The organism is Alteromonas sp. a30 (genome assembly GCF_026788005.1).
In the GTDB taxonomy this organism is placed as follows: Bacteria; Pseudomonadota; Gammaproteobacteria; order Enterobacterales; family Alteromonadaceae; genus Paraneptunicella.
In genome coordinates, this window is sequence record NZ_JABEPE010000001.1 from 230,685 (window position 1) to 288,355 (window position 57,671).

The 57,671-nt window shown below is 42.6% G+C and carries 49 protein-coding genes (2 of these 49 cut by a window edge); 16 read left to right on the forward strand and 33 right to left on the reverse strand.

Annotation, left to right across the window (positions count from 1 at the left end):
- Positions 1-894, reverse strand: the 5' portion of a protein-coding gene (gene ppsA / locus HJG39_RS00960; RefSeq protein WP_268405675.1) for a phosphoenolpyruvate synthase. 1,479 nt of this gene lie to the left of the window's left edge; the window shows 894 of its 2,373 coding nt (coding positions 1-894); it begins with the start codon at positions 892-894; the stop codon falls past the left edge of the window.
- A gap of 488 nt (positions 895-1,382) precedes the next feature.
- Between ppsA and ppsR the strand changes: the two genes are divergently transcribed.
- Complete coding sequence (gene ppsR, locus HJG39_RS00965; RefSeq protein WP_268405677.1) at positions 1,383-2,195, forward strand: posphoenolpyruvate synthetase regulatory kinase/phosphorylase PpsR; 813 nt, start codon at positions 1,383-1,385, stop codon at positions 2,193-2,195.
- Between the two features lie 145 nt (positions 2,196-2,340).
- On the opposite strand, the gene HJG39_RS00970 is transcribed toward ppsR, so the two are convergent.
- Positions 2,341-3,687, reverse strand: a complete 1,347-nt coding sequence (locus HJG39_RS00970) for a class II 3-deoxy-7-phosphoheptulonate synthase (RefSeq protein ID WP_268405680.1) — start codon at positions 3,685-3,687, stop codon at positions 2,341-2,343.
- Positions 3,688-4,407: 720 nt separating this feature from the next.
- On the opposite strand from HJG39_RS00970, the gene HJG39_RS00975 reads away from it, so the two are divergent.
- Positions 4,408-5,568, forward strand: a complete 1,161-nt coding sequence (locus HJG39_RS00975; RefSeq protein ID WP_268405683.1) for a DUF1513 domain-containing protein — start codon at positions 4,408-4,410, stop codon at positions 5,566-5,568.
- Here the strand turns inward: HJG39_RS00975 and HJG39_RS00980 are convergent.
- The gene (locus HJG39_RS00980) at positions 5,556-6,032 is read right to left on the reverse strand and encodes a low molecular weight protein-tyrosine-phosphatase (RefSeq protein ID WP_268405686.1); all 477 of its coding nucleotides are present in this window, start codon (positions 6,030-6,032) and stop codon (positions 5,556-5,558) included. The two genes, HJG39_RS00975 and HJG39_RS00980, sit on opposite strands and share 13 nt — an antisense overlap.
- A 455-nt stretch (positions 6,033-6,487) precedes the next feature.
- On the opposite strand from HJG39_RS00980, the gene HJG39_RS00985 reads away from it, so the two are divergent.
- Positions 6,488-8,170 (forward strand): pentapeptide repeat-containing protein, encoded by a 1,683-nt coding sequence (locus HJG39_RS00985; protein ID WP_268405689.1) that lies wholly within the window; start codon positions 6,488-6,490, stop codon positions 8,168-8,170.
- A gap of 121 nt (positions 8,171-8,291) precedes the next feature.
- On the opposite strand, the gene HJG39_RS00990 is transcribed toward HJG39_RS00985, so the two are convergent.
- The 3 genes from HJG39_RS00990 to HJG39_RS01000 form a co-directional block, all read right to left on the reverse strand.
- Positions 8,292-8,762, reverse strand: a complete 471-nt coding sequence (locus HJG39_RS00990) for a Dps family protein (protein ID WP_268405692.1) — start codon at positions 8,760-8,762, stop codon at positions 8,292-8,294.
- Positions 8,763-9,019: 257 nt separating this feature from the next.
- Positions 9,020-9,484: a nucleotide triphosphate diphosphatase NUDT15 gene (locus HJG39_RS00995; protein ID WP_268405695.1), complete on the reverse strand. Its 465-nt coding sequence runs from the start codon at positions 9,482-9,484 to the stop codon at positions 9,020-9,022.
- 124 nt (positions 9,485-9,608) lie between these two features.
- Positions 9,609-10,607 (reverse strand): adenosine kinase, encoded by a 999-nt coding sequence (locus HJG39_RS01000; protein ID WP_268405697.1) that lies wholly within the window; start codon positions 10,605-10,607, stop codon positions 9,609-9,611.
- A 364-nt stretch (positions 10,608-10,971) separates the two neighbouring features.
- Here HJG39_RS01000 and HJG39_RS01005 point away from each other — a divergent pair, with 364 nt between their 5' ends.
- The 3 genes from HJG39_RS01005 (at position 10,972) to pepE (ending at position 13,482) form a co-directional block, all read left to right on the forward strand.
- Positions 10,972-11,607, forward strand: a complete 636-nt coding sequence (locus HJG39_RS01005; RefSeq protein ID WP_268405700.1) for a MarC family protein — start codon at positions 10,972-10,974, stop codon at positions 11,605-11,607.
- A 202-nt stretch (positions 11,608-11,809) separates the two neighbouring features.
- Positions 11,810-12,601: a DNA/RNA non-specific endonuclease gene (locus tag HJG39_RS01010; RefSeq protein ID WP_268405703.1), complete on the forward strand. Its 792-nt coding sequence runs from the start codon at positions 11,810-11,812 to the stop codon at positions 12,599-12,601.
- Positions 12,602-12,783: 182 nt separating this feature from the next.
- Positions 12,784-13,482 (forward strand): dipeptidase PepE, encoded by a 699-nt coding sequence (pepE, locus tag HJG39_RS01015; RefSeq protein ID WP_268405706.1) that lies wholly within the window; start codon positions 12,784-12,786, stop codon positions 13,480-13,482.
- 8 nt (positions 13,483-13,490) lie between these two features.
- Here the strand turns inward: pepE and bioD are convergent, their stop codons facing one another.
- The 4 genes from bioD to bioB are packed head-to-tail and all read right to left on the reverse strand — an operon-like array spanning position 13,491 to position 17,284.
- The gene (gene bioD / locus HJG39_RS01020; RefSeq protein WP_268405709.1) at positions 13,491-14,186 is read right to left on the reverse strand and encodes a dethiobiotin synthase; all 696 of its coding nucleotides are present in this window, start codon (positions 14,184-14,186) and stop codon (positions 13,491-13,493) included.
- Complete coding sequence (locus tag HJG39_RS01025) at positions 14,183-14,989, reverse strand: methyltransferase domain-containing protein (RefSeq protein ID WP_268405711.1); 807 nt, start codon at positions 14,987-14,989, stop codon at positions 14,183-14,185. Before HJG39_RS01025 ends, bioD begins: the two co-directional genes overlap by 4 nt.
- 7 nt (positions 14,990-14,996) lie before the next feature.
- Complete coding sequence (locus HJG39_RS01030) at positions 14,997-16,190, reverse strand: 8-amino-7-oxononanoate synthase (RefSeq protein ID WP_268405713.1); 1,194 nt, start codon at positions 16,188-16,190, stop codon at positions 14,997-14,999.
- 35 nt (positions 16,191-16,225) lie between these two features.
- On the reverse strand, positions 16,226-17,284 hold the full coding sequence (gene bioB / locus HJG39_RS01035; protein ID WP_268405716.1) for a biotin synthase BioB: 1,059 nt from the start codon (positions 17,282-17,284) through the stop codon (positions 16,226-16,228).
- A gap of 107 nt (positions 17,285-17,391) precedes the next feature.
- Here bioB and bioA point away from each other — a divergent pair, with 107 nt between their 5' ends.
- The 3 genes from bioA (at position 17,392) to HJG39_RS01050 (ending at position 20,945) form a co-directional block, all read left to right on the forward strand.
- The gene (bioA, locus tag HJG39_RS01040) at positions 17,392-18,666 is read left to right on the forward strand and encodes an adenosylmethionine--8-amino-7-oxononanoate transaminase (RefSeq protein ID WP_268405719.1); all 1,275 of its coding nucleotides are present in this window, start codon (positions 17,392-17,394) and stop codon (positions 18,664-18,666) included.
- Between the two features lie 103 nt (positions 18,667-18,769).
- A complete protein-coding gene (gene asnS, locus HJG39_RS01045; protein WP_268405721.1) occupies positions 18,770-20,167 on the forward strand; it encodes an asparagine--tRNA ligase in 1,398 nt (465 codons plus the stop codon).
- A 16-nt stretch (positions 20,168-20,183) separates the two neighbouring features.
- On the forward strand, positions 20,184-20,945 hold the full coding sequence (locus HJG39_RS01050) for a thioesterase II family protein (RefSeq protein ID WP_268405724.1): 762 nt from the start codon (positions 20,184-20,186) through the stop codon (positions 20,943-20,945).
- 143 nt (positions 20,946-21,088) lie between these two features.
- Here the strand turns inward: HJG39_RS01050 and HJG39_RS19375 are convergent, their stop codons facing one another.
- The 11 genes from HJG39_RS19375 to HJG39_RS01115 form a co-directional block, all read right to left on the reverse strand.
- On the reverse strand, positions 21,089-23,539 hold the full coding sequence (locus HJG39_RS19375) for a S8 family serine peptidase (protein ID WP_326849231.1): 2,451 nt from the start codon (positions 23,537-23,539) through the stop codon (positions 21,089-21,091).
- Positions 23,540-24,130: 591 nt separating this feature from the next.
- Entirely contained in the window at positions 24,131-24,376 is a 246-nt protein-coding gene (locus HJG39_RS01070) for a hypothetical protein (protein WP_268405727.1), read from the reverse strand.
- Positions 24,377-24,583: 207 nt separating this feature from the next.
- Entirely contained in the window at positions 24,584-25,144 is a 561-nt protein-coding gene (locus HJG39_RS01075) for a hypothetical protein (protein WP_268405730.1), read from the reverse strand.
- A 52-nt stretch (positions 25,145-25,196) separates the two neighbouring features.
- Entirely contained in the window at positions 25,197-25,457 is a 261-nt protein-coding gene (locus HJG39_RS01080; RefSeq protein ID WP_268405733.1) for a helix-turn-helix transcriptional regulator, read from the reverse strand.
- A gap of 202 nt (positions 25,458-25,659) precedes the next feature.
- The gene (locus HJG39_RS01085; protein WP_268405735.1) at positions 25,660-26,211 is read right to left on the reverse strand and encodes an NAD(P)H nitroreductase; all 552 of its coding nucleotides are present in this window, start codon (positions 26,209-26,211) and stop codon (positions 25,660-25,662) included.
- A gap of 119 nt (positions 26,212-26,330) precedes the next feature.
- Positions 26,331-26,951 carry an HvfX family Cu-binding RiPP maturation protein gene (locus HJG39_RS01090; RefSeq protein ID WP_268405738.1) on the reverse strand — a complete coding sequence of 207 codons (621 nt, stop codon included), beginning with the start codon at positions 26,949-26,951 and terminating at the stop codon, positions 26,331-26,333.
- 316 nt (positions 26,952-27,267) lie between these two features.
- The gene (locus HJG39_RS01095) at positions 27,268-27,489 is read right to left on the reverse strand and encodes a hypothetical protein (protein ID WP_268405741.1); all 222 of its coding nucleotides are present in this window, start codon (positions 27,487-27,489) and stop codon (positions 27,268-27,270) included.
- Between the two features lie 133 nt (positions 27,490-27,622).
- Positions 27,623-28,348 carry a hypothetical protein gene (locus tag HJG39_RS01100; protein ID WP_268405745.1) on the reverse strand — a complete coding sequence of 242 codons (726 nt, stop codon included), beginning with the start codon at positions 28,346-28,348 and terminating at the stop codon, positions 27,623-27,625.
- An 18-nt stretch (positions 28,349-28,366) separates the two neighbouring features.
- Positions 28,367-28,618 (reverse strand): helix-turn-helix domain-containing protein, encoded by a 252-nt coding sequence (locus HJG39_RS01105; RefSeq protein ID WP_268405748.1) that lies wholly within the window; start codon positions 28,616-28,618, stop codon positions 28,367-28,369.
- A gap of 102 nt (positions 28,619-28,720) precedes the next feature.
- Complete coding sequence (locus HJG39_RS01110) at positions 28,721-28,981, reverse strand: helix-turn-helix transcriptional regulator (protein ID WP_268405751.1); 261 nt, start codon at positions 28,979-28,981, stop codon at positions 28,721-28,723.
- 696 nt (positions 28,982-29,677) lie between these two features.
- Positions 29,678-31,705, reverse strand: coding sequence for an NADPH-dependent 2,4-dienoyl-CoA reductase (locus tag HJG39_RS01115; RefSeq protein WP_268405754.1), 2,028 nt, complete (start codon positions 31,703-31,705; stop codon positions 29,678-29,680).
- Between the two features lie 189 nt (positions 31,706-31,894).
- Between HJG39_RS01115 and sppA the strand changes: the two genes are divergently transcribed.
- The gene (gene sppA / locus HJG39_RS01120) at positions 31,895-33,754 is read left to right on the forward strand and encodes a signal peptide peptidase SppA (protein ID WP_268405757.1); all 1,860 of its coding nucleotides are present in this window, start codon (positions 31,895-31,897) and stop codon (positions 33,752-33,754) included.
- A 174-nt stretch (positions 33,755-33,928) separates the two neighbouring features.
- Complete coding sequence (gene ansA, locus HJG39_RS01125; RefSeq protein WP_268405760.1) at positions 33,929-34,948, forward strand: asparaginase; 1,020 nt, start codon at positions 33,929-33,931, stop codon at positions 34,946-34,948.
- A gap of 158 nt (positions 34,949-35,106) precedes the next feature.
- Here ansA and HJG39_RS01130 read toward each other — a convergent pair whose 3' ends face one another.
- From HJG39_RS01130 to HJG39_RS01160, 7 genes are all read right to left on the reverse strand, one after another.
- The gene (locus tag HJG39_RS01130; RefSeq protein WP_268405763.1) at positions 35,107-37,932 is read right to left on the reverse strand and encodes a DUF349 domain-containing protein; all 2,826 of its coding nucleotides are present in this window, start codon (positions 37,930-37,932) and stop codon (positions 35,107-35,109) included.
- Positions 37,922-38,203 carry a YeaC family protein gene (locus tag HJG39_RS01135; RefSeq protein ID WP_268405766.1) on the reverse strand — a complete coding sequence of 94 codons (282 nt, stop codon included), beginning with the start codon at positions 38,201-38,203 and terminating at the stop codon, positions 37,922-37,924. Before HJG39_RS01135 ends, HJG39_RS01130 begins: the two co-directional genes overlap by 11 nt.
- A complete protein-coding gene (locus HJG39_RS01140; protein ID WP_268405770.1) occupies positions 38,203-38,529 on the reverse strand; it encodes a zinc-ribbon domain-containing protein in 327 nt (108 codons plus the stop codon). The genes HJG39_RS01135 and HJG39_RS01140 overlap by 1 nt, the downstream gene beginning before the upstream one ends.
- Before the next feature lie 84 nt (positions 38,530-38,613).
- Positions 38,614-40,296 (reverse strand): alanine/glycine:cation symporter family protein, encoded by a 1,683-nt coding sequence (locus HJG39_RS01145; protein WP_268405772.1) that lies wholly within the window; start codon positions 40,294-40,296, stop codon positions 38,614-38,616.
- Positions 40,297-40,370: 74 nt separating this feature from the next.
- Positions 40,371-41,498 (reverse strand): M14 family metallopeptidase, encoded by a 1,128-nt coding sequence (locus HJG39_RS01150; RefSeq protein WP_268405775.1) that lies wholly within the window; start codon positions 41,496-41,498, stop codon positions 40,371-40,373.
- Positions 41,499-41,631: 133 nt separating this feature from the next.
- The gene (locus tag HJG39_RS01155; protein ID WP_268405779.1) at positions 41,632-42,162 is read right to left on the reverse strand and encodes a TlpA family protein disulfide reductase; all 531 of its coding nucleotides are present in this window, start codon (positions 42,160-42,162) and stop codon (positions 41,632-41,634) included.
- Positions 42,163-42,384: 222 nt separating this feature from the next.
- On the reverse strand, positions 42,385-43,833 hold the full coding sequence (locus HJG39_RS01160; RefSeq protein ID WP_268405782.1) for a glyceraldehyde-3-phosphate dehydrogenase: 1,449 nt from the start codon (positions 43,831-43,833) through the stop codon (positions 42,385-42,387).
- A 222-nt stretch (positions 43,834-44,055) separates the two neighbouring features.
- On the opposite strand from HJG39_RS01160, the gene HJG39_RS01165 reads away from it, so the two are divergent.
- Complete coding sequence (locus HJG39_RS01165) at positions 44,056-44,865, forward strand: DUF2989 domain-containing protein (protein ID WP_268405785.1); 810 nt, start codon at positions 44,056-44,058, stop codon at positions 44,863-44,865.
- Between the two features lie 128 nt (positions 44,866-44,993).
- Here the strand turns inward: HJG39_RS01165 and msrB are convergent, their stop codons facing one another.
- Both msrB and gndA read right to left on the reverse strand, forming a co-directional pair.
- The gene (gene msrB, locus HJG39_RS01170) at positions 44,994-45,389 is read right to left on the reverse strand and encodes a peptide-methionine (R)-S-oxide reductase MsrB (protein ID WP_268405788.1); all 396 of its coding nucleotides are present in this window, start codon (positions 45,387-45,389) and stop codon (positions 44,994-44,996) included.
- Positions 45,390-45,425: 36 nt separating this feature from the next.
- Positions 45,426-46,964 carry an NADP-dependent phosphogluconate dehydrogenase gene (gene gndA / locus HJG39_RS01175; protein WP_268405791.1) on the reverse strand — a complete coding sequence of 513 codons (1,539 nt, stop codon included), beginning with the start codon at positions 46,962-46,964 and terminating at the stop codon, positions 45,426-45,428.
- A 129-nt stretch (positions 46,965-47,093) separates the two neighbouring features.
- Between gndA and HJG39_RS01180 the strand changes: the two genes are divergently transcribed.
- Positions 47,094-47,945 (forward strand): DUF1223 domain-containing protein, encoded by an 852-nt coding sequence (locus HJG39_RS01180; RefSeq protein ID WP_268405794.1) that lies wholly within the window; start codon positions 47,094-47,096, stop codon positions 47,943-47,945.
- Here the strand turns inward: HJG39_RS01180 and glgX are convergent.
- The 3 genes from glgX to malQ all read right to left on the reverse strand — a co-directional run bounded on the left by glgX (position 47,932) and on the right by malQ (position 54,483).
- Complete coding sequence (glgX, locus tag HJG39_RS01185; protein ID WP_268406263.1) at positions 47,932-49,971, reverse strand: glycogen debranching protein GlgX; 2,040 nt, start codon at positions 49,969-49,971, stop codon at positions 47,932-47,934. The genes HJG39_RS01180 and glgX overlap by 14 nt on opposite strands.
- Positions 49,972-50,063: 92 nt before the next feature.
- Positions 50,064-52,247, reverse strand: coding sequence for a 1,4-alpha-glucan branching protein GlgB (gene glgB / locus HJG39_RS01190; protein ID WP_268405797.1), 2,184 nt, complete (start codon positions 52,245-52,247; stop codon positions 50,064-50,066).
- A 25-nt stretch (positions 52,248-52,272) separates the two neighbouring features.
- Positions 52,273-54,483: a 4-alpha-glucanotransferase gene (malQ, locus tag HJG39_RS01195; protein ID WP_268405800.1), complete on the reverse strand. Its 2,211-nt coding sequence runs from the start codon at positions 54,481-54,483 to the stop codon at positions 52,273-52,275.
- A 261-nt stretch (positions 54,484-54,744) separates the two neighbouring features.
- Between malQ and gap the strand changes: the two genes are divergently transcribed.
- The 3 genes from gap to HJG39_RS01210 form a co-directional block, all read left to right on the forward strand.
- Positions 54,745-55,740, forward strand: coding sequence for a type I glyceraldehyde-3-phosphate dehydrogenase (gene gap / locus HJG39_RS01200; protein ID WP_268405803.1), 996 nt, complete (start codon positions 54,745-54,747; stop codon positions 55,738-55,740).
- A gap of 76 nt (positions 55,741-55,816) precedes the next feature.
- Positions 55,817-56,662, forward strand: coding sequence for a D-hexose-6-phosphate mutarotase (locus HJG39_RS01205; RefSeq protein WP_268405806.1), 846 nt, complete (start codon positions 55,817-55,819; stop codon positions 56,660-56,662).
- Positions 56,663-56,728: 66 nt separating this feature from the next.
- Positions 56,729-57,671, forward strand: partial view of a LacI family DNA-binding transcriptional regulator gene (locus HJG39_RS01210; protein WP_268405810.1) — the 5' portion only. Its footprint extends 62 nt past the window's final position; only the first 943 of its 1,005 coding nucleotides appear in the window; its start codon is at positions 56,729-56,731; the stop codon falls past the right edge of the window.

Genomic DNA, 57,671 nt, shown 5'->3' on the forward strand with positions numbered 1-57,671 from the left:
TAATTCCATCACTTCGTCGTCTGTTAACGAGAACTGATTACGCGCAGAATCTTCAACCGGTACAATTTCAACTTGTTTGCCGTGAGCAGTATCGTCTGAATACTGCATCTTGTTCATTTTGCTACCAAGGTTGCGGCGTAATACCGACGGATTCCCCATTTCTAACAACGGCTTATGAACATAAAATTCGTCTGGGTTAACCGCGCCTTGCACGACCATTTCACCCAAACCGTAAGAGGATGTGATAAATACAACATCTTCAAAGCCAGATTCAGTATCAATACTGAACATAACACCAGATGAGGAAAGGTCGCTACGCACCATACGTTGCACGCCAGCAGAAAGCGCAACGCCTTTGTGATCGTAGCCTTGGTGAACACGGTAAGAAATGGCGCGGTCGTTAAATAAAGACGCAAAAACGTGCTTAATGGCAACCAACACCGACTCATACCCTTTCACATTCAGAAAAGTCTCTTGTTGACCTGCAAAAGAGGCATCTGGCATATCTTCTGCCGTTGCTGATGAACGAACCGCAAAGGAAGCAGAGTCGCCGGCATCACCTTGAAGCTGTTCAAATGCACTTTTAATGGCCGTTTCTAATTGGGGTTGGAATGGTGTATCGAGGATCCACTGACGGATATTAGCGCCGGTTTCAGCTAAGGCTGTTACGTCTTCAATATCTAGTGCGTCTAGCGTATCGTGAATTCGCTTGTCTAAACCGCTTTGGTCTAGAAATTCGTTAAATGCATGAGCGGTTGTTGCAAATCCGCCTGGAACTTGTACCCCAGCGTTAGCTAGGTTTGAGATCATCTCCCCCAGAGAGGCGTTTTTACCACCTACTCGTCCAACATCACCCATACCTAACTCTTGGTACCACAGAACATAGTCGCCCACTCGCGAACCTCCCGCATTCAATGAAATAAGATGTATTTCTAAATTGTCGTATCAAAATGAAAAATTCACAGCACTCACGTTAATTTTTCTTCAATCCGCTTAAACTATTTCGTATTCAAAGAGTAACACTTGATTCAAAATATAATGTCTCTTTCTTAAAATAATATGTTTTCATTTCAAGCTTTAAAATTGCCTTAATTAATGCTCAAAATAAGAAGGATGAATATGCTCTTAATGCTTGTGCGGCGTGAATTTTAGAATGCCAAAGCCGTGGAAGTAAAATTTAATTTTGAGCTGTAATAAAATTACTACATTAGGTGAAAAAGTTGACTATTTATTCAAGAATTAAACGGTTGATTATTTCATCTAAAAGACAAATTAAATACGTGTATTTTTTGCATAACTATACTTAATTCTTCCCCTGATTTATGGTTATTCAAACAACATATTTGCGATGAAACATATAACGGATCCACAAGGAGCACCCTGTGCGCACAGCCTTTTACATATCTGACGGTACGGCGATAACTGCTGAAGTTTTTGGACATGCACTATTATCTTTATTCCCTATTCAGTTCGAGCATAAAACCGTGCCCTTTGTTGAAACGGTGGAAAAAGCAGAAAATATTGTTAAGAAAATATCTGAAAGTTTCCGAGATTTGAACGAGAGACCTTTGGTGTTTTACACCATAGTGAATCCAGAAATCAGGGAAATTATTGCTAACTCGCCGGGCATTAACTACAACTTCCTCGATCAATTCATCGCCCCGTTAGAGAAAATACTCGGCGTTCCATCTAAACCAGAAAAACATCGTACCCATAGTATTCATGAAAAAACCTATGATACGCGCATTGAAGCGGTTAATTTTGCACTCGCTAATGACGATGGCTCAAATTTAAAAGACTACGCTAGCGCCGATATTATTTTGGTTGGCGTCTCTCGTTCAGGTAAAACCCCAACGAGTTTATATTTAGCATTACAGTATGGGATCCGCGCGGCGAATTATCCTTTCACGGAAGAAGATATGGGCGATACCTTAAAATTGCCGGCCGCGCTTAGAGCTTATAAAAAGAAACTTTTCGGGTTGTCTATTTCCGCAGAACGTTTACATCAGATTCGCTCGGAGCGCCGCGCAAACAGCCGCTATGCCTCAATGAAACAATGTAGGATGGAATTACGGGAAGTGGAAAACCTGTATCGAAAAGAAAAAATTCCATTTCTAAACAGTACACATTTTTCCGTGGAAGAAATATCAGCGAAAATCCTCGCCGAAACTGGCTTAGAGCGCCGAAAGTATTAAGTTATCGATAGATAGTTAAAAGGAAATTACCAAGATGGTAACAACAAGGAGAAGTCGTTTAGATAGTCGTTATGATCGTTTTTAAATAAATCGGAATAGCTTTTCAGCCGCATAAACGCCGCTGAAAAGCCTTTAAAAAGATTACTTATACTTCTGAACGTAAGTGATCGGCTACCAAAAATGCCATTTCAAGCACTTGGTCCGCATTCAAACGCGGATCACACTGAGTTTCGTAACATTCAGCTAAGTCACTTTCACTGATTTGATACGCACCGCCTGTACATTCCGTGACGTGCTGCCCCGTCATTTCCAAATGAATGCCACCAGCATGTGTTCCTTCTGCCTTGTGAGCGGCAAAGAACTGACGAATTTCACTTAAGATGTCATCAAAATTACGCGTTTTGTAACCACTGGACGCCTTTTTCGTATTGCCGTGCATTGGATCAGAACTCCAAACCACATTACGGCCTTCCGCTTTCACACGGCGCAATAAACGCGGCAAGTTCTGCTCAAGATTGTCTGCCCCCATGCGCGTAATAAGGGTTAAGCGACCCGGGTCATTTTCTGGGTTCAAGGCATCAATAAGCTTAATAAGCTCATCTTCTTGCATCGTCGGCCCAACTTTCACACCTACAGGATTATGAATTCCACGGAAGAACTCAATGTGAGCATGATCCAATTGACGAGTACGCTCTCCTATCCAAATCATGTGAGCTGAACAGTCGTACCATTTATCGGTTAAGGTATCGACACGCGTTAGTGCCTGTTCATAATTAAGCAATAATGCTTCATGGGAGGTGAACAGGCTAGTCTCATGCAAAGAGGCGGTGTTACCAGCATTAATGCCAATAACATCCATAAATGAAAGCGTATCTTGAATACGGTTTGCCATATCTTGATAACGATCTTTCAAGGGATTATTTTCCACGAAGGTCATGTTCCAGCGATTCACTTGATGTAAATCTGCCAAACCGCCTTGCGCGAAGGCTCGAAGTAGATTCAAGGTTGCAGATGAGCGGTGATACGCATCGATCATACGTTGAGGATCCGGCATACGGGCGGCTTCAGTAAATTCAAAGCTGTTGACAATGTCACCACGGTAACTGGGTAGTGATACACCATCGATAGTTTCCAGATCCGATGAACGAGGTTTTGCATATTGCCCCGCCATACGCGCAACTTTAGTAACAGGACAACGGCCCGCAAATGTTAATACAATCGCCATTTGCAAGATCACACGAAACGTATCGCGAATTTTAGGCGCATTAAACTCTGCGAACGATTCAGCACAATCGCCACCTTGCAATAAAAACCCTTTGCCTTGGGAAACATTGGCTAACTGTCGATACAATTCACGCGTTTCCTCAGCAAAAACCAAAGGCGGAAATCGATTAAGCTCTGTTTCCACAGAGGCTAATTTTGCCTTATCTTCGTATGTTGGTTGTTGCAATATTGGGAAATTGCGCCATGAGTCGGGTTGCCATTGGCTCACAAGGGTTACCTTCTATAAGTTAAGTTAAACGAAGTGACATCATAAACATTAAAAATGTGCTCTAGCAAGGGACTTTTAAGCAAACTCCGTATAAACATACAAATGTATAACTTATATCAATAATTTAGGGCGATACAGCGCGATGTAAGAAACGTTTTAAACACAACAATGTGATCGTTTTGGCATTATTTATCGTTTAAAAGCTCGGTTTGAATAGAATTTAAGGGAAACTTGTTTATACATGTAAGTTTTTCGTTAAATTTACGTAGGAGTTGTCAAAAAAAGATAAATAAAGACTGGCTTTTTTCGGCAACTTTGCCAAAATGCGAATTATTCTCAATTAGGGTAATGATTATCTCGGTTGAGGCACTTACTGAAATACCTAAATAGCGGTGTTTAATTGTTTATAGGTGACTGATATGTGTAACAAGCATGGAGTGAAACTATCCGTTGAAACAATAACGCAGTGCGTCTGGTCTGCTGCAATTAACGTTTATGTGAAAAGCAAGACTAACGAGCATCTGCACAAAATATAGACTAGGGTTAACAGCAGACTAAAGTTGATTTGATGTTGATACTGGCATCCAGATGATGATCAACTAAAGAAAGAACAAATTAAAATACCAATAACCAGTGTTGTATGAAGTTTTAAGAGCAGTATGAGCAGTGCTCACCGCTTATCCTTCAGACTTTGAACAATAATAATAGGGTTCAATTCGAATGACGGTGATTAAAGGAATCGACAGAAGGCAGTTTCTTCTGGGAAGCAGTAGTGCAGCATTAGTCGCAATGATGCTTCCATCTTGCAGCGCAAATAGCCAACAACAATGGATGGTAAGTAGCGCCAGCGATAATCAAGGCAAACATTATGTTGCCGCGGTCGACATTGATGGCTACCTGATTAGCCGTGTCGCACTTCCTGCTCGCGGTCACGATACACTTGCGCTACCACATAAACCGGGTCACGCATTGGTTTTTGCCAGAAGCCCAAATACCTTTGCTATGGAAATCAATTTCATCACAGGGCACATAACGCACCAGTTTGAGTGCGGCAACGATACCTATTTTTGCGGTCATGGTGCATTGTCTGCTGACGGCTCAAAACTGTTTACCAGCGAAAACCAGTTAAATCACAATCAAGGTATGATTGTGGTGCGCGATACCCAATCTTACCAAGTGCTCAACCGCTTTGCGTCTGGCGGCATTAGCCCTCATGAACTGGTGATGCTGCCTAACAGCAATACGCTTGCTGTTGCAAACAGCGGGATTGTGTCTGTTTATGGCAACTCAAATTCCGTTGACACTCCTGCCAGCAAAGTCACCTCAAGGCATTTTACGCAATCAAATCTTGCTTATATTGATGCCGATAGTGGCCGAGTTATCGCAAAACTTAACGCACCAGAAGCAGGACAAAGCATTCGTCATTTAGATGTGTCGCCAGAAGGCAAAGTGTATATTGGCATGCAATACGAAGGCGATACTTTGAAGGACTCCCACAAAAACCAATCGCCTAAGCAAATGTCATTAATTTATAGCCATCAAGGCAACGAGGGACTAAAGGCGAGCAAGGCATCAGAGTTACAGATGCAACGTATTCAACACCAAACCTCCAGTGTAAAAGTGCTGAACAACTTACTCGCTGTTACCTGTCCCCAATCCCATTGTATTACCTTTTTACATGCCGACAGTTTAGAAGTCATTGAACAGCAGGAATATCAGGGAGCCGCAGGATTAACCGCCATTAACAATATGCTGGTCGCATCAAATCGCGAGGGCAAGCTGAGAATTTATAACAACAAAGTCAATTTAAAATATGCAACGGAGCAAACCGTGGCATCGCTCCGTTTTGATAGTCATATGACTAGCATCTACTCAGCTTGAGCGTCTTGTTGTAGACGCTCGACGAGTTTATCGGATGCCGCTTCAATTAAATCTAACACTTCCGTAAAACCGTTCTCACCGCCGTAGTATGGGTCTGGCACATTATCAGTCTCGGAATCTGACAAGCTTAGGAATAGACTCACTTTATGTTTGAATTCCTCTGGACATAACGCCAGCATGTCTTCTACGTTTTTTGAGTCCATCGCAAACAAATAATCGAAATCTCGAAAATCGCTCTTTTGCAGTTGGCGCGCCACTTGCCCTTGAAAACGATAACCGCGCGCCTCACCTGCCTGTCGGCTTCTGGAATCTGGCGCTTCTCCAATGTGATAACCAGTTGTCCCCGCAGAATCGATATACACCTTTACCCCTGCTTGCGTCGCTTTACTGCGAAACACCGCTTCTGCCGTAGGTGAACGACAAATATTGCCCATGCATACAAAAAGAATTCTATTTTGTTTCATATTTTCAATTACTTATAATAATTTTTAAACAATTCGAGTGACCAAAAAGACGCAATAACAAAAATAAGGTTATCTTAGCCTCTAAATAGCTGTGTTTCATTGTTAATTACCTATAAATGATTTATCGCAAACTCACCATGAATACTGCCATGAGGGCTCCGCAGCCGCCTCCCGCAACTCAGGGTTTGCTCTTAATTCTCTATAGGTGACTCAACGATTGGAGCAGATGTTCTAGCCTAGTGTTGTGTTGCTCTTAACTCAATCTTAGTTTTAGCACGACTATCAACCTACTCAAGAAGACCCAACACAACCCTAATCACTTACAATGCTTTATACAGGATTTTTGTACGCTTCAAAGCATTGTTTTCAGTATTGCGCGTAACAAATGAATATCAGAGAGAGTAAAGCCGTTCCAATTCAAAGCACAATTCTCAATTCATATGGCGATTAACTGCATGGACATCACCCTAATACCTAACCCAAAGAGTGGGCAACTAGAGCGAAATAAGCAAAAAGTTGCATCGGCATATTCCTCAGACTTTACATCCAACTCAAATAAGCTCTACAACTTAGAAGCTGTTCAACTTTGGTTGCAAGGTCGTGAGGCTTGGAATCAGTGGGTGAACGAAAACCCAGAATGTGATGTGGATTTTTCAGAAGTGGATTTCGGGTATTTAAGGAAGTTCACGGAGCGCGGGGAGATTGATTTCAGCTTTTATAACTTTCCCAAAGGGGATATTGACTTTTCCGAGGTTGAATTTGGTGATGGGAATATGAGTTTCTCACGCTCCAATTTTGGTGATGGGAATATGAGTTTCTCACGCTCCAATTTTGGTAATGGGAATACAAATTTCTCTAAAACCAACTTTGGTAATGGAAAAGCAGATTTTTCATTTACCCACTTTGGTGATGGAAGTGCAGATTTTTCTGAAACCAATTTTGGTGATGGAAATGTCAATTTTTTTGAAGCCAACTTTGGTGATGGAAGAGCACGTTTTTATGGAGCCAACTTTGGTGATGGATATGTGAATTTTTCAAATGCCAACTTTGGTGATGGAAGTGCAAGTTTTTATGGAGCCAACTTTGGTGATGGGAGTGCAAGTTTTTATGGAGCCAACTTTGGTGATGGGAGTGTGAACTTTTCAGATGCCAACTTTGGTGATGGAAGTGCAGATTTTTCTGGAGCCAACTTTGGTGATGGATATGTGAATTTTTCATATGCCAATTTTGGTAATGGGATTGCAGATTTTTCCCGTACCAACTTTAGTAATGGGGATGTGGATTTTATAGAAGCCAACTTTGGTGATGGGAGTGTGGACTTTTCAGATGCCAACTTTGGTGATGGAAGTGCAGATTTTTCTGGAGCCAACTTTGCTGGGGGACATGTATCGTTTATCTATACTCAATCCAACGGAAATGTCGTTTTTATCGACTTAAGAAAACCCGATAAAATCACGTCATTTTCATTACTGGGCGCATCAATAAACGGGCTATTGTCCTTATCAAATAACACCTTTCACTGCGTACCCGATTTAACTGAAACAAATATTAAGCATGATGTAGAGCTTCAAACCTTAAGTGTTAATTTGCAAAGAGAACGGCTGGACTGGAAAGGCTTATGGATGAAAAAAGCGTTGGATACCAAAGACATCCAACGCTTGCGTAAGCTAAAGCAAATTGCTGAAAACAATAAACATCACGAAGCCGCATTACGATTCCATGCCGATGAAATGAGAGCCAAACGCTGGCACAAAAAGGAAGATGGTGGTTTAGGGGTATTTGGCTCGGTTCTGGATTTACTGTATTCCGCCATTTGCAACTACGGGCAGTCTATAGCAAAGCCGTTAATCACCTTAATCGCAACGTGGTTTGCCTTCTTTCCGCTTTACTGGACTTTGACCAAGGATGTGTTTACCAAAGATACGTTTGCCGCAGAGAATGTTGCAGACTTGTTTGTGTTTACCGCGACCAATTCAATTCCCTTTATTCCCGTTGCGAAAAAAGTCAGGGACATCGCCTACGCAAGCTTTTTTGATGAAAGTGCTTTGCTGTTTAGCGTGATGAGCTTTCAGGCAATTGTATCGTTGGCCTGTATTTTCTTAATTGGTCTTGGCTTTAGAAATCGGTTTAGGATTTAACGGGCTAAACGCCGTCGCTTTATCTATGTTTTTCTACCTCAAAATCGCTCTACCAGTATCTCTATCTATCAGAATGAAAAAGGGGCCGAAGCCCCTTCCTATCATACTCATTTCTATTCAGTTATTTGCGTGTTGCGCGTAGCATCCAGGATGTTTTCTCGTGGATACGCATTCGGTCGGAAACCAGTGCAGCGGTGGATTCATCATCCGCAGATTGCGCCATTTTTAGCACTTCACGAGCGGTTCTTACCACTTGCTCATGGCCTTTTGTGAGTAAGTCGACCATTTCTGCGGCACTGGGCACGCCGTCCACTTCTTCAATGGAGCTTAACCTTGCAAATTCTTTGTAGGTTCCCGGTGCAGGTACATCTAGGGTTCGAATACGTTCGGCAATGTCGTCTACCGCGACCGCTAGTTCGGTGTAATGTTCTTCGAACATCAAGTGTAATTCACGGAACTGTGGACCGGTAACATTCCAGTGGAAATTGTGCGTCTGCAAATACAGGGTATAAGAATCGGCCAAAAGACGTTTCAGTCCTTCTGCAATTTTTTCTCTATTTTCAGAGTTAATTCCTATATCAATATCAGTCATTTCGGTTCCTCTTACTTTTAACGAGTTACAAATGGCGCTTACTCATAAGCAACTAAGTGAGCCACATGATTAAATACCTGTTCCAAACTATCAGTCACCTGTAGAGAATTAGGAGCAAACCCTCAGCCGCAGGGAAGCGGCTGTGGAGCCTACATGGAAGTATCCACGGCGAGTTTGCGATAAATCTCTATGGGTGACTGACAATTAAACACAGCTATTTAGAAGCTTAGTTTACCTTTAAAAAATCGCGCCGCCGTTTAAGTCGGTTCCTTTAACAGGTTTAAACTTGTGTCATAAAAAGAGGTTGGGACGCTATGAAGAAGTTCAAGGGCCAACTCGCTAGCCTCAAACAGAGGCGAAGGTAATGCCTGTAAAGCATACCATCCGAGCAAATCGTGTTTTTCTGGCTCTTTTAGCGCTAAAGTGCCCGTGAATACAGAGCTGTAAAAGATAATTGACGCAACATGACGCCCTTCTTTTTTGAAAGTTTTCAGATTGTTGGTTACGCCAAGGAACACAAGGTTTGCCGCTTGTAAGCCCGTTTCTTCCTCAAGCTCCCGTAGTGCGGCACTTTGAATGCCTTCTCCGGCATCAACCGAACCACCGGGAATGGAATAACTGCCCTGCCCGTGCGCTGACTTTCGGCGCATCATTAAGATTTCACCTTGTGAGTTTTGCAAAATGATGCCAACGCCAAGTTCGACTTTTTCTGATCCCGCCATATTCTTCCAAGCCTAAAGTAAAGTTGATTATGTTTACGCTTCGCCATTGAGTTGAGTCGTTAGTCATCAGAAACAAAAACGACCCAACGAAGGGCCGCTTATTCTTTTCACTAACGCTTATAATTTAGGCTAGCTGTTTTTTCACTTCGCTCACTTGCTCCGATTCTAAACGTGGGCCATATTGAGAAACGACTTTTGCACTTGCCAAGCTCGCTAAATTACCCGCTTCCTCGTAACTTAAACCATTGTTGATACCGTATAAGAAAGCACCTGCGAACATGTCGCCCGCACCGTTGGTATCCAACGTTTCCACTTTGTGAGAGGCGATATTGATGTATTGCTCGCCATCCCAAATCACCGCGCCTTTATCGCCCAATGTGATCACGAAGTGCTTGGCAAACTTCTTCAATTCTTCTCGCGCTTCATTAATTTCAAACTTACCTGTGAAATCGAGGGCTTCTTGTTCGTTACAGAACAGCAAGTCTAAGTCGAAGCTAATAAGTTGCTTCATGTTGTCTTTAAAGAAGTTAACCATGTTTGGGTCGCTCATGGTAACCGAACGTTTTACGCCGTGTTTTTTCGCCAGCGCTAAGGTTTTGACAGCCGCAGCTTGCGCTGTTGGACTTGCAACTAAGTAGCCTTCTACATAAACCCATGCCGAATTTTGTAGTGCTTCTTCGTCGATTTGGTCTTCATCCAGTGCAGCAGTAATGCCGAGGTAGGTATTCATTGTGCGCTCTGCATCTTCCGTCACCATTACGATGCATTTCCCTGTAACACCATCCGCTAATTGACCCGTTTTATTTTTGGTGCCAATGCCATTTTCTTTAATGTCATCTAGATAAAAATGCCCCATGTCATCATCGGCAATTTTAAAAGAATAGAAAGATTTACCACCGAATTGAGAAATGGCAATCATGGTGTTTGCCGCTGAACCGCCGCATTGACGTTTAACTTCGTGCTGATCTTGGTCAGACAATGCTTTGACTATTTGAAATTGACGCTCTTCTTCTACTAAGGTCATCAAGCCTTTTTCAATTTTGTGTTCATCTAAGAACGCTTCGTTCACTTTAAATTCCATGTCAACTAACGCGTTGCCAATTCCAAAAACATCGTATTTCATTTCATTAAACCTTTAATAGCGGTGAATACCTAAGGTATACAGCATTCTAGTTACAATGCCCCTTGCACAGCGCCCGATAGTTTCGCACAAGTTGGACTCACACTTGATAAACTTGGGCTTGAATGGCTCAACAAGGCTCATTTTTCAAAAAGGGGAAATTTTAACACTCATTCGGGTTGAGATTAAATGTGTTTTTGCCTTCCCCTGTAAAATAAACATTACTGGTTTACAAACAGGCGACTAACGTTTTATTGAAACAGAATCGTGGCAACCTTTGCACTTCAACTAGACTTACTTCACACATTGCTATACCTTCGCGCCTTCTTGTACAGCACCCCACTTTTTAACATTGAGTCGTTTTAATATGTTAGAGCAAATATTGTTTCTGGTTACGTCGTTTTACACCATGATCAACCCCCTTGGTAGCGTACCGTTGTATATTTCTATGACGGAATCATTTTCTCCTCAACTATCAAAGAAAGTGGCCATTAAAGCCTCACTTACAGCATTTATTGCATTGGTGTTATTTGGTTGTTTAGGTGAATGGATTTTCGAGTTTTTTGGTATTTCGGTCAGTGGCTTAAAAGTAGTTGGCGGCATTTTATTTTTTATTATGGGATATGAAATGCTGCGCGGAAAAACGGTGCCCAAAAAACAAGAAAGCGAAACCGAAACCGAATACGGATCTGATATTGCTATTGCTCCTTTAGGTATTCCTCTTATTGCCGGCCCCGGCGGGATTACAATGGCTATTCTGTTTTATAAGGAAGCAGCAGATTGGGTCAATAAAGGCGAAGTGATTTTAAGTATTTTCATTGTGTCTGTACTCACAGCACTCACCTTTATTTATGGTCGTCAACTCATGTCATTGCTGGGCAACAGTGGCAGTAAAGTGATGATGCGGGTAATGGGACTCATTGTGATGCTGATTGCAGTGGAATTCTTTTTTGCAGGGATTACTCCGTATATTCACAACATTATGGCGCCTTATCAGCATTAAGGTACTCAGTTGCCACTCACCTTGAAGGAGGTCGTAAACCCTAATCGTTGTGTATTTTTAGGATATATTTAGTCCAATTAGTGCCTTTTTAGTAATAACTTACCTTATTTGGTTGAATTTTTATTCGCTTTTTTAATAAATATGTAAAACACTCATGGTAGATACAGGTTTGAATTTTTTTAACCAACAATAGGTATTTACCATGAAAAACTCGATAATCTCGATACTATTCGCAACAACAAGCCTCTTGAGCGCTGCACCGGCTGCCGCAAACACAAACAATTGCGGCACTTATGGCTGCCCGACTGGCGCGTCTTCAAGTAATACAGTTGTAAACCGCGCGATTTACACGTTAAGTAACGATCGCTCCACTAAGTTCGCTGATTGGACTGCATATCAAGTTAAACCAAGCACTATTGACGGGCCAAGTCGTTCTCGTACATGGAAAGCCGATCCTGCGATTTCTAGCAGTTACACGTTAGAGCCAAGCGATTATACTGATGCCCATGCAGTTATCGGTACAGACAGAGGCCATCAAGTACCTCTTGCTAGCTTCAGTAACACTAGCTACTGGGCAGATACCAATTACTTATCTAACATTACGCCTCAACGTTCAGAATTAAACCAAGGCCCTTGGGTTAAATTAGAAAATGCGGTAAGAAGCTACGTAAGAACAGGTCAAAATGTTTATGTCATTACCGGCCCTTTATACGAATACTATTTCGCCACTTTGCCTCGTGCGAACGAAGGTCATACCGTGCCTTCCGGCTACTTCAAAGTAGTAGCTACTATTTCTTCTGGAGGCTATGTAAACGCATCAGCTTTCATCATGCAGCAAACTAGCGGACGCTCGGACAACTACTGTTACAAGGAAGTAACGATTGATGAAGTCGAGCAACGCGCAGGGCTCAACATTATGCCTTCCATGCCATCGTTCAGAGAAAGTGCAGTTGAAACACGCACAGGAGGGTTGTCTAGTCAGCTTGGCTGCTAAACTCACACACCGTACATGGATGTACACTTCCCGCCTCTCCTACTCTTCTTCAATTCAGTTACTTTATTTTGTTTTTCTCTTCAAAGCGTTTGTATTTTCAGGCTTTCTGTGTCGCTTTTAGCACTGTCTACTTTATAATTGGCATCACTTTACGATTCGCCACAATAAGTAACAGGAAGATCATGGATTTATTATTACTGAGTAGTTCAAGAGCAGGTAATTCAGATTATTTAGAAACCGCACAAAACGCGATTTACACGCATTTGTCAGACTGCACAAACATTGTATTTGTACCCTATGCCGGTGTGACGATGTCCTACAATGACTACACTAAAAAAGTGCAAAATGCATTGCCCGAACTGAGCATTAAAGGTTTGCATGAATGGGAACAGCCTTTGGAGGGCATTCAGCAAGCAGATGCGATATTAGTCGGTGGTGGCAATACGTTTCATTTGTTGCACTGCTTGTATCAGTTTAATTTGGTGAATAGCATTCGTGAAAAAGTGAAACTGAGCATGAAATACGTTGGTTGGAGCGCAGGCTCTAACGTCGCAGGCAACAGTATTCGTACCACCAATGACATGCCGATTATTGAGCCTGAATCTTTCACCGCTTTAGCGTTAGTACCTTTTCAAATTAACCCACATTTTACCGATTATCAGCCGCCGGGACACAATGGCGAAACTCGCGCAGAAAGACTCGCGGAATTTATGGTGGTGAACCCTGAAATGCCGATATTGGCAATCCCCGAAGGTGTTGGACTAAAAGCATCGCAAGGAAACTACAGCCTTGTTGGTGAAGGCGAGAGTTTTGTGTTTAAAGCAGGTGAGCAAAAAGTGGTTGCAAACGACGCGATGCTCGCAGAATTGCTAGCCTGTTAGCCCTTGTTTTAAATCTTCTGAAACCGAGATAAAGAATCCAAAGATAGCGTATTGGTTGTTGCCTCAATGCTGTTTTGAACAGAACCATGAGGCACGACACCTAAACAAGGCGCGTCTAAAATGTCATGCAAGGATGCAAGATTGTCGGCTTGGTTATGCATCTGGGGATCGATGTGATTGGCAACCCAGCCAGCCAGTTGCAAACCGTCTCGCGTTATGGCCTCTTCTGTTAACTTAGCATGGTTTAAACATCCTAATTTCATCCCCACGACTAAAATAACGGGCAACTGTGCATGCTGAACAAATTCGGACAAAAAGTGCCCATCTCCTAGTGGCAAACGCCAACCGCCAGCGCCTTCAACAATGAGCAAGTCGGCTTGTTTGCTTTTCAGGGTTAAATACGCCTGATAAATCGCTTCGAAAGACAGTGTTACTTGCATTTGTTTGGCAGCGATATGCGGAGCAATAGCGGGTTCAAATGAGAACGGATTGACTTCACTGTAGTTCAGCGGAATAGAGCTGGCTTTTTGCAACGCCAGCGCATCTTCATTTTCTAAGCCTTTTGCGGTCTGTTGGCAACCGGATGCAATGGGTTTAAAACCAGCGCTACGTAATCCTTGCTCAGATGCCATTTTTAACAGCAAACTCGATACATAGGTTTTGCCAACTTCGGTGTCGGTTCCGGTAACAAAAAACGCGCTCATTTATACAACTCCAAAAAACTTAGTTGATAGGTCAGCGGTAGCCAGCCGTTTTGCGAAAAGTGCTGCTCATAGTAGCCCTGCATCTGTGCAAGACGAGATTTATTCAGGCGCGTTATTTGGCGCTTTTCACTAACAATGCCCGCGCCGATGTCTTTAATAGAATGCATAGTGTCCCGAACTGAGTTATGCCAACTTTGATACCGCCGTTCAATAACCTGCCCTCGAAACCCCGCACTTAGCGCATAATCTAAAAGCGATTGAGAATGTAAAAAACGATTGATATGCGGCGCGCTATCGAGCGCTTGCCAACAGGCTTGCAATTCATGCAATGAACCTTGGCTCATGATGCCAAGCAAAACTTTACTGTTCGGGCGACACACGCGATAAATCTCGGCTAAACACTGGCCAATATTAACGCTCCATTGCAATGCCATTGACGAAAATACCCCATCAACGCTGTTTGATTGCAACGGTAAGTCATCCGCATCGCCGGCAATCCAATTGATTTGGGTCGGCTGATTTGCGCATTGAACGCCTTTCGTACGAGATTGTGCAAACGTCAGCATCCCCAGCGACAAATCAAGGCCAATGCTCATCTTGCTAAAAGGCTTTAACTGCTGAGTTAAGCTCCCGGTTCCGCAACCTAAGTCGAGCAAGGTATCGCAATGATGTTTGCCCCAAAGGCCAACCGCATCCGCTCCAATTTCCGCCTGTACTTTGGCTTTAGTATCGTACTGCAATGCATTCACACTAAACTGTTTTGCAATTTGTTGCTTTAACGAAACCTGTTGTGAATTCATCATATTAGCCTTACCCATTTCTAGCGTTAGCAGCTAACACTTGAGCGAGGGTTTTGCCTAGCGTTTGAATATTGTCAACCGTATGTTGTGAAGTTAACGTAAAGCGAATGCGATCAGTATTACGTGGCACCGTTGGATAACGAATTCCCGTCACCCAAAAACCAGCTTGTTTAAGCGCCAACGCAAGCTGCATAGTTTTTTCAGGACAACCAATAATTAAAGGCTGAATGGCAGTATCCGATGGTAAAATTACCAGTTGATAAGCATCCGCAATGGGCGCAATGACTTCTTGAAAAGTACGGATATTATGATGAAGTTTTTCTCGACGCCAAGACTGCTGATAGCATTGCTGCAAGTGATGTAAGGTAAGACTGGCATGAAATGGCGAAAATGCGGTGCTATAAATGTATTCTCGGGCAAAGTTTTTTAAGTAATTAATGAATACATGGCTTCCTGCGACAAACGCACCACCTGTACCGATGGCTTTGCCGAAGGTTCCCATCAACACAGGAATTTCTTGTTGAGAAAACCCCTGATCTGTAATCCCCAGCCCATTTTCACCCAGCACACCAAAACCGTGGGCATCATCCACGCTTAGCCATGCATGATTGTTTAAGCTCAGTTGAGCCAACTCAGCAATCGGTGCTTTGTCGCCATCCATACTAAACACGCTTTCTGTCATGACTAAAACATCGGTATTTGGCTGCAATTGTTGCTGACGTGTAAGCAATTGCTGGCAATGTTCCACGCTATTATGGCGAAAGCGCTTAAATTGCGCGCCACTGGCTAACGCGCCGTCAATAATGGAGGCATGAACCAGCTTGTCTGCCAAAATGCACATTTGAGGACTTTGGTTAGGGGAGCTAAGCGCACTGGCAATGGCGTTATTCGCACTAAAGCCAGAGTTAAAAAGTAACACCGCTTCACGCTTTAGGTGGTGCGCTAGGTAGTCGACAAGCGCTTGATGCTGTTCGGAATATCCCGTCACTAATGGGGAGCTCGCGCTGCCTTTTGTGTGGTTGAGCAAGCTCGCTGGCGTTTCTAGCTGCGCTAAGCCTAAGTAATCGTTGCTTGAAAAATTACAGTATTGCTTTTCCTTCACACGAATAAACTGCTGCTCATAGGAAGCAACTAGGTGTTCTTGACGCAATAAAGCTTGCGCTTCACGCTCCTGCAAAGCACGTTGTAAATGAGAAAACGCCATGATATTCGCTCGCGCTACTTAACCCGTTATCGCGATTAAACCGCTGCGTTGTAGAAAAGTGCGTCTTCGTTGGCTTTTTCTTGTTCTTTATCTTGCAGCGCGTCCATCAGCAAGGACTCATGCGCTTCATCGGAATAGTCACGGGTTCTCTCTGGGTTGATGCCGAGTTTTCTGAAAAGTTGTACATCTTCGTCGGTATCTGGATTCGAAGTGGTCAACAGCTTGCAACCATAGAAAATGGAATTCGCACCTGCCATAAAACATAACGCTTGGGTTTGTTCGTTCATTTCTTCACGACCAGCAGACAAACGTACATAAGATTTTGGCATGAGAATACGCGCCACAGCGATAGTACGAATAAACTCAAACTCGTCTAAGTCCTCTAAGGAGTCCATGGGTGTGCCTTCGACTTTTACTAACATATTGATAGGCACACTTTCCGGCTGAGGATCTAAATTAGCCAATTGCACTAATAAACCAGAACGGTCCGACACGCCCTCACCCATGCCAACAATGCCGCCAGAGCAAATATTCATGCCCGCTTCACGCACATTCTGCAATGTATTCAAGCGATCCTGATAAGTGCGTGTGGTAATAATGTCGCCGTAAAACTCTGGGGACGTATCAAGGTTATGATTGTAATAATCCAACCCCGCTTGTTTTAGTTGTAGTGCTTGTTCGCGGGTTAACATACCAAGGGTCATACAAGTTTCTAACCCCATTTTTTTCACGCCTTCAATCATTTGCACGAGGTATGGCATGTCTCTTTCTTTAGGGTTACGCCAAGCGGCCCCCATGCAAAAACGCGTAGAGCCGACTTTTTTGGCATCGGCAGCACGTTCCAACACTTGCTCGACTTGCATTAAACGCTCGCGCTCTAAGCCGGTATCATATCGCGCGCTTTGCGGGCAGTATTTACAATCTTCAGGACAGGCGCCCGTTTTAATCGACAACAAGGTGCTCACTTGCACTTCATTGGGGTTAAAGTGCTCCCGATGAATACTTTGGGCTTTGAACAATAAATCGTTAAACGGCATGGCAAATAAGGCGTTAACTTCTGCAATATTCCAGTCGTGTCGAATGTTGGCGGACATGGCGCTTTATCCTTTACAATTGATTTTTGCTTGCTAGTCTATTGCGCCACTTTGGCTTGTCAACTTAATCAACTTACACAAAGTTTACATTTGAGCATTTTTTAACCATGAATATTCACTTCGACCAACAGCATATTTGGCACCCTTATACTTCCTCCACGCATCCATTACCGTGTTATCCGGTTGTTGGTGCCAGTGGTGTGCATATTGAATTGGAAGACGGCACTCAATTGGTAGATGGCATGTCGTCGTGGTGGTCAACTATTCATGGCTATAATCATCCAACCTTAAATGCCGCCGCCAAAAAGCAAATAGACGCTTTCTCTCATGTGATGTTTGGTGGGCTGACTCATGAACCCGCTATTTCTTTATGCCAATCGTTAATTAACATCACTCCGCAAGGTTTAGAGCGGGTTTTTCTAGCCGATTCTGGTTCGGTTGCGGTTGAAGTTGCCATGAAGTTGGCAATTCAATATTGGGCGTGTCAAGGCAGTGAGAACAAATGTAAGTTTATTGCGCCAAGGAACGGTTATCACGGCGATACCTTAAACGCGATGTCGGTGTGCGACCCTGTTAATGGCATGCACAGTCTGTTTAAAAACGTGTTGCCCCAGCAAATTTTCGCCCCTTCACCACAAACCAAGTTTGGCGCCTTATGGAACGATGATGAAATGCTCGCGTTAGATGAGCTGCTACAACAACATCATCATGAAGTTGCAGCGGTTATTTTAGAGCCTATCGTGCAAGGTGCTGGCGGTATGCGTTTCTATCACCCCAACTATTTAAAACGCTGTCGCCAATTATGTGACCAATATAATGTGCTGCTGATTACCGATGAAATTGCTACAGGTTTAGGGCGCACCGGCAAGCTTTTCGCCTGCGAGCACGCGGATATTTCTCCTGATATTTTATGTTTAGGTAAAGCGTTAACCGGCGGTTATATGAGCCTTGCAGCAACCTTGTGTACCGAAGATGTAGCAATGGGTGTGTGCCAAGGTGAGCCTGGCGTGTTTATGCATGGCCCAACGTTTATGGGTAATCCGCTTGCTTGTGCGGTTGCCAACGCCAGTTTGTCTTTATTGGAAAGCGGCGAATGGCAGCATCAGGTTTTACGTATTGAATCTGAATTAAAGCAGGGTTTACAAGCTTGCGCTGAGCTGAGCTGCGTGGATGATGTGCGGGTATTGGGCGCGATTGGCGTAGTACAAACCAAAACCGCATTTGATGTAGCCACATTGCAAAAACAGTTTGTGTCAAAAGGCGTTTGGGTTCGTCCATTCGGAAAACTGGTGTACGTGATGCCGCCTTTTATTGCGCAAACCGAGCAAATCAATCAACTAACTACTGCGATTTTTGAAACCTTGCAACGATTTTCAAACTAAGCGCGCTGTTTTTGCTTGTTTCTTATCACTGGGTAAGTAAGATTACACCAATTCATATCATCCTATCTGGACTAACCAGAACAACTAAATTTTGGAGCAATAAATGGCTCACGCCACGATCGCTGATGTATTAGCTGGAAAATATGCCGTAGGCGAATCTATCACAGTAAAAGGTTGGATTCGTACCCGTAGAGATTCAAAAGCAGGTTTGTCTTTTCTTGCCGTTCATGACGGTAGCTGCTTTGACCCTGTTCAAGCCATTGTATTAAATTCCGTTGCCAATTATGACGAAGTGCAACGCCTTACAACGGGCTGCTCAGTGGCTGTCGTCGGCACAGTTAAAAATTCAGAAGGTAAAGGTCAGGCACTGGAAATTGACGCAACCCAAGTAGACGTGCTTGGCTGGGTAGAAAACCCAGACACTTATCCAATGGCAGCTAAGCGCCATAGCATTGAATACTTAAGAGAACACGCGCATTTACGTCCTCGCACTAACATTATTGGCGCCGTGACTCGTGTTCGCAATTGTTTGTCACAAGCGTTACACCGCTTCTTTCACGAACGGGGCTACTATTGGATCAGCACGCCGATTATCACAGCAAGTGATACCGAAGGTGCTGGCGAGATGTTCCGTGTATCGACACTCGACATGATGAACCTACCGAAGACCGATGAAGGCAATGTCGATTTCAGTCAAGACTTTTTCGGAAAAGAAACCTTCTTAACCGTATCTGGGCAGCTTAATGTAGAAAGCTATTGCTGTTCTATGTCGAAGGTTTATACCTTTGGTCCTACATTCCGCGCTGAAAACTCAAACACCAGCCGTCATTTAGCAGAGTTTTGGATGGTTGAACCTGAAGTGGCGTTCGCCGACTTGAACGATATCTCTCAGCTCGCAGAAGACATGTTGAAATACGTGTTTAAAGCCGTTTTGGAAGAACGTGCCGACGATATGGCGTTTTTCGAGCAACGTGTTAATAAAGAGGTTATCACCCGCTTGCAGCAAGTTATCGACAAAGATTTTGTGCGTATGGATTACACCGATGCTATCGACATCCTTATGAACAGCGACAAAAAGTTTGAGTTCCCGGTTGAGTGGGGTATCGACCTAGCTTCTGAGCACGAGCGTTTCTTAGCTGAAGAGCATGTTGGTGCGCCAATTATCATGCAAAATTACCCGAAAGACATTAAAGCTTTTTACATGCGCATGAATGAAGATGACAAAACCGTGGCCTGTTTAGACGTACTTGCTCCGGGTATTGGCGAAATCATTGGTGGCTCTCAACGTGAAGAACGTTTAGATAAGCTTGATAAGCGTATGGAAGAAATGGATCTGAATCCTGAAGATTATAATTGGTATAGAGACCTGCGTCGCTACGGCACAGTACCTCACTCTGGCTTTGGCTTGGGATTTGAACGCCTTGTATCATACGTCACAGGCGTACAAAACATTCGTGATGTAATTCCATTCCCACGAGCAACTGGTAGCGCTAATTATTAGGAATAGGGATTAAGTTGTGCTTACAGGAACTCCAGCAATAACACGTATTGTTAGCAACGAACACTCTGTAAAAGACATTAGTATTATTGCGTTTCCTTTTGCTGGAGGAAACGCAAATGCCTTTCAGGGGTGGAAATCCCATTTACCTGACAATATTGAAGTTCTTGCTTATACCCCACCCGGACGCGGTAGTCGCTTCGGTGAAGGATTAATGCCAACCATGTTAGCGATCGTTGACGATGCTTGGCGGCACTTTCAACCTTATTTAAACAAACCTTTTATTATTTTTGGGCACAGTTTGGGTGGCTTAATTGCTTATGAGTTTTTACTCCGCCTGCACCGTGAAAACGCGCCTATCCCGTTTCATTTTATACCGTCGGCCAGAAAAGCGCCTCATCTACCCGCTATGCAAGGTTGGAAAGACTATTCTGACGATGAATTTATCGTGAAATTGGATGAATTGGGTGGTTTACATCCAGAAATTGCCAGTAACCAAGAACTCATTGGTTTACTCACGCCGATATTGCGAAACGACATCAACATTGTTGAATTATACCGCCCTACCCTAAGCCAGCCACTTTCTTGCGAAGTGACGGTACTCGGTGGTATTCACGATACAAAAGTACCTGAAGAAGAGTTATGGATGTGGCAACAGTTCTTCGTACCTAAGATTAACGTAACCATGTACGACGAAGGGCATTTTTATTTAGGTTCATCTGCAAGCGCAATTTGTGAACTCTTTGCAAGACTCGCGAATAAAAGGCTGTCATTGCTTTAATAAAGCTTAAACTGTGGCTACTGCCATGCATTAAGTTTTTATCAAAATTAATCTTAGATTTTTACTGATAACATAAAAAATGCCGGGATGACCCCGGCATTTTTGTCTTTAAAGTTTTTAATCTTTCGATTGAAAACTGTATCTTAAGGCTGATAACTCGCTGTCAAATTTAGCCCAGAGAATGAGCTATAACCACGAATTCCAATGTGATAAGTTCCCGGCGTTGGATTATTGAAAGTACAGACTTCTGAATTGCTGCCACCATTTGAACGACAATCATAATTTGACGTTGTTGGCGCTTGGCCTAAACGAATATATAAATCCGCATCACCTGAACCACCGCTCGTTGTCACCTCTAAAGAAGACATGCCAGCAGGAACTGTATAAGTGTAATTCAAGAACTCGCCACGAGAGCCACTTAGGTTGTTTAATGTAGCAGTGTTACCCGTTGCGCCACCCGAACTAGCGGCGCTGTAATCCGCAACTAATGCCGCACCTGAATAGGCAGAATAAGCATTAATTAAAACATGGTAAGTGCCCGCTTGAGGCGATGAAAAGCTGCAACTTTCAGTATTGCCACTGGCCCAAGAACGACAATCAAAGTCACCTGTTGTTGGTTGACCACCAAAAGACACATATAGGTCGGCATCACCGGAACCACCGGACAAATTGAACGTTAAGTTTGTTGCTCCAGCAGGTACGCTAAACGTGAAGTAAGTTTGACTGCTTTTCGCGCCAGCTAAACCCGAAACCGCTTGGCCTTTTGTTAGACTGCTATCGTCTCCACCGCCTGAATCTCCACCACCGTTCGATGAACCACAGTTATCTGCCATGTAATCCGAAGCCGCTTTTGCTTGCACTAGGCCATACCCAGTGCGGTTGTCACGACCGGCCACATCTAAATCAATAGCCGTTGAACGTAATGCTTGCCTGACTTCTGAGGCTGTACATGAACGATTATTACTCCATGCTAGTGCAGCAACACCGACGACGTGTGGTGTGGCCATTGATGTACCATTGTAATAATCGTAATCTCGATTACCCAAAATACTTAATGTTGCGCTTGAGCCAACTGAAGAAAGAAGTTCTTGCCCCAAAGTACGATTAACCGACGCTGTTGGAATACCATCTAAGTCAACATCTCTATCAACTAAGAATGGATTTTGTAACCCCGGACGCGCCGAATTTGAGTAAATGATGACACCAGAAGCACCTGCATCAACACACGCTTTCGCAGCGTTGATTTCCGGGTAATCACTTCCAGCTTGGTTTGCATTACGCTCTGCAATACAAATTTTGCCTGACATATTGCCACAACTGTAACTGCTACCCGAACGGCTACATGCTGCCAATTGACCAGTAACACTGCCATCATAATTATCAACTTCAAAGTTAGAACCATTTGGCGTGAAGCGAGTGTGAGGAACAATGCGATCATCACCAAACGAAGTAGAGCCAACGCTTAAGTAACCTTGACGACCATCTCCTGCTACCGTCGATAAAATCGCTTCACCCGGGGCTGATAGTTCTACCTGATTGGTATATTGAGAGAAATTCGCGTGCTGGTTGTTTTCATCAACCGCCGCTACAGATACAACAGAATCATAAGATGCCGGGTAAGAGTGCGTTGAATCACCATCGTTACCTGCCGCAGCAATCAGTAACATGCCATCTTCAGCTAACGCTTGCATGCCATTGCGCTCTGACGCAGTTGCACTTGGTCCACCTAAGGACATATTAACAACATCTGCGCCGCCATCTTGACACGCTTCAACAGCTTCAACTAAGCCACTACTATAGGCATAACCGTCTTCATTAAATACTTTGATAATGTGTAAATTCACATTACCCGTTGGCAAAATTCCCTCAACACCAATACTGTTATTAAGCGCAGCTATTGTACCTGCGACGTGAGTACCATGAGAACCGCCAGCCTGATACCAATTGCCCGTACCACTATCGTTTGTGCCATTAACATTGCTACCCGATGGAAGATCAGGGTTCGCTCTTTCATAACCAGAATCGATAATACAAACTGTAATATTGCCAGATGCAGAATCGGAGAGCTGTTCAGCTTGTACTCTTGATAAACCCCAAGGCGAATTCTGTGCCATCGGATAACGTCGAGCATCCGCTTCAACGGATTCAATCAATGCATTACTTTTCATTCCGCGAGCAATAAATTCAATTGCTTGATGCGACATTGCCCCTTTGAACTTCAACACAGCTTCACCAGCAGATGTTGCTTTAACAAAGGACATTGGCATACCGGCTGATGCACTCAACGAGGACAAAAGCGATTGTCCAGAAGCTTTGCTAGAGGCGCTAATTGATTTTGAAGATTGGCTAGCCTCAGACTTAAGTTGTTCTAAGGTAGATTGTTGCTTAAATCGGACGATGATTTGATCGGTTTTTGCAGCAAATTTTTTGCTTTGTTCAGCTTGATACCAAGTTGAAAATGCAGACTTGTTAACTTTGCTATCGTTCTGATTGATCCCACTATTTTCTACCGGAGTAAGCGAAGCTGCTTGCACCATACACGATGCACCAACTAACGCCATTGAAATAGCGCTTAATGTGAGGTTTGTTTTCATTATATTCCTTCAACACTTGTTGTTAGTATTTTTATTCGGCCCCCCAAGCGCACCTTCGTGCATCAGCATCACCTATATGGTGTAAACCAACATGTAATATTGAATATGCATGTCAAATCACAACTACGGACAAAAAACACCCCAATGCGAATAATAGAATTATTCGCTAAAGAGCAGTTTGTTTTTGGAAGTAATTTCAAAAACCAGCTTGGCTGGATTTAGATAGGTAAATCAACAGATATACTACGAGACATGATGATGACAACTTTAATACAGCTTAGTTAAGTTTGAGGGTTGTTTCCTATTACAGAAACACGCCGCCTTGAAGATGTGTAACATTTTGTTAGGTTTTGTTTTGATTGGTTACACATTCCACGATTTAGATGGTGTATTAATGAAAGATAAATTACAAAAACATATAAGCTATATGTTATTCAACAATAGAATAATGTTGATTTTTAAACATTTTCTTATTATCTATTGTTAGAACTATTGAGTATTTAATACGTAAACGGATAGGTAACGACAAAGCATTTTATTAAATTGGAAGCCGGTCTTCACCAGCTTCCGAGTAGTTAAATAACCAAGGCTTTAAATAGGATCGCCTTTGGTCCCACCTGAAGTTTTGTCATTATCTTTGCTATTCTCTCCTTGAATGGGGTCTCCTTTCGTCCCCCCTGAACTTAATTCACCATCCGAACCGACTGCTGTATCACCCAAAAATATACTCCAAAAATCTGACAACATTTCAGACTCTACAGCATGACTTTGGGCAGGTAACACGAACAACGACACTAACGTAGACACAGTAACTAATTGTTTTATGAATCGACGCATAAGCTCCTCCATACACTGTTATTTAGAGGGTATATTTTTTACCCTCAGATTCATTATGACACCTTCTTCTAAAATCTCCACCCTAAAAGTATTATTTATTTACCTGTAAGAGACTTTTATTACAAACAATTTAGTATAAAAGTGTTTCTATAGTGAAATATTTTTATCGTAAAATGTAAAAAGAAGAGTAAATGACTAACAGTAGAACTACGCTTTAAGAATACGCTCACTCCGCATATAGCTGGATATTGTCGCAAAAACAGCAATGAACTCTATAATATTTAACGTGTGTTTGACATATTCGTAATAACTCCAAATCACACGAAAGTTCTCATATAGAAAAATGGTATATTCAGCATCTGCGGGGAAACCAAAGTCTTCTAGGTGCCGAAAAGCGTGTTCTATCAACGCAAGCAAGTTAATAATGCAGTAAGTGATATAGATTTTGCCTACAAGGAGATCGGCATTAGTAACAACAAAACGATTCTTATCCTCTAACTTACCTCGCCTCTTAAATTCAATAAAACGGCATAAAGGGACACGCAAAGCAATCAACACAATAGCCGGAATATCAACGAGAAAAAACGATGAAAAAATAACGTAGCTACTGCTGGTATCAAGAACAAGCTTAAGAATAGTGAGTTCTGCTGTTTTAACGCCCAATAAGATAGTGAGCAAGGAAACAATATTAACGTGATACCTGTTTTGATAAATAGAATAGATACAGGCTAGCAGAAAGATAAGAATAAATATTGTGGAGGAGCGCATGTAAGCGACCGCAAGGGCCGCTATACAAACATACCCAAGAAATGAAAAGACTTCAGTTTTTGAGGTGAGCTTCGGTAAGATTGACTTCATCTTCTAAAGTACGGCGCTCTAAATACATAGTTACTAGCCTCATGGCATTAAACTGACAACCAATTGCCATTGCCAAGAACTGATTCATGCTAGGTGCACCGATGTCTTTTTCCCAATTTTCGTAGGTTTTACGGGTTTTTACTCCCGCTAACTTCGCCATCTGCATGGTAGTCATACCTGCTTTACGGCGCATTCTTCTCAAATCATTACCTGTGATAAACATAACAACGTACCTTTAAAGTTCGATTTGCGAGCTATTATAACAAAAATCTATCGACAGGTAATTATTATATCCTAGATAAATAAGAAACTGTTAAACTTTATCTGCATATGTATGAACAATTTATTACTATATTGGTTCTAAGGGGTAGTTATTTTCCTCATTGCGACACAATATACTATTACATTTGCATAAAAGCGACACTCTAAGACCAAAAGTCTACATATGTGTCATAATCTTTTTCAGGTTTGGCAACATTACCTTCCACCGGTGTTCCCAAATATAAGAAACCCACGATTTCATCTTCTTCTTTTAGAAATAACGCTTCTTTCATCAATGTACTAGTTGCATAGTATCCAGTACGCCAAATACCTGAATAAGATTGAGCTAACGCTGCCATTTGCATTGAATGAACAGAACAAGCTGTTGTACAAATTTGCTCAACTTTCGAAATTTTAGGATGAGATTTATAGTCAGTAACCGCGATAATAACCATGGGCGCCCTCAACGGGAGCTCTGGAGCTCGAAGAATATCAGCTTCAGATAAATGGCTTCGCTTGGCAACATCTTCAAAAATATTACCTAACTTTTTTAAACCTTCCCCGGTACAAACAATAAATCTAAACGGTGTTAAACCACCGTGATCCGGTACGCGTATGCCTGCCTTTAAGATATTTTTTAACGCTTCTGCATCCGGCGCAGGTTCCTGTAATCTTGGGCTTGAGCTTCTTTCAAGTAATAAGTCTAACGCTTTCATGGAATTACAACACTAAACAAGATAGAGCTAATATGACTGAAAACGGAATAGACAGCAAGGGCTCAACTACGAGGAAGTGCAAGGTGCGCGTATAACGACTGCGCACCTTGTTAATAGATTTATTTATTTAAGAACTTCTTAGACAAAAAGTAGTCTATGCTGGTGAAACGTCCACCACCGGTAAAAAATAGTGAAAACAACATAATAAAATAGGTCATTGCAAACTCTATCCCGTTATTCAGCACAACAAACTTTCCACTACTCGTTAGCCAGTTGTAATTCCCGTGCTCTTGTAAGATTGACTTGGCCGCATTCAATTTATCGGGAGCGCTCATGATAGATTCATTGTATAGAATAGTGCCATCAGCCAACCAACTACTCGCGTCAGCAATGGCTAACCAGCCATTTTCCCAGTGTACCGAAAACGCAGCAACTAGCATGGTTATCATCAATGGAATAGCGACCCAACGTGTTGCTAACCCAACCAACAATAAAACACCGCCAACCAACTCTGCTGCAATGGCTAATGCAGCCAGTAATCCCGGCATAGGAAGACCCAAACCCCAATCAGGATTACCAAACCAAGCGGCAGTATCAGAAAAAGCGGAGTATTTGTTCCAGCCTGCCTGAATCATCACTGGGGCTAAGTACAATCTAAGAAGAAGAGGGGCTAACCCATCAAAAATGTTTGTTTTATTTAGTAAGTTTTGAAGTGGTAAGTATTTTTCCGATAAATTCATTCTTTGCTTCCAATATAAAAAACTATTTGCACAGACAGAGAATCGATGGTTTTGCTTTCACATTCCACCTACCAACATCCTCAGTAATGATTCACTCATTATATTTAATTATATAAGAGTAGAATTTTGAGTGACGCAGTATATAAGGATAAAAATATAGGCGACAATAATTTATTAAATTTTTACGTTAATAATTATTACATTAAGGCGATATAGATACTTTTGCGGGAGAATTGAATTATAAATGCTAATAATATCAGTAGGATAGAGGGAGTGCCCCTGGAAGAGACAGGGGCACTTGAGATAAACCTTTCGATTAGAAGCTTAAGCTTTGCATCAATTGATCAAATAAACTTTGATTCGCTTCCTCTGGCTCAGGTAAAAGAATTGGCTTTGGAGCCGGTGCAGAAGTTTCACCAAAAATTGGATCTTCGATAATTGGATCACCACCAGACTTACTGCCACCTGCGAATGCTGAAGTGCTCGCTAGTAAACCGGAAACCATAATTAGAGTTGCTGTTGTTTTCATATTTTTCATGCGTAATTCCTCGTAACATTTTTGACAATGTGGATTGTGATACACATATATAGACAAAGATGTGGATTATAATCCACACCATAATTATCAAAAAATATTACTTTATTTGAAAAAATATAAGAAAAACGGTTGGTTACGCCATCAAATATCTTTCTCTCGTCATCCGTACAGTTTCATTCAAAATGATCCAGATGATGATACAAGCAATGACTTGGGCCGCATATGGGTATAAGTTATACACGATCACAATATCCGTGAACCCGAATATATGACGAACGTAATATTCAAGCAACCGAGCCGACTCGATGATAACAAACACAAACATCAACTGATAAATCTGCCAATCAGTGTTAATCCACCTAATCTCTTTCCACTCAGGAAACCTTCGTTCCATAATTGCAGGTCTGAAAAAGATAAAGTGCCTGACTAATAAGCTCTGAAATAAGATGACGAAACTCCAATAGATAGCAGGAGTTTGATATCCGATATAAAGCCAGTAGGCCTCTGCCAACAATAATGACACCAGAGCCCCAACAGCAACCCAGATCATACGGTCGTATTTGAGTTTGTAACAAGCGAAGGCACAGAGACAAATAACCAATATTTTGAAGCTTAAGTCATCTGAATTAAGCATAAACATGGTTTCTTCGAATATTCGCTCTAAGGATAAGATGATAAAAATCCCGAAAATATTCTTATCAATATGATAGCTATATGCCGCAGCACACAGCAGTAGGACAAGATATATTCGGTCGAATATAAGTGGTTTACCAAAGCTAAACACGCCAATACAACAGGCGATGAGTCCAGTGATAAAAACAACTTTTTTGCTAATATTAGGAGTGATTATTGAGTACAACTTTACAAGCGCTTTTAGTTATACGATATTTAGGAAGTTTTTGACATATTCGACAAAATCATTGCGAGACTGCTGAGAAATCCTTTGATTGCAAACCTTCCACCACTTCTTCAATGTACCAAGGGCCAAAGAATCAATCGTGCCAGGGTGTTCATTTTCAATTGCTATCACGGTTTCTCGGCTTATACCCAAGCGAATAGCCAATTCTGCTTGGGTAAAGCCCGACTCTTTACGCATTTCTTTTAGCTTTCTACCACTAAATGCTTGCAACTCTTTTCCCCTCAAACTACACCACTAAATCTTTACGCAGTGTAAAATAGTATAAAAAGTTACCTAGGTAAAGAGACAAATCTTATCAAGACGCTACTGAAATTACTTTCGAGTAGTTGCTGTCGTTAGGTCTAGCTCTTGCTCAACGTCGTTACGATCAACGTACATTTTGATCAAGTCAGCAGGCTTAAAGCCACAAGCTGTTGCCATTGCCAAATATTGGTTCATGCTAGGAGCACCAACATTTTTTTCCCAATTTTCGTAGGTTTTACGGGTCTTGACGCTGGCGAACTCAGCCATTTGTACAGTAGTCATACCAGCAGTCAAACGCATTTTTCTTAGATCTGCACCATTAATAAACATTTTACGCACCTCATTCTTAATTCAATTCTTTTTTAATATGTTGAGTCTTTTTCCTTAGACGTTAATTAGTTTAGTAAAAATAAAGTGGAATGGGTTCCACACGGTAACATTTTTTCTGATGTTAAGGTTAACTAATTGACAGATAAGGAAATATTTTTTTCTGATTTAGAAGAATAAGGCTAGAAAATGCTTGACCAGCCCATTTTTCCTCAATTTAAGAACTCAAAACCAAAGTGTATCAGCGGTACAAATTCGCTTTCTTCAGTTTACTTCTTATCGTTGTTTTACGCTGTCTTTATTAGGAAATACTTAAGGTTATGGTAAATAGGTTAGAACAACACCATGCGCCCCCTAATCACACACTCCTCCGTGCTACAGTTAATAACAGATAAAATACGAACCGACGAATGCCAAAAGTTAATTGCCCTTGTACACCTAGATACAAAGGGATTCTCTGTGAATGGCAAAGCGATTTTGAATAAGGCACAAAATCAATACCAAGTTTTGACACAGGACTAGAAACATTATGCTCATATCAAATACCAATTGATTGGGTTGATAATTTACTAAATCGGCATAACGAGTATCCTCGGTCAATTGATCAACCCAGTATCCAATGTAACAGGCATAAAAAAGCGCCCTCATCGTTAATATGAGAGCGCTTTAAAGGTGGTGATGGTAGTAAGCTGTAGTCTGTTAGATAATTGCAGCCAGCTCAGCTCCTTGACGAATGGCGCGCTTGGCGTCTAATTCTGCTGCAACGTCAGCTCCACCGATAAGTCGAGTGGATACACCTGAATCGACTAAGGCATTGTATAATGCCCTGTTCGGCTCCTGACCCGCACAAATAACAACATGGTCAACATCCAACACTTTCTGCTCGCCATTCACGGAAATATGCAAGCCTTGATCATCAACCTTGTCGTAAGACACTCCTGGTATCATCTGCACTTTCTTCAGTTTTAACGAGGCTCTGTGTATCCAGCCTGTTGTTTTACCTAAATTTTTACCGACTTTTGTTTCTTTTCTTTGCAACAAGAAAATTTCTCGTTCACTCGGGTGAATATTAGGTTCAGACAATGCACCACGCTCTTTGTACTGAGTATCTATTCCCCAAGCCTTTAGCCACTCCGGCAAGTTTGTGCTTAACGATTCTTTTTCCGCCAAAAACTCGGCAACATCGAAACCTATTCCACCAGCACCAATAATAGCCACACGCTTGCCAACTTCGGCTCTGTCACGTAATACGTTCAAGTAGCTCAGCACCTTTTCATGATCAATCCCCGGAATATTTAATTTACGGGGAATAATACCTGTAGCAATAACAACTTCATCGAAGCCACCAGCTTTTAATGTTTCAGCACTTTGCTCAGAGCCCAAATGCACGTTCACGCCAGTATCTTCTATACGGTTTTGAAAATAACGCAGGGTCTCGTAAAACTCTTCTTTTCCGGGAACAAGTTTAGCAAAGTTGAACTGCCCGCCTATTTCATTAGCTTTATCAAAAAGGTGGACCTCATGGCCTCTTTCTGCGGCATAACAACTAAATGCTAGACCAGCAGGACCAGCCCCCACAACAGCAACTTTTTTCTTGTGGTTCGTCAGAGGGAAGTTCAGCTCTGTTTCATAAGCCGCTCTTGGGTTTACTAGGCAGGAAGCTCGTTTTTGTTCAAACACATGGTCAAGGCACGCTTGATTACAAGCAATACATGTATTAATTCTGTCTGATTGACCCTTTTCGGCTTTATTAACAAACTCAGGGTCTGCTAGGAACGGACGCGCCATTGAAACCATATCTGCGTGCCCATCTGCCAAAGCTTTTTCAGCGATCTCTGGAGTATTAATTCGGTTGGTCGTAATCAATGGAACGGATACTTCGCCTTTCAGTTTTTCTGTGACCCATGTAAACGCCCCTCTTGGCACCATAGTCGCAATAGTCGGCAACCTTGCTTCATGCCAACCAATTCCGGTGTTGATGATGCTCACGCCCGACTTTTCTAAAATTTGCGCCAACTGAACAACTTCTTCCCATGTATTGCCGCCTTCTACCAAATCCAGCATGGATACACGGAAAATGATAATGAACTTTTCACCTACCTTTTCTCGAACGGCTTTTGCGATTTCCACAGCAAACTTCGCTCGATTTTCAAAGGTTCCGCCCCACTCGTCTGTGCGTTTGTTGGTTCGAGGACACAAAAATTGATTAATCAAATAACCTTCCGAGCCCATAATCTCAACGCCATCATAACCAGCAAGCTGCGCCATATGCGCGCAATTAGCGTAGTCTTTGATAGTACTATTAATTCCCCACTTAGATAAGGAGCGAGGCTTGAACGGATTAATAGGCGCTTTTAGCGCCGACGGAGCAACAATAAGAGGATGGTAACCATAACGTCCGGTATGCAAAATCTGCATACAGATCTTTCCATCGTGTTGATGGACAGCATCCGTAACGACTTGATGTTTGCGAGCGTGGGATTTTCGGGTCATACGTGAAGCAAACGGCCCGACCCAACCGGCAAAATTGGGACTAACACCTCCCGTTACAATTAAGCCTGCGCCTCCTGCGGCCCTTTCCGCATAGAACGCGGCAAGCTTTTCAGTGCCATCAGATTCTTCTTCAAGGCCAATGTGCATAGACCCCATCAATGTCCTATTGCGGATAGTTGTAAAGCCTAAATCTAGCGGTGCGAATAAGTTTGGATAATGTGAATTTGTACTCATAAAGCTCTGCTGGTCTTACCTGTTTGAGCGTTAGTGTAACGCAACTATTTAACATGTGAAGTAATTTCTTATATAAAAAATTACAATTGAAATTTTCATGTAACAGACTCTTTAGTTAGGATTAATGTATAAGAATCTTACACATCATTGTAGGGTTAAACCTTACCAACGTAATAGAAGTGTTTATTTATGGCCTCAGAAAAAAGCTGGTTTTCTCGATTTTTCATCGGCATTTGGAGTATTTTAAATTTCTCCCGCCGATTGTTCTTTAATCTAATATTCATTTTCATCGCGATAGCAATTATTGCCGCGATATTTGCGGACGATGGGAAAATCGCGGTTCCAAAAGAATCTGCATTTATTCTTAATCTAAGCGGAAATATTGTCATCGAAAAGGAAATGATCGACCCATTTGATGAAATACTAATGGAAACAACTGATCAACAACCTTCAAATCCTGAAGTTTTGCTAAGAGACGTAGTTTTTGCCATTGATGAAGCTGCTGGTGATGCAAGAATTAAAACCATGATTTTATCTTTGGGTGGATTAAAAAACGCCGGACAAGACAAACTCAGAGAAATTGCCCGAGCGATCGAGCGCTTTAAGGCCTCTGGTAAGCCTGTGTATGCCATTGGAGACTTTTACACGCAAACTCAATATTACCTCGCAAGCCATGCAGACCATCTGTACCTCAACCCGATGGGCATGGTACTCATTGAAGGCTATGGTCGCTATAGAATGTACTTCAAATCAGCACTTGAGAAGCTAAAAGCAAAAGCTCACATTTTTAAAGTAGGTACGTTCAAATCCGCTATTGAACCTTTTATTCGCGACGATATGTCTGATGCAGCAAAAGAAGCCAACAAAGCTTGGTTGTCCTCTTTATGGCAGCAATATAAGGCTGACGTTGCATCAGCCAGACGTTTCGACATCAATAATTTTGACGAAGACATTCAGGCTTTTAAAGAAAAATTTGCAAAATCCAATAATGACTTTGCCCAGTTCGCCTTGGATAACCAATGGGTTGATGCTTTGAAAACACGCGAAGCAATTCGTGTTGAAATGGTGAATTTGGTTGGCGGAAACGACACCAAGATTGGCTTTAATCATGTAAGCTACGAAGAATATTTAAAATCTGTGAAGTCACCTTTCAACCTTAATAAACAAAGCCAAAACATCGGTATCGTAGTGGCCAAAGGGACTATCTTTGGCGGGAATCAAAAACCTGGAACCATCGGTGGTGATAGCACCGCCCGCTTGCTAAGAAAAGCCCGATTAGACGACTCTATCAATGCAGTAGTGCTGCATGTTGATTCTCCGGGAGGCAGTGCCTTTGCCTCGGAAGTTATTCGCCAAGAAATAGAATTACTTAAAGAAGCGAATAAACCCGTTGTCGCTATGATGAGTTCACTTGCCGCCTCTGGAGGATATTGGATTTCAGCCAGTGCAGATCAAATTTGGGCAAGTCCTTCTACGATTACCGGCTCAATTGGCATCTTTGGAATGTTCTTAACCTATGAAGATTCACTCAAATATCTCGGAATCCAAACCGATGGCATAGGAACGACCGACTTTGTTGGATTAAGCCCATCAAGAACGCTTAACCCAGATATCGCAGACGTTTTCCAACGCAGCACGGAAAGAGGTTATGAAAAATTCATAAGCTTGGTTGCTAAAGAACGAGACATGACAAAAGAGCGTGTAGATGAAATTGCGCAAGGTCGTGTTTGGATTGGTGAAAAAGCGAAGGAGATTGGTTTGGTAGATGAGTTGGGTACACTTGATGAAGCGATTACATCAGCGGCACAACTAGCTAATATAGAAAACTATGGCATTGAATATGTTGAACCGACACTTTCCGGTAAAGAACTGTTCTGGAAAGAGTTCTTTGATAACGCCGGCAAATTCATTGTTAAACATATGGGAATTAAACTACCGCAAAGTACTTTGTTTACCGAATTTAACAAGGTATCTAAAGAGTTAGAGACCTTTACCAAGTTTAACGACCCTTACGGAACTTACGCTTACTGTTTAATGTGTGAACTATAGCGTCGACTTCATGTTTTTGGGCTAACTCGTAAAACACTTGTTGGCCCAACTTTCCTTTCATACCATAGCGATTGGTAATGCCCCACTTCCCTTTCCAAATGACGAATAGTCGGTATTCCTAGCACAGATAAAACGTTAGAATAAAATATAAAGAAAATTGCAATTTCTATCCTTATGAAGAAGAAAATCTACATCGCCTATACTGGCGGCACTATTGGTATGCGGGCATCAAACAATGGGTATATTCCCGTTGCTGGCTACCTTGCAGAAACCCTAAGCCGCATGCCCGAATTTCATCGTGCAGAAATGCCAACATTTACACTTCACGAATACCCTCATCTAATTGACTCCTCCGATATGAATCCAAGTCATTGGAATCAAATTGCCGAAGATATTCAAAATAATTATGAAGCCTACGATGGATTTATCATTCTGCACGGTACTGACACCATGTCATACACCGCATCTGCTTTGTCTTTTATGCTGGAGAATTTGGAAAAACCAGTCATTGTCACAGGTTCTCAAATCCCACTAGCAGAACTGCGATCAGATGGACAAGTAAACCTATTAAACGCCCTTTATATTGCAGCGAACTACCCTATCCCAGAAGTTAGCCTATTTTTTAACAATAAATTATTACGCGGTAATCGAAGCAGAAAATTAGACGCCGATGGTTTCGATGCATTCGATTCGCCCAACTTTAGACCATTGCTCGTTGCCGGTATCAATATCGAGTTAATCAATGGAACAGTAAAACAGCCAGCTTCGCAATCTACGTTAACCGTAGCAAAGGTTGAGTCGCAACCAGTCGGCGTGATCACCTTGTACCCCGGCATTAGCGCCGACGTGCTAAAAAACACACTGCAACAACCCGTCAATGCCATGATTTTGCTTAGCTACGGCGTGGGCAACGCACCCCAAAATAACGCCATCTTGGAGCAATTACGTATCGCTAACGAAAATGACATCGTTATTGTCAATTGCACCCAATGCTTACGAGGAAAAGTCAATATGGGAGGCTACGCTACAGGGCATGCGCTTCAAGACGTGGGAGTTGTATCAGGACGAGACATGACACCAGAAGCAGCCTTAGCTAAGCTTCATTATTTGTTGAGCAAACGAGAAAGTATTGAACGCTTAAGGCTACAGCTTTCACAGAATTTAAAAGGTGAACTGAGTCTTCCTGATAAATAACTCGAACTCAATACCTGTTCCAAATTCAAGCAGCTACAGAGCGTACATGGAAGTCGTCACGAAGAGGAGGAATAGGTGTTTAATAATCAGAAGATTATTGGCTAATTCACTTTAGCCAGCCCAAATTACTAAGCTGGCTACACTAAGTGTTGTACTCGTTATTTCGCCAAGAACAAAGGAGTCACTCTTGATAATAACGCTTTATCTTCCGGCGACAACGGGCCTTGACTGATCCACAACTGTAGGAGCGCATCCATACCTAACGCTTCACCATCCTGTAGCTTGCTGGCCATCAGTTGCAGCTGAATATCCTTCCTCTTTGCATGTTCGCTGTCGGGACTTTCTACTCCCGCGGTAATTTCCATAACCAGTGTTAATGCTGCTCTATCGAAACCATCAAAAGCCCCTTGCTCAAACCCGACTTTTCCTGCGAAAGCTTGCTTCCACGCATTGCCTACCTCTGCATCTAACTCAGCTTCGCCTTCTTCCCACGCAGCGAGTGCATCAAGGATACTTTGGTACACCTTTAGAGTTTTGTTGTCGGCATAATGCTTACGCTTTTCCGCAAGATTAGTTTTAAGATTACGCACTTTCGCTTTCAGGCTCTTGGATAGAGCATGCGGCAATTGGGCTAGCGCATTATCAAGCTCTACAAAAGCCTGTTCTAACTCAGCAATATCATTTGGAGATTTTGCGTCAGCAATGCGCGTCTCCATTTCCTGTATTTGTTCTTGTAATGCTGAACTATTGGCTTCAAAGAGCGCGTTTTGCTGTTCTACTACTTGATCACGCTTAGCAAAAATTTGGTCATTAACATTACGGAATGTTTCCCACAACGACTTTTCAACCTTACTCTGCACACGCCCAACACCTTTCCATTCTTCCTGTAACAACTTCGCCTTTTGTGTCGCCTGTTTCCAGTCATCCTCCACCAAAAGCGCTTGAGCTTGATCAATCAAAGCCTGTTTCAAGGCAGCGTTTTCCTGATAATAAACGTCCACCTTGCTTTTTACTGCTCCAACGACAGACTTGTAACGAGTATCCACCGACTCCTTTGCCTTATAATCAGTCTCACCAATGTTTTTCCATTGCTTGCGAAAAGTGGCGAGCGCTCTATCTAAGTCAGCAAGCGATACGTCATCCGCATTTGTTGCTTCAAGCGTATCGAGTAACGCCATTTTTTTCTGTAGATTCTGTTCACGCGCAGCATCTTGTTCAGCATAGAATGCCCGACACGGTTTAAACGCTTCTTCACACCAATCATCAAAGGCTTTGTTCATTTGCTCATCTTCTTCTGAGCCGAGGTTGCCTAATGTAGTCCATTGATAACGCAACGCTTTTACACGCTTAGCTTGTTCTTCAGGCAGTAACGGTGACTTAGCTAGTGCTTCCACCTCTGCTAAAATTTCTGGCTTACGCGGTTGTGCAATATATTCCTGCCACCCTTTTAGGTTCTCTACTTGTGAGCGAACATTTTCAAATGCTTTGGATAGCTTTTTCTTTGCACTGTCATTCAGATTATCAAACTGTTTAGCCAGTTTTTCATAGTGTCGCATTGCACTATGAAAGCGCCCCTGATTAATTTGCCCATTGACAAAATTCAGCTTGTCACGGCACTTTTTAAAATCTTCTTCGACTTGCTTTTCTATCTTCGAGAAAGCCTTCTTCCAATGTTTAAGAAGATTCTGCCACTCTGTTTCTACCTGACTCGGCCAGATGCCCTTATAAGGAGCTTTTATTTCCTTCCATTGCATCGTCATTTGATGAAGAAACTGTTTCGCATCCGACAATTCTGCAACGTCACTTGGCTGCGCCTTATCTTTAATTTGTTGTTGAAGCTCTACAGCTTGTTTCAAAGCCAACTGCAATGCAGGTAGGTCATCTAAGCTGTTACGCTTTTGTTCCAAATTAAAAATAACGCTTTGTAACTGTTGTCTCTCAGGCTCGGATAATTCTTGAGCCAATAGCATATCAAGCTGGCTAACCGCCTTTTCTATTTGCTGATTACAGCGCTCTAATTCACCTAGCGTTAGCTGCGTCACATCATTGTTAAGTAATTGATTAATTTCATCGACAACTACGGTGCCAAAGTTTTGTGCCTGTTCTAATGCTTTTTGCAATTGACGCTTAATTTCCAAACGCGCCCAATCCTCATGCAACAACTCTGCTTTTCGAGCAACACGGCTTTGAATATCAGCAAACTTTTGTTCAAATTCGCTACGAACATCCTCACTTAACCAATTAAACTCCTCGGTCAAAGCAGCAAACCGCGCGGTTAAAGCCTCTTTTTCTGCTACCAATTTCGGGTATTCGTTGACATCACATAAAGCCAATAATTTAGATAAAACTAAGCGAACATCTTTAGTAATTTGAACAGGCTTTACCTTTTGTTCTTCAAATGCGGCTAGCTTTTTATTGGCTAAAGCAACTAAATCCGCATGGTTTGCCTTTCTAGCCACTCGGGCAATATCCGCTTCATCGGTTAACTGGTTAAGCAACGCTTCTGATAATTGGAAGTTCGCCGTTGATAATAAAAGTTTAAGCGTAATTTGCGGCTTATTTAATCTATCAATGACTGCGAGCATCAACTCTGTGTCGTTTTCATCAAGTGCACGCTCTTGCAGTAACAATTCTAATAACGCGTTATCTTGGCACTCTAAAATAAACGTTCTACGTGTGGCATTATCTAACGCCACACCGTCATTACTTATGTCATTCCCAAGTAAGGCATTTTCTACTTTAGCTCTTGCCTTTTTAGCGATTCGTTGGTCTTTAGCGGTATTGGCCATTTTCCACCAAAGGTCGAAATTATTAAGCCGACCTAATGCTGCCAAGCTCACCGACGCTTCACTGTCGTTGAAAGCAAGCTCATGCAAAATCGTTTTTTGCTGAGGTTCTTGGGGGTTAAGTTGTTGTAGTGCTTGAATACGAACCGCAGGATCTTTGTGTTGATGCTTGGGTTGGAAAAGTCTTTTAAATATCATCCTGTTTAAACCGGGCAATGCTTGCTTGATCAGCAAATTGATTCTTCAATGTTTCACGACTTTTGGTGACGATTTCACCGTCTGAACCAACAGTAAAATGCTCTTTAGACTGCATAACTTTTGCCTGATAAAGCATTACAGCCTGCATACAAACAGAGCGTTGTTCTTCCGTTAGTGGATTCCCATCAAGCCATTTTCCAGTTTCCACAGCTCGGCTTAATTTATGATAGGTTTCTTCAGTCATCGACTGTAAAAGGTGTTCAACATTCATTATTTGAATTTCTTATATATCGTCATTCGGACACGATTTATTACGTACCAGAACAAACCGACCCCAGCACATGTCATCGCGACGTAATATTCTATTTCTGTAGGGCGAGAACCACCCCAATACATATATGCAAAGCTAACGATGAACAACATCATCGCAAGCAGGGATTGGTTATTAAAGGATTGAGATTTCTTTATTTGTTGCAATCGCTTTTGGCGTAATACATCTTCTTCTGTTGCTGTTCCTATGGTAAATCCACAATGTGAGCATGTTTTTGCTTTATCGGAAATACGCTTAGAACAAGAAGGGCAGTTGGTTAGAGCCATTGTTCACTCCGTTATTAACTTCGCGAACTATACCTTATCCACTGCCCTTTTTAAACGTCAAAGCGGGGAGAAACCCCTGAAATACTATGCTTTGTCGCCTTTATTTTCTTTGTCGAACTCTTGCCAGTAGTCTGTTACGGTTTGTTTCATTTCTTTGCGTAGCATGAAAATGCCAAGCAAGTTAGGCAGTGTCATCACAACAATCGCAACATAGGACAAGTACCACACTAACGTTGTATCCGAAAAGGATGCCCAAAAGAAGCCTGCGACGTAAAATACGCGATATGGCATAACTGACTTGGGTCCCAACAGATAAGTCATTGCGCGGTCGCCGTAATATGACCACGAAATAGCCGTCGAGAAGGCAAATAACAATAACCCTATTGACACAATGTACTGACCTGAATCACCAAAATATCCGCGAGTAAACGCTTTAGTAGTGAGTTTTGCTGAGTGAATCAAAGACTTACCGGTGACAATAATGTTCTGTTTGACCAGTTTACCGTCAACAATGAGTAACTGCCCATTAAAGACATCTTCTTTGTCCCCAACGCTAAAAGTCACATCTTCCGCAATTGAGCGCGCATTAATAATGGTAAAATCTTGATTCAATGCTTTACCACCAACCACTTCAATCTTGCCATTAAATGGGGCTACCGTATTGTCTCCAGTGCTATTCAAATAACCATATAGCTCTTTTCTGTCTGACTCATTTTCTTGAGAATAAATACCTGCAACGATAACCATGTCTGTACGATCAAACTCATTCTCAAATTTCTCTTTCCATACTCCAGAAGACAAAATTACCAAACCCGTTAGGGTACAGATAAGAATGGTATCAATGAATGGCTCTAGAATAGATACTACCCCTTCTGAAACGGGTTCATGAGCTTTCGCCGATGCGTGAGCAATAGGAGCGGAACCTTGACCCGCTTCATTGGAAAATAAACCACGGTTTACTCCCCGATTAAAGGCGTAGGCGAAACTCGCCCCAAGGAAGCCCCCAGCCGCCGCTGAGCCAGTAAAGGCATCACCAATAACAGCAACAAAAGATGGAGCGATATTTTCGATGTTATAAAAAATAACGGCTAATGCACCAACAATGTAAATGGCGGCCATCAATGGAACAACGCGTGATGTAACTGCTGCGATACGTTTGATCCCACCTAGAATAACCAAGCCAAGTAACACAGCAAGGACGCCACCAGTTAACATGGGCTCTACGCCAAACGTAGCCTCCATACTGGTAGAAATACCGTTAATTTGTGGTAAGTTCCCAGTACCGAACGAACTAACGACGGTTGCAATGGCAAACCCAACGGCTAACCATTTCATGTTTAAGCGACGATCCATGTAGTACATGGGGCCACCCGCCATTGTGCCATCAGCGGTTTGTACACGATATTTGTGAGATAGGGTCACTTCTACGAATTTAGTTGTCATACCAAAGAAGGCAGTTACCCACATCCAGAATAAAGCCGCTGGACCACCCAAGAAGATGGCTAAAGCAACACCACTGATATTCCCTGTGCCGACGGTACCTGAAAGTGCTGTGGCAAGTGCTTGAAAGTGTGATGTATCACCAGGGTCTTCGTTTTTATCGTATTTACCACGCACGACGTTAATGGCGTGCTTAAAGTAACGAACTTGTGGAAATTTCAAATAAAGGGTGAAGAATAAACCCACACCTAGTAACGCATAGGGGAACCATGCAGAACTCCCTAAATAGCTGTCTAGCAGCAGCAAAAAGTTGCCTAAAGCTTCCAAAACTTTTTCCTCTTGTTGTTATTGTTCTCTCAACTGTTAATTATTTTGTTATACCAAAGCTAACGCAGTTGACGTTATCTTAGGTTATCAACGACCGAATTCATGGCAACGAGCACATCTTCTCCCAACTGTTTGCATCGCACAGGCGACCATCCATAGAGGGGATCAGGCAAATTGTCGTTGTCTTTAAATGGCATTTCTAAGGTGTATGCTAAACAAGAGAAGCGCTCACCAACAGCATTACAAGCAATAGTGAGATTCGCTTTTCCCGGTGCATCTTTTGGATAACCGAATTTATTTTGGAACTCAGGCGTCACAAGCAATAATGCCTCAACAAAGTTTTTCTCAAGCGACGCCAAACGGTCATTGTATCCGGGATTTCCTTCACAACCAGCTACGAAGTTATATGGAATTGCCTCGTCACCATGTACATCAAGGAATAAATCTACCCCAACCGCTTTCATTTTGTTTAAAACATGAAAAACTTCAGGGCTCTTTTCTAGTGTTGGCTCTGCCCATTCTCGATTTAAATTCACGCCAGCGGCATTTGTGCGAAGGTGTCCTCGTACAGACCCATCTGGGTTCATATTGGGTACAACATAAAACACCGCTTTATCCAGTAACCGACGTGCAACACCGTCATCTTCGTCCAGTAAACGAGCTAACAAACCTTCTACTAGCCACTCGGCCATAGTTTCGCCGGGATGCTGACGTGCTGTTACCCAAATTTTGTGCTTGTTCTGATCTTCTTCACCAATCACTAATAAGGTCATATCACGACCATCAAGCGTTTCCCCTAGATGCTCTTGTCGACATTGATAATCAGATTGGGCCCAAGCGAGTAAATTCAGATGTTGATCGTAAGAATAAGGGGCAAAGTAAGCAAAATAGGTCACTTCTTGCTCAGGAATAAATTCGATATGAAGCTGATTGTTTTCGAAAGTGCTAGGAACACGGAACCATTCAGCGCGATCGTAAGATGCTACAGCATGGTAGCCAGGCCAACCGCTGGGGTAAGCGGACTTATCAAGATCAACAATTGTCATTTTATGTTCAACCATTGTTTCAGTTTCTAACTTGAAGTAGAACCACTGTGCGAACTCTGATTGATTATCTTTTCGTATGCTAAGTTGGATGTTATTCGGCGCATCGGCGTTGAGGACTTCGATATTACCGCCGTCGAAATTGCAACTTATTCTCATGTTTTTATAATCCTTATTGGCATTGAGCCGCTAATCTAGCACAAAAGGCTATGCAATCCATCCCACGCTTATGTGGTTTCAGGTTGGTTGCTTAAAATGTGCGATGTTAGACCACACTGGTACTGTGTCATGACTACAGCGCCAACCAGTTTTGCAGTTTAATTTGTGTTGATGTGGTGTAGCCGAAGTGTTTTGCTATGACTTGTTTATTTTCATCTAATAAGTAGTAACTCGGATAACCTTTGATCTCGAAATGCTTTTTGATTTCGTTATTTCCAAGAGCGACATCAACATCCATATCATGCCTATCCACAAAATCTTGTACTTCTTCTAATGACTCATAATCCATTGCAACGGGAACGATATTAAGGCTGGTATCACCTAGGTCAGCAAGACTCCCAATACTCCAGTTGCATACCCGACACCAAGGCGCGAAAAAGTACAACAATGTGCGTTCAGTACCTTTAGCCAAAGTCATTTCTTTACCGGTTAGTGATACCGTCTGCATAGGCTCTACAGTAATACTTCCATCTGTTGGCAACATGTCCTTGGTTCGCCACATCTGTAGCGCAATTAAAATCACCGCTAGAATGATGATTTCTCTTACAAAACGAAACAGGGTTTTGCGCGTAAATAAGCCTTTCAATTTAGTGGAAAAAGACATAGTCATCCTATTAGTAAGCTTCTCATTATGAGGAATGTTAAACACACGACTGTGCGTCTTATCCCTGCGTATTAAATTACGGTATTAAATAAGAACAGGAATATTAGGCTAACGATTTCGGAGCAATTTATACTCCATTGATTCAAGACGCAAGCCTAGGCTGGGAAACCTAAAGAAAAAGGCTTGGAAATACCAAGCCTTTAGAGGGGATTACTTAACCATTTACCACTGAGGTAATGTTTTGAATGTCAGTCCCGACATTGCCATAGCAACACGAACAACCTGACAACTGTATCCAAATTCATTGTCATACCACAGGTACAATGTCGCTCGATTCCCAGAAGTAATGGTTGCCTGAGAGTCAACCACACAAGCCGCTCGAGAACCTACCAGATCAGTAGAAACAATTTCTGTTGAAGCAGTGAAATCAATTTGCTCTTGCATGTCGGAGAACAATGACTTTTCACGCAAGAACTCGTTAATCTCTTCCTTGCTGGCCTCTTTGTCTAAATTCAAATTCAAAATTGCCATCGACACATTTGGCGTAGGAACACGAATCGCATTACCGGTTAGTTTACCTTTCAATTTTGGATACGCTTTAGACACAGCCTTCGCCGCCCCTGTTTCAGTAATAACCATATTCATTGGTGCGCTGCGGCCCCGACGATCTGCTTTGTGGTAGTTATCAATCAAATTTTGATCGTTGGTATAGGAATGAACCGTTTCAACGTGTCCATTATCGATACCGAAAGCTTCATCAATGGCTTTCAATACTGGAGTGATAGCGTTAGTGGTACAACTCGCTGCTGACATGATGCTATCGCTTAGTTCGATATCACCATGATTCACGCCATAAACGATATTTTTAATATCGCCTTTGCCCGGAGCAGTTAATAACACTTTCGCAGCGCCTTTCGCCTTTAAATGACGACCTAAACCTTCTTCGTCACGCCATGCGCCAGTGTTATCAATAACCAATGCATGATTGATTCCGTACTGAGTGTAATCGACATCTTCAGGCTTGTCGGCATAAATGACTTGAATAAATGCACCATTTGCCTTTAATGCACTACGTTCATTGTCGACCGTAATACTGCCATTAAATGGACCGTGCACGGAATCTCGACGCAATAAACTGGCTCGTTTTTCCAAATCACCGTCTTTACCACCGCGAACAACAATCGCTCGCAATCGCATCTTATTGTTTTTACCCTGACGATTAATTAGCAAACGCGCTAACAAGCGACCTATTCTGCCAAAACCATACAACACAACATCTTGCGCTTGATGATCGTCTTGCGTATTCAAAATATCGGCCAGTTCACGTTCAAGGTAGTCTTTAATATCCAACCCTTGAGCACGATCTTCATGATAATAACCATAGGCCAATTGACCTAAGTCAATGGTTGCTGGTGCCAACTCCATATGGGTTAATCTTTCTAATAAAGACCAACTGTAACGGACCTTTAGTTTCTGTTCTCTGTGTAAACGTACACTGCGGTGCGCTTTGATAATCTCAATCGTACTGGCACCTAAAAGAGGTTTACCCAAAATAGTGAACTCAACCGCTTTTTCACGGTAAAGCTTCCCTAACATAGGGATCATTTGCTCAGCGTATTCTTGTCTTTCTTGCCAACTATCAAGAAGCTCTTGTTCATACTGTTGGTTCATTCTAAATAACAACCTCTTAGTCTTTGGTCTGTTACCATCGTAGATGAGAAGTAACGCGCCAGGGATCAATTAGTGATACTCAATATTGCTTATCAATCAAAGGAGCACTATTTTAAAAGTTGTACGTTGATGTTCCAAATTGTTGAAAATTTTCAGATTTATCTTCAAGTTAACGTTTAATGGACTTTTTTACGTAATTTTTCATACAAAAAGTGAGAGTATATGCGTTTACCCCCCCTGCTTTTAGGGCTTTTATTAATCAGCGGATGCAGTGAGTTTTTCGAAAAAAGCGTGGCAGATATTTGCGAAGAACATCCCCAAATGTGCCTGAATCTTAATCCTGACGGATGGTGCCGCGCTGAAAAATCAAACATCATTAAAAATAAATATCAAAACTTTCTCATACCGGATGAAGATTACAAATATAAGCTTCTTTTAAACTATGAAGCTTATAAAGCGTGTATTAGTAAAGCCGCACAAATTGAACACATTAAATTAAAAGAAAAGAAAACCGCAAGGGTAAAGGCATTACTCGCTACAGAGCGGGAATTAATTGCGCTAACAAGAGACACGCGCGACTCGGACAACCCCAACCTACTCTTTTACCACTGGTCTAGATTCGGTTCAGAGTCACATCTTGAGAAGTTTTTGAGCTATAGAGACATCGGTTTGCTAGAAACGCCCGATCTGCAAATTGCGCTCGCATCTTATTACGTCAAATTTGATCAGGAAAAGGCGATTACGTCGCTTTACCATGCGCTGGAGTTATACCAAGAAGGTGATGAAATCAACCCTGATATTTTTAAGAGCCTAACCAATATATTTATTAAATTAGAAGATTATGAATCGGCTTATAAATGGGGTTATATTGCACGAGAGTTTGATGCTGATAATTTAGATTTACCGCAAATTGAAACCTTAGTTATTCAAAGTAACGGCAACGTGAATGCGATTAAGAAAACCGCAAAATATTATATAAAGCATATTCAAAGCCGAGATTTCGTAGCACCTCGAGTGAAGCTCAATCTGTAACTCAATTACACTATTATTTTTATTATTATTTTTAAATTTTATGTAAAGTTTGGCGTGCGTGGTAAATAGTTAACCAATAATGACGCACGCAGGGTCAAATTTCTTATCACGGCAATGAAAAGCAGTGCCTAGTCAACGGTGTCTGCGGGTTTAAATTTTAAAGAAACCGAGTTAACACAGTACCTTTTTCCTGTCGGTTTAGGCCCATCATCAAACACATGACCAAGGTGTGCATCACAATTTGAGCAGACGATTTCGATACGATGCATCCCGTGGCTCAAATCTTCAAGGTAACTGATATTGCCAGGCACTGCCTCTTCAAAAAAGGAAGGCCAACCACAGCCAGCATCGAACTTATGCTCGGAGACAAACAATAATTTTTGACAGCAGGTGCAAACAAACTGTCCCAATGCGTTAACCTCCAATAAATCCCCCGTAAAGGGCCTTTCAGTGCCAGCCTTCCGACACACTCTAAACTCTTCTTCGGTCAGCTTTTCTCGCCACTGTTCTTCAGTTAACTTCATTTTTTATCTCCTACGCATAAACTACTGCATCGTAAATTAACTCTTAATAGGGTATTGAGGGCGGCCGGGCTTACTCCAATCTACGTGATACTTTTTGCCAGGGGCCTTATCCACTCTTTCGAATGTGTGAGCACCAAAGAAATCCCTTTGTCCTTGCAATAAGTTAGCTGGCAAAGTCTCACTACGATAAGCATCATAATAATGCAAGGCAGAAGACATGGCAGAAACCGGTACCCCAATTAAAACGGCATCTGCTATTGTCTTACGCCAATTTTGCTGATATTGACCTATTTGCTCCACGAAAAAAGGATCAAGCAATAAATTCGTTAACCCGTCGTTTTTCTCGTAAGCATTGGCAATAGACTGCAAAAACACCGCTCGGATGATACAACCTGCGCGCCAAATCTTCGCAATCCCGGCGAAATCTAACGACCACCCATGTTCTTTTGAAGCGATGTCCATTAGCTGAAAACCTTGTGCATAAGCACAGATTTTTGAGCAATATAAGGCATCCCTTAAAGCGATAATAAAGGCTTGTTTATCAGCTTCGGAGATAAGTGTTGCTTCGGGCTTTTGCAACACCTTTGAAGCCGCAACACGCTCTTGTTTAAAGCTGGATAAGCTGCGCGCAAATACCGCTTGAGTGATACTCGTCGCTGGGCTACCAACGTCTAAAGCGCTTACGGCTGTCCAGCGCCCGGTGCCTTTTTGCCCAGCTCTATCCATAATGACATCGACAAGTGGCTTCCCTGTTTCCGCATCATCTTCTTCTAATACTTCTGCACTGATTTCCATCAAGTAACTATTTAACAAACCCTGATTCCAATCACGGAAAATAGCGGCAATTTCTTTTGGATTGAGGCTAAGCCCATCACGCAATAGATGATAGGCTTCGCAAATAAGCTGCATATCCGCATATTCAATGCCATTGTGAACCATTTTTACAAAATGCCCTGCGCCAACTGGGCCAATGTAGGTTGCGCACGGCTCCCCTTCTTTTACTGGTTTACCCGGTTCATAAGACTCAATGGGTTTGCCTGTTACCGGATCAACTTTAGCCGCAATTGCATAAAAGATAGGCTCTATACGTGTCCACGCATAAGGGTCGCCAGAAGGCATTAATGAAGGACCAAAACGCGCCCCGACTTCACCACCGGAAACGGCTGTGGAGAAAAAGATAAATTTACCGCGATATTGCTTTTCACGCTCTACGGAGTCTGTCCAAAGGCTATTGCCAGTGTCGATAACAATATCATCTGGCTCAATGCCTGCATCAATAAGGCGATGACAAACGTGGTCAACTGGCTCACCCGCTGGTACAGAAAGAATGATTAAATGCGGCGTTTTTAGTCGCCCTAACAGTTCGGTATAAGAACGACAAGCAAACAAGCGAGGTTCACCCTTTCCGGTTTCCTCCTGATCTTGCTCAATTGCCGCAGCAACCTTGTCTGCATCCAAATCAAAACAGGCAATTTTATACCCATTATCGGCCAAGTTGAGTGCAATATTTTTACCCATTACACCCAGACCGATAAAACCAATATCGCACAGAGTATTGTTAACCGTAGAACTCATTTTTGATACCTTGACAATTGAGGTTGCTTAAATACTAGACTTACCGTCCGATTGGGCACAAATTATAGCGTTTTTGTCGCGCAGATAACACCTTGATATATCCCCTTTAACTGTGCAATTTCGTTACTAATGAAGCAAATTCACCCTGACGTATGGTCTTATTTACAAGACATTCTAGAATGGGAAAAAATTGTGAAATCTATCTCCTCTTACTTTAGCTTCTTCTTGTGTGTTTTCAGCGCACAAGTCATAGCTTCATCGGCACAAATGACTTCCGAAAATGCACCAACATTCTACGCCCAAAGCGGTCAAGACCGGGTTCAGATTATTGAACTTTTTAGCTCTGAAGGTTGCCATAGCTGCCCACCCGCTGACAAATGGCTATCCCAATACACTCATGATCCCGACTTGTGGCAAAAGTATGTACCACTAGCCTTTCACGTTGACTACTGGGATTATATAGGCTGGAAAGATAGATTCGCCAAACAGCGCTTCAGCCAACGCCAATATCAATATGAACGACGTGGCGCAACCGGCCAAGTTTATACGCCTCAATTTGTGGTTAATGGCAAAGAATGGCGAGGGTGGTTTCGTCATCGAATCGATAAATCCGTCACCCTACCCAAAGTCAAAGACACTCCGGGACAACTTACCTTTAAGGTGAAAGAGCAGACAATATTCGCTGAATTCAATAAACCGAAGTCAGAATCCAACTATGTGGTTTTGCATGTGGCGCTGCTAGCCAGCGATATTCGCAGCCATATTACCCGAGGCGAAAATAAGCGCAAAACACTGGAGCATGACTTTGTTGTACTGAACCATAAAAGCTATCGTGCTTTGGACAATGACCTCACATTTGAAGGCTCAGCCCCGGATATTCCAAACATTGCTAAAGAAGCAGGTAAATTAGCGTGGGCAGCATGGATCGAAGAAAACGGCGTACCTGTACAAGCAACAGGTGGTTGGATTAACTCGCTTTAAAAATCGCTAAACTACGATAGGCTTGCACAAAGTCATCCTTTACCAACAAGCTAGGTACTTCGCCTAGCTTCTGATAACGGGTATCAAGTTGCATTTGCCAAGTTTGGCCATCTTTTAACGATGGCATGTTGAATTTAACGTCATGGTCTGCGGCATTGAATAAAATAAACCAATGCTCCCCCACATCGTCATCACCTTCAAGTTGAACAGCAAATGCTTGGTTATCGTGATCATGCCAATCATCCTCAACCTTGTCCTTACCGTCAGGTCGAAGCCAGCACACCTGCTTAACATTACGCCCACTTAAATAGCTGTCATCACTTTGATTTAAATGACGAAGCAATTTACTGTGTTTTCGCAAATGAATAACAAAGGCACAAAACTCCAAGAAATCTTCCGATAACGCATCCAACTTCCAATTGTACCAACTTATTGGATTATCTTGACAGTAGGCATTGTTATTGCCCTGCTGACTTCGACTTAACTCATCTCCCCCCAAAAAATGCGGTATGCCTTGCGATAGCATTAATGTGGTAATGAGATTGCGCTTTTGTCGCTCTCGAGTCAGATTTATATCGTGATTTAATGTTTCGCCTTCTTCACCATAATTGAAAGACACATTATGACCGTGTCCATCACGATTGCCTTCAAGATTTGCTTCATTGTGCTTTTCGTTATAACTCACCAAATCATGCAAGGTAAAACCATCATGATAAGCAATGTAATTCACTGACGATTGCGGGTGCCTGTGGTTCTTCCAAAAAACATCTCTGGAACCCAGTAAACGGGTTGCAAATTCGCTGGTTAAGCCCTTATCACCACGCCAAAACCCTCGCACGTTGTCACGATATTTATCGTTACACTCTACCCAATTACTGGGAAATTGCCCTAAACGATACCCACCAACGCCAATGTCCCAAGGCTCAGCAATGAGCTTAGCGGTATGCAATATAGGATCTTGTCGTAACGCTCTGAAAAAACCGGAGTCACTGGAAAACTCATAGGGATCACGACCTAAGCTGGCTGCTAAATCAAACCGAAACCCGTCTACCCCCATCTCTTGATACCAATACCGTAATGCATCTAATACCATTCGCATGGGATAATGATGTGCCGTGTTGACACTATTGCCGCACCCAGAATTATTGATTAGCCGCTGATATTGGCTTCCGCCGGACTCATTTCTTTCAAATAAATAAAATGCGCTGTTGTCGATTCCTCGAAACGACAAAATAGGACCGTCAGTACCGCCTTCAGCGGTGTGATTGAAAACCACATCAAGGATAACCTCGATCCCTGCTTGATGGAAAGTCCTTACCATCGTTTTAAATTCAACGACCGCATCGTTAACGGCATAGCGCGGATCGGGCGAGAAAAAGTTAACAGGATTATAGCCCCAATAGTTGCACAACCCTTTATTAGCAATATAAGGCTCGGACATGAACGCCGAAACGGGTAAAAGCTGTACGGAAGTCACGCCGAGCGTCTTTAGGTGTTCTACCACTGGAGGATGACACAATCCTAAATACTTACCTTGAAGTTGAGGCGGCACTTGTGGATGCTGCTGAGTCATCCCTTTTACGTGGACTTCATAAAGGATCACATCTTCGAGTGGGTAATCGGGCTTGGTGGTACCTTGCCAATCAAAATCATGATTAGTCACTACTGCTTTAGGCGACCAGTGTTCATTATTCGCATGATAAGCTTCCGCATCCCATTGATAGGGCTTACTTAAGGCTTTAGCGTAAGGGTCGAGCAACAGTTTGTTGGGTTCAAATCGGAACCCTAATTCGGGTAAATTCGGACCTGTCACACGATAGCCATATCGCGCCCCTTCTCGAACGCCCTTTATATGTGCATGCCAAACCTTACCGGTTTTTTTCGGCAATGGTATTGCCTGTATTAACGTGTCTTCGGCGTCAAAGAGACACAGCTCAACCTTTTCGGCAAAAGGGCCGTGTAGTGCAAAGTTGCAACCGGTTGAGGTTAGAGTAGCGCCAAAAGGATAAGGTTTCCCTTCTGTCACGCTATAATCATGGGCGTCCTTACTTGAACTATCGCGTTTTGATGGTTGGCTTTTGGCGTACACAGACACGTCCTAAAGAAGTAAGCAATTGGTTAAGCATCAATGACCAAGTATAAGGTCGCCAAAGGTGGCAAATTAAGCACAATTGACCGAGGTTTGTCATTCCACATAATTTCTTCAGTGGCTAAATTCACATGAGTTTCAAACCCACTGCCCCATAAAGAAACATCGTCAGTATTCACAATAATTTTGTATTTCCCGGCTTTATGCACACCAATACGATAGTTTTCGCGAGGCACCGGTGTAAAATTACTGATCACAACCACATGCTCGGCATCATCAACTGAGCGTCGTAAAAACGATAGTACGCTTTGTTCTGAATTTTGATTGTCAATCCATTCAAATCCACTTGGGTCACTGTCTAATTGGTGCAATGCTGGATAGTCACGGTATACACCATTAAGGACTTGATACGTTTGCTGTATACCTTGGTGTTTTTCGAACTCCAATAAGTGCCAGCTCAAAGAAGATGAATGATTCCATTCTTCACTCTGTCCAAACTCATTTCCCATGAAATTGAGCTTTTTCCCCGGATGCGCGTACATAAAAGCGGCATAACATCTTAAGTTGGCTGCCTGTTGCCATTCATCACCGGGCATTTTGCGAATTAACGACCCTTTCCCATGCACAACTTCATCATGAGAAATGGGGAGGACAAAGTTCTCATCGAATGCATAAATTAAGCTAAATGTGATTTCGTTATGATGATAATGACGATATGCAGGATCTTTAGAGATGAAATGCAAAGAATCATGCATCCATCCCATATTCCATTTGAACCCGAAACCTAATCCACCTTCATGCACCGGTCGAGAAACCTTAGGAAATGCAGTGGATTCCTCCGCAATAGTAAATGCTTTGGGAAACTTGTCATAAACTTCGCGGTTCATCCATTGTAATAAACTAATGGCTTCGTAGTTGCGATTCCCACCATCTACATTGGGTATCCATTCACCCTCTTTTCGGGAATAGTCTAGATATAACATGGACGCCACGGCATCAACGCGCAATCCATCAATATGAAATTTATCTAACCAATATAACGCGTTCGCCACTAAAAATTGACGCACCTCGTTTTTACCGTAATCGTAAATGCAAGAATTCCAATCAGGGTGCCACCCTTTACGCGGATCTTCATATTCATACACGCAAGAACCATCAAAACGAGCCAAACCATGTGGATCTTCTGGAAAATGCGCGGGCACCCAATCCATGATCACGCCAATGCCATTTTGGTGGCATTGATCAACAAAAAACTTGAAATCGTCTGGTGAGCCAAAACGACTTGTTGGCGCAAACAACCCTATCGGTTGATATCCCCAAGAGCCATCAAATGGATGCTCGGTTACAGGTAATAACTCGATATGGGTATATCCCATCCCTTTCACATAGGGAATTAACGTATCGGCTAATTCATGGTAATTTAATGGCTCACCTTTTCCGCCTACCATCTTTTGCCGCCACGACCCTAAATGCACTTCATAAATGCTCATCGGACTTTGATATAAATTTTCTGCATCACGCTGCATCCAATCCATATCTTCCCATTCATACCTTGTGTGATCATAAACTTCAGAGGCATGAGACGGGTATTGGTCAGCATAAAAGCCAACGGGATCCGCTTTATGTGGCAACGCATGACCTTGGTTGTCTTTTATCTGATATTTGTACTTCGCAGAGGCACGTACACCGGGAATAAACAGCACCCAGTAACCCATATCGGTTTTTTGCATGGGATGACGGACTCCGTCCCACCAATTAAAGTCTCCCACCACAGAAACAGCAGACGCATTGGGTGCGTAAACGGCAAACCGTACCCCAGCCACATCTCGCCCATCTGCATGCACGGTTGTAAGTTGTGCACCTAATTGCTGATATATATTCTCTGGATGATGATCAACAAAATGCACCGCATGATACGCATGTTCCTGAAACTGATAAGGATCAAGATAACGAAACTCGCCGTCTTTTGTTTTGACTTTCAGTTCATAAATACCGTCTAGATCACCTTCGTTGACCGCCAACTGAAACAGTGGTGTATCGCGCCTTTGCTGCATTTCGCCAATACTGGAGCCATTTGGATATGAAATAAGGGTTACTTTCTCAGCTCCCGGAACAATTACTCGCACCACCTGCTGCCCACCATCATGATGTACACCTAAATATTGAAAAGGATGGGAGCACTCTGCTTTTAGTAACTTTTGATCTAGCTGCATTCTTTACCTTTATCTAACTATCACACTAAGACTGTTTGGGCTTTGACACACTGTTTCTAGCCTCAGTTAATCCTAACGCAAGATTGTTGAGTGTTGGATCAGTAAAAATCTGCTCCAGATTACGGGTCAGCTTACGTTTCCAGTTAGGGTATTCACTGGAAGTTCCCGGAATATTAACTGGCTTATCCATTTCTAACCAATCCTCTAATTGCAATGACAACAACGCACTTGAACCTTTCGCCATATGATATTGCATACCGTGATTTAGCTGTTTATGCATAGCCATACCTTCGGCGCTTCTATCGGTCCACTCGGGAATCGCACCATGCCCATGTAACGTGTCCAAAATGCGCTGTTTGTTTTCGTGTCGGCTGTGATATAAATTTTCAAGCACTTCTGCACTTGGATATAAATTTAGTTCATTTCCGAGTTCTAAGTCTAAACAATGCCAATACCCCGTTAGCGTTGGCATATCATGAGTTGTTAGTGTAGACATAGATTGTTCTGGGTAATGGCTCGGCGAGTAAAAACCGCCATCTTCGGCTTGCTCAAAAAAGAACACTCGATAGGAATGGATGCCGTTTTCACGCAACATAGTAACGATTTCATCTGGCACCGTACCTAAATCTTCGCCAATCACTAAGCTCTGATGTCGGTGACTTTCTAACGCTAAAATCGCTAATAAATCATTAACCGGATAATACACATAACCGCCCTTATCCGCTTTTTCCCCTTTTGGCACCCACCATAAACGCAATAATGCCATTACGTGATCGATTCTAAGAGCTCCACTGGATTGCATATTCGCGCTGAATAAATCGACAATTGGCTGGTAAGCCTGCTGGTAAAGCTCTTGAGGGTCCATTGGTGGCAACCCCCAGTTTTGACCAAGCGGCCCAAGTACATCAGGAGGCGCACCAACACTCGCGTCGGTAACATATAAACTGCGATTTCCCCAAATCTCGGCACTGCCTTCACTAACACCCACCGCCAAATCACGATAAATACCGATTTGCATACCTGCATCTTGCGCCGCTTGATTCGCCTGCTCTAGCTGCAATGCGGCTTGCCACTGCAAAAACATGAAAAAGGTAACGCGCGATGCGTTGTTCTTTCTGAATTTAACAACCGCTGGATTTTGGAATTCATTGTATTCTTTCGGGAAAACCGGCCAGCCCCATGCAGGCTTACCTTCTTTTGTTAGGCTTTCTTGGATAGCATCAAAGGTGGCTAACATTTCTAGGCTCTCGCCGCCTTCCTCTATAAAGGCAGTAAAAGCTTTGTTTTGTTCCGTTTTTTGATTAACCAGCGTTTCGTATTGAACTTCAAAAATGGCGTTTAATGCTTGCAACTTAAGACGCGTTACCGCTTCGTAATCAACATAATCAATTTCTCGTGCATGGTTCAGCGTGGCTTGAAACTCATGAGAATTTACTATTTTTTGTACCGATTCATGTTCAAAACCCGCAATTGCGGTAACATCGATATAAATGAAGTTAAGCCAACGGCGAGATGATGGTGAATAAGGGCTACACCCATTAGGATTGGCGGGATATAACGCATGAACTGGATTTAAACCAACAAATTGAGCACCTTGACGCCCCGCTTGTCCGAGCAAATAACTGAGATCGGTAAAGTCACCCACTCCCCAATTTCGCTCACTACGTAAGCAATAGAGTTGAACACTCAATCCCCATACTTTTTTGCCGTTATCAATGTCGTCTGGAATGTAGCAACGTTGAGGCGCGATAATCCAACGCATCTGAGCCAATGTGTCGCCATCATCAGCATTGAGTACCACCTGATGATAACCAAGTGGCATGGTTTCTTTGATTTGCACCACGTATTCTTGAAATTCAATGTCGTCTATATCAACCGAATTGATGAGTTCACCGTCAGACGGCACAAAGTTGACTGAATGTGTTTTGCCTTGCTCGGTCGTAATCACAAAACTGAATGCATCGTTGACCAATTCTATAGGGAGCCTTACAGGAATAATAAGGGCTTCATGTTCACGGTTAACTTGAACCGGATTAAGTGGAGACATCCAACTTTTATCAATGTCATCTGATATACGTTTTTCTAACGCTTCTTCGTTCTCAACATCATAACCCATCGCACCTAACAGCATTGATTTTGTGTCATCGCTAATTTGCACCGCATCGCCCCATGCATCGACATAGTTCGATTCAATGCCACGTAACTCAACTAGCTTTTCAATTAAGGAGTTAGTCATTTGCTTTTTTAATTCCTGTAAGCGTGTCTTAATCGTTTAACTTTTTGAAGACTCTTAACCCACTTAATATGAGTTGTTTATTGGGATATTTTAAGAGTCAGCGTTCGAACCCCTAACGATATTAGAAAACAGCAAATTTTGCACGAAGGAAATTTGTAATTTTGCAACATTTTGACGGATTGTTTTGCCTTTTCCGACGGAATGATCCATAATTTTTGTAATTTTATTTCATAATTTAAGCTCAACCATCGAGGAAATCTCATGACAATTAAAGTTGGAATCAACGGTTTCGGGCGAATTGGTCGCTTCGTTTTTCGTGCCGCGCTTGAGCAAGACGGAATTGAAGTCGTCGGTATTAACGACTTACTTGATCCTGAATACATGGCCTACATGTTGAAATACGATTCAACACACGGTCGCTTTAAATATGATGTTGTTGCAGAAGGTAATCAGTTAGTTGTCGATGGTAAAGCCATTCGTGTAACAGCAGAAAAAGACCCAGCAAACCTAGCTTGGGGCGATATTGGCGTAGATGTTGTTGTTGAATCAACTGGCCTATTCTTAACCGACGAATCCGCTCGTGCTCACTTACAAGCCGGTGCCAAAAAAGTGGTTATGTCAGCGCCATCTAAAGATGCTACCCCAATGTTTGTTATGGGTGTAAACCATGATAGCTACGATGGTCAGGCCATCGTGTCAAATGCGTCATGCACCACCAACTGTTTAGCGCCATTAGCAAAAGTGGTAAACGACAACTTTGGTATTGTTGACGGTTTAATGACCACTGTTCACGCGGTTACAGCTACACAAAAAACGGTTGATGGCCCATCTCACAAAGATTGGCGCGGCGGCCGTGGTGCTTACCAAAACATCATTCCATCATCAACCGGGGCAGCTAAAGCGGTAGGCAAAGTGATTCCGGCGTTGAATGGTAAGCTAACGGGTATGGCTTTCCGTGTGCCAACCGCCGATGTGTCGGTTGTTGACTTAACCGTTAACCTAGAAAAAGGCGCAAAGTATGATGATATTTGCGCAGCCATTAAAGCCGCGTCTGAAGGTGAGCTCAAAGGCATTTTAGGTTATACAGAAGACGAAGTGGTATCCCAAGACTTCATTGGCGATACTCGTACTTCAATCTTCGACGCCACAGCAGGAATTGCACTAACGGATAACTTTGTGAAATTGGTGTCTTGGTACGACAACGAAATCGGTTATTCAAACAAAGTGCTAGAATTAGTGAAGCATATTAGTCGATAATATTCTCTTCGCGATAAGGCGGCGCTTAAGCCGCCTTTTTTATGTCTGCCATTTCATCTCTTTTTATGAGGTCGCCATGCAATTACCGGCATCAGTTACCATTGAAAAGCAAAACGACAATACCATCTTCGTTATTGATAACGAACTTGCTAGCGCCAAAATTTCACTTTTCGGCGCACAGGTATTTAGCTTTATTCCCAAAGAAGACGACATCGAACGGTTGTGGCTTAGCCCGTTAACCAAAGTGGACGCCACCGAAACCATTCGCGGCGGCACCCCCGTTTGTTGGCCTTGGTTTGCAAGCCAATATCCGAATAATGATACCTCTCTTCCTATGCATGGTTTTGCCCGCTCTCAGAAATGGGAGTTAATCAGCGCCAAGGATGTCGATTCACATACATTGCTCATTTTTAATTGCCCAACAACCTCAGGCAAAGGCTTCCCTCACCAAGCTGAATTGCAATTAGAGGTATTAGTTGGCGCACAACTGCGCATGACACTTATCACCAAAAATACAGGCAACGAAGCCTTTGAATTTACTGGCGCGTTACACACCTATTTTGCTGTTGACGACATTAATCGAATTGAAATTATCGGGGTTGATGGCGAATACAAGGATAAAAATCGTGACATGGCTTGGTTTAATGCACCAGAGACCTACCGGATACAAGGACCGAATGACTGCATTCATTTCAGCCAAAATGCCCGATTACTGATTGACCAAAGTACAGGAAATGCCATTTCTGTGAACGCCGCAGGCCATGACAGTATCGTGATTTGGAACCCTTGGAAAGGCGCGAAAGATATCGCAAACATACCAGACGACGGCTATTTACGCTTTCTTTGCATCGAGTCTGCAGTCACGAAAGGTATTACTTTGCAACCAAAAAATTCGCATTCCCTAGTACAAAACATTGGTTAAACCTAAAAAAGTCGTAAAATAGCCATCGGATTAGAACATTTATACTAAATTTCTGGATGAAAACCGATGGCGACAATAAAACAAGTATCCGAATTGGCAGGCGTATCGCTTGCCACTGTTTCTCGGGTCATTAACAACACCGGACAAGTTAAACCCCACACCAAAGAACGCGTTGAAAAAGCAATGAAGGACTTGGACTATCGCCCTAACTACATTGCCCAATCGCTTGCATCGAACAAAAGTAATACTATAGGTTATGTGGTGCCTGAACTGCACGGTGCGTTTTTTGGCGCCATGATTTCTCCCGCTGAGAAAATCCTACGTAACGCATCCAAACATGTAATCATTTCTGCCGGTCACAGTCGTGAAGAGGATGAAATGAGTGCCATTGAATCCCTAAGAGATAGACGCTGTGATGCACTTATTTTGCATCTAGAAGCCGTTAGCGACGACTATTTAGTTAAGCTTGCCAAAGAAAAAGTCATGTTTATTGTCGTTAATCGCTATATTCCTGAAATTGCTGAGCATTGCATTAGCATCGACAACATTAAGGGAGCTGAAATCGCCACCTCGGCACTAACCGATTTGGGACATAAATATATCGCCTATATTTCGGGCCCAAAAGAAAAGGACGATGCTGTAGACCGCTTAGAAGGTCATAAAAATGCATTGGAAAAAGCGGGTATTCCTTTTGACACATCACTGATCTTCCCTGGTAATTTCCAAGCGCATTCAGGCTATGAACAAACGCTAAAGATCCTTTCGGATAAACCGGAAGTCACGGCTATCGTCTGTGCCAACGATGAAATGGCTTACGGTGCACTAGGGGCCATTAGAGAAAAAGGGTTATCAATTCCTGAAGATGTCTCGGTCATTGGCTTCGATGATGTGGAATTTTCCCAGTTTACCTACCCTCGCCTGACGACTATGCACTACGCCAAACATACACTCGGTGAACAAGCCGCGCGTTGGGTTTTAGCAAACGTGTATAATCAGGAAATCAACTACA

Excerpts from the sequence above, each read along its gene's own strand:
- HJG39_RS00975 (WP_268405683.1), top strand. The coding sequence starts at position 4,408 with ATGACGGTGATTAAAGGAATCGACAGAAGGCAGTTTCTTCTGGGAAGC.
- HJG39_RS00980 (WP_268405686.1), bottom strand. The coding sequence starts at position 6,032 with ATGAAACAAAATAGAATTCTTTTTGTATGCATGGGCAATATTTGTCGT.
- HJG39_RS00985 (WP_268405689.1), top strand. The coding sequence starts at position 6,488 with ATGGACATCACCCTAATACCTAACCCAAAGAGTGGGCAACTAGAGCGA.
- HJG39_RS00990 (WP_268405692.1), bottom strand. The coding sequence starts at position 8,762 with ATGACTGATATTGATATAGGAATTAACTCTGAAAATAGAGAAAAAATT.
- HJG39_RS00995 (WP_268405695.1), bottom strand. The coding sequence starts at position 9,484 with ATGGCGGGATCAGAAAAAGTCGAACTTGGCGTTGGCATCATTTTGCAA.
- HJG39_RS01000 (WP_268405697.1), bottom strand. The coding sequence starts at position 10,607 with ATGAAATACGATGTTTTTGGAATTGGCAACGCGTTAGTTGACATGGAA.
- HJG39_RS01005 (WP_268405700.1), top strand. The coding sequence starts at position 10,972 with ATGTTAGAGCAAATATTGTTTCTGGTTACGTCGTTTTACACCATGATC.
- HJG39_RS01010 (WP_268405703.1), top strand. The coding sequence starts at position 11,810 with ATGAAAAACTCGATAATCTCGATACTATTCGCAACAACAAGCCTCTTG.
- pepE (WP_268405706.1), top strand. The coding sequence starts at position 12,784 with ATGGATTTATTATTACTGAGTAGTTCAAGAGCAGGTAATTCAGATTAT.
- bioD (WP_268405709.1), bottom strand. The coding sequence starts at position 14,186 with ATGAGCGCGTTTTTTGTTACCGGAACCGACACCGAAGTTGGCAAAACC.
- HJG39_RS01025 (WP_268405711.1), bottom strand. The coding sequence starts at position 14,989 with ATGATGAATTCACAACAGGTTTCGTTAAAGCAACAAATTGCAAAACAG.
- HJG39_RS01030 (WP_268405713.1), bottom strand. The coding sequence starts at position 16,190 with ATGGCGTTTTCTCATTTACAACGTGCTTTGCAGGAGCGTGAAGCGCAA.
- bioB (WP_268405716.1), bottom strand. The coding sequence starts at position 17,284 with ATGTCCGCCAACATTCGACACGACTGGAATATTGCAGAAGTTAACGCC.
- bioA (WP_268405719.1), top strand. The coding sequence starts at position 17,392 with ATGAATATTCACTTCGACCAACAGCATATTTGGCACCCTTATACTTCC.
- asnS (WP_268405721.1), top strand. The coding sequence starts at position 18,770 with ATGGCTCACGCCACGATCGCTGATGTATTAGCTGGAAAATATGCCGTA.
- HJG39_RS19375 (WP_326849231.1), bottom strand. The coding sequence starts at position 23,539 with ATGAAAACAAACCTCACATTAAGCGCTATTTCAATGGCGTTAGTTGGT.
- HJG39_RS01070 (WP_268405727.1), bottom strand. The coding sequence starts at position 24,376 with ATGCGTCGATTCATAAAACAATTAGTTACTGTGTCTACGTTAGTGTCG.
- HJG39_RS01075 (WP_268405730.1), bottom strand. The coding sequence starts at position 25,144 with ATGCGCTCCTCCACAATATTTATTCTTATCTTTCTGCTAGCCTGTATC.
- HJG39_RS01080 (WP_268405733.1), bottom strand. The coding sequence starts at position 25,457 with ATGTTTATCACAGGTAATGATTTGAGAAGAATGCGCCGTAAAGCAGGT.
- HJG39_RS01085 (WP_268405735.1), bottom strand. The coding sequence starts at position 26,211 with ATGAAAGCGTTAGACTTATTACTTGAAAGAAGCTCAAGCCCAAGATTA.
- HJG39_RS01090 (WP_268405738.1), bottom strand. The coding sequence starts at position 26,951 with ATGAATTTATCGGAAAAATACTTACCACTTCAAAACTTACTAAATAAA.
- HJG39_RS01095 (WP_268405741.1), bottom strand. The coding sequence starts at position 27,489 with ATGAAAAATATGAAAACAACAGCAACTCTAATTATGGTTTCCGGTTTA.
- HJG39_RS01110 (WP_268405751.1), bottom strand. The coding sequence starts at position 28,981 with ATGTTTATTAATGGTGCAGATCTAAGAAAAATGCGTTTGACTGCTGGT.
- HJG39_RS01115 (WP_268405754.1), bottom strand. The coding sequence starts at position 31,705 with ATGAGTACAAATTCACATTATCCAAACTTATTCGCACCGCTAGATTTA.
- sppA (WP_268405757.1), top strand. The coding sequence starts at position 31,895 with ATGGCCTCAGAAAAAAGCTGGTTTTCTCGATTTTTCATCGGCATTTGG.
- ansA (WP_268405760.1), top strand. The coding sequence starts at position 33,929 with ATGAAGAAGAAAATCTACATCGCCTATACTGGCGGCACTATTGGTATG.
- HJG39_RS01130 (WP_268405763.1), bottom strand. The coding sequence starts at position 37,932 with ATGATATTTAAAAGACTTTTCCAACCCAAGCATCAACACAAAGATCCT.
- HJG39_RS01135 (WP_268405766.1), bottom strand. The coding sequence starts at position 38,203 with ATGAATGTTGAACACCTTTTACAGTCGATGACTGAAGAAACCTATCAT.
- HJG39_RS01140 (WP_268405770.1), bottom strand. The coding sequence starts at position 38,529 with ATGGCTCTAACCAACTGCCCTTCTTGTTCTAAGCGTATTTCCGATAAA.
- HJG39_RS01150 (WP_268405775.1), bottom strand. The coding sequence starts at position 41,498 with ATGAGAATAAGTTGCAATTTCGACGGCGGTAATATCGAAGTCCTCAAC.
- HJG39_RS01155 (WP_268405779.1), bottom strand. The coding sequence starts at position 42,162 with ATGTCTTTTTCCACTAAATTGAAAGGCTTATTTACGCGCAAAACCCTG.
- HJG39_RS01160 (WP_268405782.1), bottom strand. The coding sequence starts at position 43,833 with ATGAACCAACAGTATGAACAAGAGCTTCTTGATAGTTGGCAAGAAAGA.
- HJG39_RS01165 (WP_268405785.1), top strand. The coding sequence starts at position 44,056 with ATGCGTTTACCCCCCCTGCTTTTAGGGCTTTTATTAATCAGCGGATGC.
- msrB (WP_268405788.1), bottom strand. The coding sequence starts at position 45,389 with ATGAAGTTAACTGAAGAACAGTGGCGAGAAAAGCTGACCGAAGAAGAG.
- gndA (WP_268405791.1), bottom strand. The coding sequence starts at position 46,964 with ATGAGTTCTACGGTTAACAATACTCTGTGCGATATTGGTTTTATCGGT.
- HJG39_RS01180 (WP_268405794.1), top strand. The coding sequence starts at position 47,094 with ATGAAGCAAATTCACCCTGACGTATGGTCTTATTTACAAGACATTCTA.
- glgB (WP_268405797.1), bottom strand. The coding sequence starts at position 52,247 with ATGCAGCTAGATCAAAAGTTACTAAAAGCAGAGTGCTCCCATCCTTTT.
- malQ (WP_268405800.1), bottom strand. The coding sequence starts at position 54,483 with ATGACTAACTCCTTAATTGAAAAGCTAGTTGAGTTACGTGGCATTGAA.
- gap (WP_268405803.1), top strand. The coding sequence starts at position 54,745 with ATGACAATTAAAGTTGGAATCAACGGTTTCGGGCGAATTGGTCGCTTC.
- HJG39_RS01205 (WP_268405806.1), top strand. The coding sequence starts at position 55,817 with ATGCAATTACCGGCATCAGTTACCATTGAAAAGCAAAACGACAATACC.